The following is a 56,491-nucleotide window of genomic DNA, read 5'->3' on the forward strand; positions in this document are numbered from 1 at the left end:
CTTACGCAACGTGCTCGGCGTCACCGAGTGCCAGTCGAACGTGCCCACCGACACCATCACCATCACGGCGACCAACGCTGCCATCGGAATCATGGCGACGTATTCGCCGAACGCGAGCATCAGGATCAGCAGGAACGCGCCCGCCAGGAAGGTGGAAATACGGGTGCGAGCCCCCGAGACCTTCACGTTGATCATGGACTGGCCGATCATGGCGCAGCCACCCATCCCGCCGAACAGGCCGGTGACAATGTTCGCGACGCCCTGCCCCCAGCTCTCGCGAGTCTTGTTGGAGTGCGTGTCCGTGACTTCGTCAATCAGCTTCGCGGTCATCAGCGACTCCATCAGGCCAACAAGCGCCACGCCGAGCGAGTACGGTGCGATGATCCGCAGCGTCTCCCAGGTCAGCGGCACGTGTGGGATAAAGAATTCGGGCAGGCTGCTCGGCAGCTCGCCGCGGTCCCCGACCGTCGGGACCGGCGCATTCGTCGCGACCGCGATGAGCGTCACCACCAGGATTGCGACGAGCGGGGCCGGAACCGCCTGCGTAAACTTCGGCATCACCACCATGATCACGATGGCCAGCGCCAGCAGCGGGTACACCGCCCAGTGAATGCCGATGATTTCGGGCAGCTGCGCCACAAAGATGAGAATCGCCAGCGCGTTGACGAAGCCAATCATCACGCTTCGCGGCAAGAACCGCATCAGCGTTGCGACGCCAGCAACCGCCAACAGAATCTGGAACACCCCGGCGAGCATGATGGCTGCCACCATGTAGTCGTAGCCGTAGTCGCGCACCAGTGGCGCGATTACCAGCGCCACCGCACCGGTGGCGGCCGCGATCATGGCGGGGCGCCCACCCGTAATCGCGATCACCATCGCCATGATGAAGGAGGAGTACAGCCCGATCTTCGGGTCCACCCCGGCGATGATGGAGAAGCTGATCGCCTCTGGGATCAGCGCCAGCGCCACAACTAGCCCGGCGAGGACCTCCTTCGTCAGGATGCGCGGTGTCTTCAGCGCTGTCGCCACTGATGGCTCGGGCTTGTACCGGCGCGTGTTTTCCGTGGTCAGCACGGTGGCTGCCATATGTGTCACTCCAAACGTTGTTGCTATTCGTAGCGCAGGGCTTCGATCGGGTTCATTCTCGAGGCGCGGTTGGCCGGGTAGTAGCCGAAGAACAGGCCAATCAGCAGCGCGAATACCAGTGAGAGTAGCACTGCCGAGATCGGGGGCAGCACGAAGGCGTTGAGCAGCAGCGCGCCCAGCATGCCGAAGCTCGCGCCCACGACCACGCCGAAGAGCCCGCCGATGAGGCAGACGATCATCGCCTCGGTGACAAACTGCGTGCGGATCATTCGCCTCGTCGCCCCGAGCGCCATGCGCACACCAATCTCGCGGGTGCGCTCCGTCACGGTAATCAACATGATGTTCATCACGCCGATACCGCCCACCAGCAGCGAGATCCCGCCGATCGCGGAGACCACCACGCTCATCATGGTCAACGTCTGGTTGAGCTGATCGATGTCACGCTTCATGTCGGCCACTTTCCCCTTGTAATCGGGGTCGTCCTCATAGGCACGGTCCGCCCACGCCTGGACGTCCTTGGCCACTTGATCGGTGTCGGCGCCGTCCGCGACGCGCACGCTCACGTTGTCCACGCCAGGCACCGGCGTGCGCATCATGTCCGGCTGCACCGTGTACGGCACCGCCATCATCGACTGCGAAAAGTCCCCGACCAGCACTCCCTGCTTCTCAAAGTGCCCGTACGCGCCGACCACCTGCACCGAAGCATATTGCCCGCCGATGTCCAGCTCGACTTCCTGCCCGATCGCCGAATCAGGGTCGTTATTGAACAGCTGCTCCACAACCTCCGGCGAGACCACCGCCACGGCACGGTTCGCCTCAATGTCGTCTTGGGTCAGAAATCGCCCGGCGGTCAGCGGCAGGTTCTGCATCTCCAGCTGGTCAGCGTTGACAAAACTCACCATCGTGGTGCCGTGCGCCAGCCCGCGTGTCGCCTGAGCTGTCGAGCTATCCAACTCAAACGCGATACCCTTCGCCTGCGCCCCGAGGTCGGCGCGCAGGTCCTCGATCATGTCGGGGGTGAGCTTCGAGGCGTCGTCAATTTCTTGGAACATGTAGCGGGCGGCCTCGCTGTCATCCTCCTGGCGGGGCTTGACTTCGAGGTGGACGTCGTGAATGCCGAACTGCTCCAGGCTGTCCAGCGTCTGCTTCTGCATCGCCTTACCCAGCGTCATAATCGCAATCACCGAGGCGATGCCAATGATCACCCCGAGCAGCGTCAGCGCCGAGCGCATCTTGTTCGCCCGCAGGCTCACCGTAGCGAGTCTGACAGATTCGCGCGGGTTCACTCCTGCTCCTCAACCAAGGTCACAGTGGCACCGACGCGTTCGCGGTACTCGGCAGGCTTGTTCAGCACCCGCGTCCCCTTCTCGACGCCCTCTACGACCACATCCGAATCCGAGACCAGCCCAACCTTGACCGGCGTCTTCACTACCTCGAACTTGTCCCCGTCATCCTTCGGGCGAAGCGTGTACACCGAGTAGCTGCCATTCTCGTCGACGACGGCCTCCCGCGGCACAGCGAGCGCGTCCTTCGCGGACTCCGTGGTGATCTGCGCCTTTGCCGTCCCGCCGATCTTGAGGCCCTCGGTATCACCCAGAACCTCGATCTCCACGGGGAACTCCGGGCGCGCCGCCTGTGCCGACGCCCCATCCGCAGCGGGCTGCGCTTCCGCAACCGATGAAACATCCAGCACACGGCCCTTAAACTTCTTCGCGCCGGTGCCAGGCGTGGTGAACGTGACGGCGTCGCCCGGCTGCATCTTCGCCGAGTCCAGCTCCTTGACGCTCGCGCGCAGCACCAGCCGATTCGGGTCCGCCACCGAGAGCAGATAGCCCGTCGGCGTTTGCCCCTGCTTCACCGCAACCTCCGCGACCACACCCGCGATCGGAGCACGCACCTGACCCGACGCCACGTCGACCTCAAGCTGCGCGATTGACTGGCCAGCTGCCGCCTGCGCCGCCTGCACCCCACGCTGTGCCTGCTGCACAGCCGCCGCCTGGGAATCGAGCTGCTGCTGGGCGGCAAGCTTCGCCACCTCGAGCCCAACCGCCGCCTCTGCTTTCGCATCAAATGCCTGGGCAACCGCGCGCTGCTTCGCCGCAAGATCCGCGTCGGTGTCGTTGAGGGCGGCGTCGTACGCCTTTTGCGCCGCAGAAAGGTTGTGCTTCGCGCCGCGGAAACGCTCGTCGGCCTCCAGTTTGCTCAGCAACGGCTGCACAGCATCGTCTTGCGCCATCCCAGATTGGAAGATGCCGTGGTTGCCACGCACAGACTCCAGGGCCGCCGTCAGCGCGTCACGACGCGCCGAGTCCACGCCCTGCGCCTGCGTAAGCAGCGTGCTGTCCAGGCCCGCAGCGACTGCTTTCTTTCGCTGCTCGAAAACTGCGGTAGCCTCCTGCAACTGGCCATCAGCCTGGCGAAGCGCCGCCTCCGCCTGCGTCACCTGCGGGTTCAGGCCACGCTGCATCGCGTCGCTCGACTGCTGGTAAGCCTGCTGGGCCTGCTCAAGCTGATTCTGCGCCGCGACATCCGCCGAAATCTGCTGCGCGCGCTGCGCATCAATCTCACGCTGGACCCCCGACGTATCCAGGACCGCGACGACCTGGCCCGCCTCGACACGCTGTCCCACCTTCACGTTCAGGGCTGTGACCGGGCCGGTCAGGTGCGTCGTCAACGCGGTCACCGTGGCAGCCTCCACCGTCGCGGTGACCGGCACTTTGGCAGCAACATCACGAGGAGCGAGCTCTGTCGTATCAGCTGCCATGACCGGCTGACCGCCCCCAAACCCGCACGCAGCGGTAGAGGCAAGAATACAAAGCCCGAGCCCCACGGTGGCAAGGGTCCGGGAAACGACATGGTTCGTTCGGCGCAGTCCTTTATTCACAGCGCTAAGGATAGCCGAAGTTTCACATCAATCAGAAGTTTTACGGATATAAAACTCCGGGTGATCCGCGCGCAGCAACGTGTTGCCAGTCAGGCCGCACCAGGCACGAATATCGATATCGATCGCCTCGTTCGTGGACCGCAAGTGCAGCACTTCCCCATCCTTGATCTGGTCGCGGAACAAGAGGAAGAGGCGCACCAGGACATCACCGCACGCGATGTCCTGGGCGTCCCAGTAATGATCCTCATGCATTGCGGCGTGCCATCACGTTGTCGCGGGCCTGCACAATGAGCGCGAGCTGCTGCTCAGCCAAGTTCGCGGCCACGATTGGGTTATCCGCAAACGTTGCAAAACCGCAGTCCGTGGAGAAGACCACCCGGTCAGCCCCGAACGTGTCCAGGGCTCGCTCGATGCGCTCCTCCACTGCCTCGACGGGCTCCAGCTCCTGGAGCTTTTGGTTCAGCACGCCAACGCAGATGCGCTGGTCGTCGCGGATTCCCTCGAGGGCTCGGATATCGCCGGCGCGTGGCGTCGCCAACTCCATGGACAACATACCCACGTTCAGCGAGGCGAACAGCTCAACAAACGGAGCGTAATCGCCCGTCAGCGCCGCCGACTCGTCCGTGGTCCAGTTGCCGCGGCACACGTGCAGCGCCAACCGCTCCTTCGGCAGCCCCTCCGTCAGCTCATCGAGCAACGACTTCGCGAACTCCAGCTCCTCATCCACCGTGCCCTCCAGGCCGTCGAGCGCGCCACACATAAACGTGCGGCCGCCCCCGCCTGCCTGCCCGTACACGACTTCAGTAAGCACCGGCTCATCGATCTGCACCAGCGACGTTCCCTTCGCCAGCAATTCGTGGAGCTCCTCGCGCAACACCCTGACAATGTCCTTCGACATCTCCTCACGGTTCTCGTACGCGCGGTCGGAGACACACTCCATCCACATCGTGCGCGTGAGCAGATACGGCCCCGGCAGGCACACCTTCACCGGGCGGTCGGTGAGCTGCTGCACGAACTCAACCTCGTGCGCAACCAGCGGCTTATCGCGACCAAGCGGGCCAAAGACCGCCGGGTGGCGCACCTCGCCCGCCGGGACGTCCAACGCGCGAAGCTCGCGCTCGAACTCCTCCGGGTCATCCACGTACGGCAGCAGGTCCGTAATCGGGATCAGCTGGCAGTTCTGCAGACGCCCCGCGACGAAGCTCGAGTAGTTGTCGCGTCGCATTTCACCATCCGTGACGACGTCCACTCCGGCCCGCTCCTGCGCCGACACCACCAGGCGCACCGCGTCGTCGGCTGTGGCCTGGAACGTGCCCTCATCCATCCGCTCTTCGAGGTGGCGGTGCAGCGCATCCAACAACCACGGAGACCGTGGCCAAGAGCCCATCGTCAGCACAGATCCGGCCGGAATCTCCGGCGCGGGAGCTGGCTCAGACAGTTCCTTGGCGATCGTCGGCTCCACGACCTCCTGCGTCACCGGCATCTGCGGGCGCTTGCGCGGCCCCTTCTTCTTTTTCGGGCGCACAGCCTCGGGAGCGGCCGGGATGTCAGCAACCTCCACGGGCTTCGTAAACGCCCCCTTCGACACGAGGAAGCGCCACCGCTTGTGCTCTGGCTCCTCAACCACGTTGACCAAGTCATTGCCAGTCAAGTTACACCAGGAAGGCAGGTCCACCTTGACTGTGGGGTCGTAGGAGATAATCTCCAGCAGCTGGCCAGACTCGAGCGGATCGATGTTCTTTCGGATCAATAACAGCAACCCGTTACCGCAGTCCAGATCGCCGCCGTCGAAGCTGGCGTCTGGAGCGTACGGGTGCAGATTCTCGGACTGAGACATCGTTGCCTTAGTAGGAAACGCTTGGGGTGCCGTCTGCCAGGAACTCAACCAGCTTTGCGCCGCCGACGATGGTGGCGCCGTCGATAAGATCCTCTTCCCCGAAGCCGCGCTTCTTGGCACAAGGCGCGCACACGTACAGCTTGCCCTCTGCGGCAACGAAGTTCTCAATCAACTCCTTGATTGGAGCGAAGCCCTCCTCATGGATGTCGTCCGCGTAGCCCTTCGCAGCGAGGCGAGCGCCCTCGGAAGACAGGAAGACCATCGTGTCCTGCGCGGAACCTACAGCAGCGTTGGCGACGACGAAACCGAGCGTCGCAAGGTCCTCATTGTCCTTCGCGTGTGCAACAGTGACGCAAAACTTGCCAGTACCCATAGTGAACTCCTTTTCATTGAACGTTACGAGCACCAGAAAGTCTACCGAAATAGAAAAAGCACCACCCCGTCGTAACGAAACTTGGGGGTGGTGCTCTCTTGTCCTTGAGTCGGACGCCTCTACCGGATGGGTTTAGCGTGCCTTCTCAATGATCTCCACGAGACGGAAGTGCTTGTCCTTGGACAGCGGACGCGTCTCCTGGATGCGGACGAGGTCGCCAACACCTGCGGTGTTCTCCTCGTCGTGTGCCTTCACGCGCTTGGTGGTACGGACGATCTTGCCGTACAGGGCGTGGGACTTGCGGTCCTCGACCTCAACAACGATGGTCTTGTCCATCTTGTCGGATACGACGTAGCCGCGGCGGTTCTTCTGAACACGCTTCTCGTTGGTCTGTTCGTTCACGTTTGCCTCACTCATGATTAAGCCTCAGCTCCCGGAACAACGGACAGGCCGAGCTCGCGCTCGCGCAGCACGGTGTAGATACGTGCAATGTCGCGCTTCACGGTGGAGATGCGGCGGTTGTTGGTCAGCTGGCCGGTAGCAAGCTGGAAGCGCAGGTTAAACAGCTCTTCCTTTGCCTCGGACAGACGAGCGCGCAGCTCTTCGTCGTTGAGCTCGCGGAACTCGGATGCGGGGGTACCGTTTGCCATTAGAACTGGTCCTCCTTCTTGATGATGCGAACCTTGCAAGGCAGCTTCGCGCCTGCGCGGCGCAGTGCCTCGATAGCGGTTGCGTCGTTCGGGTAGGACATCTCAAAGAGAATACGTCCCGGCTTTACGTTAGCGACCCACTTCTCGACAGGGCCCTTACCGGAACCCATACGAACACCGAGCGGCTTCTGCGTCAACGGACGGTCCGGGAAGATGTTGATCCAGACCTTGCCACCACGCTTGACGTGGCGGTTGATCGCAATACGAGCCGCCTCAATCTGACGGTTGGTGATGTACGCCGGCTCGAGAGCCTGCAGAGCGTAGTCACCGAAGTTGATCGTGTTGCCACCCTTGGACACGCCAGAACGAGTCGGGCGGTGCTGGCGGCGGTACTTCACACGCTTAGGAATAAGCATTGATTAGCCCTCCTGCTTCTGCTCTGCACGCTGGCGGCGCTGGCCACCACGGCGTGGGCGGCGATCGCCACGGCCACGACGCTCGTTCGACGGAGCGTTGAGCTCGGACTCGCGCACGCCACCGACGACGTCGCCCTTGTAGATCCAAACCTTGACGCCGATGACGCCGAAGGTCGTGTGTGCTTCTGCGATGCCGTAGTCGATCTCAGCACGAAGGGTGTGCAGTGGCACACGGCCTTCGTGGTAGCGCTCGACGCGGGACATTTCAGCGCCGCCGAGACGACCCGAGGTCATGACCTTGATGCCCTTGACCTGTGGGTTACGCATAGCGGACTGGATTGCCTTGCGCATCGCACGACGGAACGCAACGCGGTTGACCAGCTGTTCAGCGATGGACTGAGCAACGAGCGTCGCGTCGGCGTCGACGTTCTTGACCTCGAGGATGTTCAGCGCAACCATCTTGCCGGTGAGCTTCTCGAGCTCACGGCGGATGCGGTCAGCCTCAGCGCCACGACGGCCAATCACGATGCCCGGGCGGGCAGTGTGAATGTCGACGCGGACGCGGTCACGGGTGCGCTCGATGACAACGTCGGAGATACCGGCGCGCTCGAGGCCCTTGGACAGGAACTCGCGGATCTTGATGTCTTCTGCGACGTAATCAGCGTAGTTCTTGTCGGCGTACCAGTGGGACTTCCAGTCGGACGTGATACCCAGGCGCAGGCCGTGTGGGTGAATCTTCTGGCCCATTACTTCGCCCCTTCCTTGGACTCGACAACTACGGTGATGTGCGAGGTGCGCTTCCGGATCTGGAATGCGCGACCCTGAGCGCGTGGCTGGAAGCGACGCATGGTCGGACCTTCGTTTGCCCAGCACTCGGAGACGACCAGCGTACGCGGGTCCAAACCGAAGTTGTTTTCAGCGTTGGCGGCTGCAGATGCAACAACCTTGGCAACGTCCTTCGCAGCACTCTGTGGTGCGTACTTCAGGACTGCGAGAGCCTCGGAGACGGACTTCCCACGGACGAGGGCGAGCACGCGGCGCGCCTTCATCGGAGAAACACGAACGAACTTGGCCGTCGCGGATGCAGTGGTGATGGTGTCAGCCATTGCTTATCGACGTCCCTTCTGTTCCTTGACGTGACCCTTAAAGGTCTTGGTTGGTGCAAACTCACCGAGTTTGTGGCCGACCATGGACTCGTCGACAAACACCGGGACGTGCTTGCGGCCGTCGTGGACGGCGAAAGTGTGTCCGATGAAATCTGGGAGAATGGTCGAACGGCGAGACCAGGTCTTGATTACCTGCTTGGTGCCTGCATCGTTCTGAGCGTCCACCTTGTTGAGGAGGTGCTCATCGACGAACGGGCCTTTCTTTAGGCTACGTGGCATGTCTTACTACCTCCTCTTAACGCTTCTTGTTCTTCGAGCGACGGCGTCGCACGATCATGTTGTTTGAGTAACGGTTTGGGTTGCGGGTGCGAACTTCCTTCTTGCCCCATGGGGACACTGGGTGACGACCACCGGAAGTCTTACCTTCACCACCACCGTGTGGGTGATCCACAGGGTTCATGACAACACCGCGGACCGTTGGGCGCCAGCCCTTCCAGCGCATACGGCCAGCCTTGCCCCAGCGGATGTTGATCTGGTCAGCGTTGCCGACCTCACCAACGGTTGCGCGGCAGCGGATGTCCACGCGGCGAATTTCGGAGGACGGCATACGCAGCACTGCGTAGGAACCTTCCTTACCGAGCAGCTGAATAGAAGCGCCTGCGGAACGAGCAAGCTTGGCACCTGCACCAGGCTTGAGCTCAACAGCGTGGATCGTCGTACCGGTCGGGATGTTACGAAGTGGGAGGTTGTTACCAACCTTGATGTCGGCGTTAGGACCAGCCTCAACGACGGCACCCTGCTTCAGGCCCTTCGGAGCGATGATGTAGCGCTTCTCACCGTCGTAGTAGTGGAGCAAAGCAATGTTAGCGGTGCGGTTCGGGTCGTACTCGATGTGAGCAACCTTTGCCAGCACGCCGTCTTTGTCCGAACGACGGAAGTCAATCACGCGGTAGCGACGCTTGTGGCCGCCACCACGGTGACGAGTGGTGATGTGGCCGTGCGTGTTGCGGCCACCCTTCTTCGGGAGCGGGCGCAGCAGCGACTTTTCCGGAGTGGAGCGGGTAAGCTCCTCGAACTCCGAAACAGAGCTGGCACGGCGACCCGGGGTTGTCGGCTTGTACTTACGAATAGCCATATTTTGTCCTTTTCTATCGAGTCACTTAGACGGCTGCGCCGCCGAAGATGTCGATGGGATCGCTGCCCTCGCGGAGAGTAACGTAGGCGCGCTTGGTGTCCTTGCGCTTACCGAAACCAGTGCGGGAACGCTTGCGCTTGCCCTCACGGTTCACGGTGTTCACCGAAGCGACGTCGACGCCGAAAATCTCTTCCACGGCAATCTTGATCTGGGTCTTGTTAGCAGACTTCGCTACAAAAAACGTGTAGGTGTTCTGCTCCATCAGCGCGTAGGTCTTCTCAGAGAGGACCGGCGCGATGATGATGTCGCGGGAATTCACGATCTTAGCCATTTACTTCTCCTCCTCCGCAGCTTCAGCCTTGCCACGGTTGATGAAGGTGTGCAGCGCCTCAACCGAGAACACAACGTCATCGGCGTTCAGCACGTCGTAGGTGTTCAGCTGCGCCGGCTCAAGAATGGTGACGCCCGGCAGGTTCCTTGCGGACAGACGGGAGTTAACATCCTCACGGCCGATCACGAGCAGCACCGACTTACGGTCAGTCAGACGCTCAATGAACGCACGAGCAGACTTGGTCGAAGGCTTCTGGCCCGGAACAAGCTCCTCAATGAGGTGGATGCGCTCGTTGCGAACACGATCAGTGAGTGCACCAGCAAGTGCAGCCTTGATCATCTTCTTTGGGGTGCGCTGCGCGTAAGAACGCGGCTGCGGACCGTGGACAATGCCACCGCCGGTGAAGTGTGGCGCGCGGATCGAGCCCTGACGAGCGCGACCGGTGCCCTTCTGGCGGAATGGCTTCTTACCACCACCGCGGACCATGCCGCGGGTCTTGGTGGCGTGAGTGCCCTGACGAGCGGCTGCCAGCTGAGCTGTCACAACCTGGTGCATCAGGGGAATGGAAGCTTCACGGTCAAAAAGTTCTGCCGGAAGCTCAACGGAACCGTTGGTCTTTCCGTCTGCGGTGTGGACGTTCAACGTCAGGTTCGTCATGCGTGAGCACCGCCCTTCACTGCGGTCTTGACGGTAACAACAGAACCCTTCGCACCAGGGATAGCACCCTTGATGAGGAGGAGGTTGTTGTCGCCGTCGATGCGTTGAATCTTCAGGTTCTGGGTAGTAACGCGGTTACCGCCCATACGGCCAGCCATGCGCTTGCCCTTGAACACGCGACCCGGCGTAGACGCGCCACCAATGCCACCAACGCGACGGTGAGCAGCCTGGTTACCGTGTGCTGCACCCTGGCCCGCGAAGCCGTGACGCTTCATTGCGCCAGCGAAGCCGTGGCCCTTGGTGGTGCCAGCAACGTCGACGAAGACGTCGCCGTCAAACAGATTGACGGTGATCTCTTGGCCGAGTTCGTACGCAGAGGTGTCATCCATGCGGATTTCAGCTACGTAGCGACGTGGGGTGACGCCAGCCTTCTTGAAGTGGCCAGCCTCTGGCTTGTTCGTCTTACGGGGATCGATGTCGCCGTAAGCAATCTGGATGGCGGAGTAGCCATCAGTCTCTGGTGTACGGATCTGGGTGACCACGCACGGCCCAGCCTCAACGACGGTAACCGGGATAACACGGTTCTCGTCGTCGAAGATCTGGGTCATGCCGAGCTTGGTGCCCAGAATGCCCTTGATCTGGTTATCAGACATGTATTAGTTCTCCACTACTTACAGGTTGTCGGATCTCTAGTGATTACTGGATGTTCACGTCAACGCTTGCAGGAAGGTCGATACGCATGAGCGCGTCAACCGTCTTCGGCGTCGGATCGAGAATGTCGATGAGACGCTTGTGCGTGCGCATCTCAAAGTGCTCGCGAGAGTCCTTGTACTTGTGGGGAGAACGAATAACGGCGTACACGTTCTTCTCTGTGGGCAACGGCACCGGTCCAACGACGCGGGCACCCGTGCGGGTGACCGTCTCAACGATCTTCTTCGCAGATGCGTCGATCGCTTCGTGGTCGTAGGCCTTCAGCCTGATGCGGATCTTCTGTCCCGCCACGCTTACCTCTTCCTCGCATCCCCACATTCTGAACGAAGCGGTGGGGTTGTAGCTTCTAGTTTCTCTATAACGTTGTCCGGGCTGGGCCCATGGCTCAACGCCAGTGTCGTTTTCATTGACTGTTTGACACTTCCGGAAGGTGAGTAACGCGACAATAAACTGCGCGCTTACTTCAGTGCTTCCGCCTCGGTGCACACGTGCATCGGGGTGTCAGACTCGGAAGGGTGCGTGACCCTTGCGTACTGCCGCTGTTTATTTGCCATGTCCCTTCTCCGGTTTCTCACCTAGTTAACCTAGATAAAAACCTTCTTTGGAAGGTGTCATGTTTACCCCACCATCACAACCTTGCGGCCGCCATGTCGAGGCAACCCGAGTATTAAAACACGTTCTTGCAAGAAGCGCAACCCCTCCTCTGAACATTTCAGTTTGATTGCAGAGTGATATCCATTCGGAACTTTTTGCATCGATTCAGGCAAGCTAGTTGGTTGCTGTGTACCCTGGGTGTTTACACGGGCGTCTGTCCGTCGTACTTTTCTTTACCCATATATATACGAAGGGATTTTCCATGGCCGACCACAATGCAACCGAGAACACCCCTGCCACCACTGAGGCAAAGGAGACGGAGCAGGTTCGCACTCGCAACTCCAACCTTGAGACTGAGCACGGCACCACAATGATCGACGACAACGTCGTCGGCAAGATCGCCGGCATCGCCGCCCGCGAAGTTTCCGGTGTTTACAACCTGGGCGGTGGCGCTGCACGCATGTGGGGTGCTGTTCGCGAGTCGCTGACCTCCTCCACCAATGTTCAGCAGGGCGTCGATGTCGTTGTCGAGGACGGCCACGCTTCCGTCGCTGTTGCAATTATTGCGGAGTACGGCGTCGCCATCCACGAGCTCGCAAACGCCATCCGCGAGAACATCACTGTTGCTGTTACCCGCATGACCGGCCTTATCGTTGACCGCGTCGACGTCACTGTTCACGATGTCCACCTGCCGGAGCAGGACAACGAGGAGTCCAACGAGGCCGCCTACAACGCTAACCAGGCGCTGGCTCAGTAGTTATGGCGTACACCTCCGTTAGCCGCGAGGTGGCCGAAGCCGCCCGGGACGCCATTTTGGCCGTCCCCGGCGTTGCGGGTATGCATGGCGGGTTCTTCGGTGAAGTTGCCCTCCTGCTACCCGGCGAGCGGATCGAAGGGCTCAAACCCGCGACGCGATCCTCAGACCCCAACCTCCGCGGCCTTGAAGTCAACTTTATTTACGACGTTTCGAGCGAACGGGACATTCACTCCATCGCCGACGACGTACGCACCGCTACCCTGCGCGCCACCGATGTCGATTTCGTCGACGTTGTTGTCGCCGACGCCGAATAGGTACGCCCGTTAGGGCGTCCGCGTTGCGTACCCACAACTACAAGTAAGTGGTGAACAATGAATCTTTTATCTAACAAAGCGTTAACCGGTGTCATTATCGGCATTATCGTTGCTTTCTTCGTCACCTTTGGCGGCGGACTCGGGCTACTTTGGCTCGTTCTCTTCTCCGTCATTGGTGGTGTCGTCGGCGCCCAGCTTGATGGCAAGCTGGACCTCGCAGAAATCCTGAGCACCAGCTCGGGCAAGGGTCGTAGCTAATGGCGTCGAACCAATTCCATCTCAGTGAGCGCGTCATCGCGCAGATTGCTGAGGTGGCGGCTTCGTCAGTGCCCGGCACGATCGAAATGGACGCAAAGCTTGCAGGTTTGGCAGGCCGCAGCTTTCCCCAAATCGATGTCCGCCTGGACCGAGTTTCAGGCACCGCGGCCGTCGAAGCCGAGATCGCTACTACTTACCCTGCCCCCATTGCTGCCATCACGGACGCGGTGCGTTCAACGATCATCTCGCACATCCGGACCTTGACTGGGCTTGACGTCTCCAGCGTCAATATCGAGGTGGCAAACGTCACCGCGAACGCCGGTGAACCCGTCTCGTGGGACGACGTTGCAAACCACCAGTCGTTCATCATCCCGACTCCGCTGAAGGTCAAGCCTTTGGACGTAGAGTCCCCGACGACGAAGGAGCCGGAACCGTTGCACGATATCGTCGCTCGCTCGCTTGTCGACGACCTGACGGACACCCACGTTCCAGAGCCAGTCTCTGTGAAATCCATTGCCGCTCCGACTCCGTACCCCGTGCGTACCAAGGGCTTCGAAGCACAGCCCACGCGGGTTTTCCGTCCACAAACGCCGGAGCCTGCCCGACTGCTTGGCGTGCAAACACGCAAACAGCGCGTATATAGCCCGAGCGTTCCGCAACCTGCGCCGCTCAAGCCCATTCGCGTGAAGCGCACTGCGGCACCGACGACGGTATCGGCACCGCAACCTCAGCCGCTTCGTGAAATTACGATCAAACCGGCGGTGAAGTACTATGACCGAACCTAATACGCCCGTCGCCCCAGTAGGCCCGCACCCGGCTGCCGCACCGAAAGCTAGCCCAGTTGCACGCTGGATCACCGTGCTCGCCGGCCTGGCGTTCCTCGGGGGCGCCGTTGTTATCGGGCACGACGTTTGGGTCCGCCTCCAAGAAGCAGATGGCCAAACCGAATGGCTCCCCGAGCTCTACGACCAGTTGACGTTGAATCTCATTGACATTACGTGGGTAGCCGTCGCCGTCGGCATCGTTGTGATGTTGGTGGGGCTTGCGCTCGTGATTGCGTCGTTGAAGCCACGCCAGAAAACTCATCTACGCGTGCAGTCACCGGTTTCGATCTGGACGCGACCCGTGGATATTGCGCGGAAGTCGACGTTCCTTGCAACGTCTCAGTTTGGCGCAAACCATGCGCGTACCAAAGCGGACCGGAACAAATTGACGCTCACAATGCAGACCGACGTCCAGCGGCCCGATGTCGAGCAGCAAGCGCACGAAACTCTCGTTGGTGAGTTCCAGCGTCTGGAGCAGGTACCCGCCATCACCATCAAGACCGAAGCGCCAGCACCAGTTGCTGAACAGGAGGCGAAGTAAATGACCAAGACACTTGCGTTCTTTGACCGCCTGCTCGTGTTCATCATTGGCGTTCTCCTGCTCTGCGTCGGGTTTATCCCACTCACGTACTTCTGGGACATCCCCTACGTGAGCGAATGGATCCAGCAGGTCGATCCAGTCGTGATCAGCAATCTTCCCTACCGTTCCTGGTACAACACAGCGCTGATCGTCGGTGCTGTCGTGCTGGTACTTCTTGGACTGTGGGCTGTCATCGCAAATATTCGCAGCCGCGGATTCTCGACCCGAGCAATCACCGCGGCCGACGCCGAGCATGGCACAACCGAAATCAACGTCAAACGCGTCGCCGAAGCGGCGTGCCACCACTTGGCTATGGACCCCATGATCAACTCCGCCGACGCCAAAGTTGCGATGGTGGAGACCAGGCCGACCGTTGAATTCGTTGCGATTGCCAACCCAGCATTCTCGCTTGACGAAGTCGTTGACGTTCTCGAACGCGCCGATCAGGACTTCCGAATGGCAAACCACACAATGAACGTGGATACCCTGTGGAAGCTGCACTTCGACCAGGTTAGCGCCTAAAAGGACTCACGCGAAAGCTCCCCGCCAACGGGTGGGGAGCTTTTTCATGTCCAGACGGTGCGGCTTAAAAGACATTTTGTGTGTATATATCTATTCGGTTTCCCGGACTCCCGATATGGTTTTCAAAACAGTTCCATTCGCCGGTCTTGAGAATTGAACGCCGGATGACGTCTGACGTGTGGGATGTATCGAGTCTGCGGGTAGCGCAGCGAGATTGGTGGCTCTAGAGAACAAGAACCGGTCTCTCTACGCGTTGGGCGATCGCATACTGCCAGGGGGACGAGCAAAGCCCTGGGCGTGCACGATACTGGCCAGGGCACGAACAGGACCGGGAAGCAAGGCATTGGGGTATGCCGTTAAGCGAGCTGCCATACAGCCTGCGGGGCGAGAGACGATCTTGCACACAGCGGTGCACTGAATGGGCGGCTGAAAGAATTCAATACTGGCAATGATCGTCAGTGCAACCCCAGTCTAGCCGTGAGAAAGGGGTGGGCTGGACGCGGCTAGTTACACACAAAATGTCCCTTAAGTCGGCGGTGCCCAAAGCACTGAAGTAACAGCACGGTGACCAGCTGCAGGACATAGTGGTCCTAGAACCGTTGCCTTCCCAACGCACTGTAGGCATGAAAAAAGGTCACTCCCCGATGGGGAGTGACCTTTACGTCACGTTATCGGACTGAGTTAGCCGAGGATCTTGGTGACGCGGCCAGCGCCGACGGTACGGGAGCCCTCGCGGATAGCGAAGCGCAGGCCCTCGTCCATAGCGACTGGGTGGATCAGCTCGACGGACATGTCGACGTTGTCGCCAGGCATGACCATCTCGGTGCCCTCAGGCAGGTGCACAACACCGGTAACGTCGGTGGTGCGGAAGTAGAACTGAGGACGGTAGTTGTCGAAGAATGGCGTGTGACGGCCACCCTCGTCCTTGGACAGGACGTAGACGGAGCCCTCGAACTTGGAGTGAGGGGTGTAAGCGCCCGGCTTGATGACAACCTGACCACGCTCAACGTCCTCACGCTTCAGGCCACGAAGCAGCAGAGCTGCGTTGTCGCCAGCCTCAGCGGTGTCGAGAAGCTTGTTGAACATCTCGATGGAGGTGACGGTGGTCTTCGTGGACTTCTCGCGGATACCGATGATCTCAACTTCGTCGTTGAGGTTCAGGACGCCACGCTCAACACGGCCGGTAACAACGGTACCGCGGCCGGAAATGGTGAAGATGTCCTCGATCGGCATCAGGAAGTCACGGTCGGTCTCGCGAACTGGGTCCGGAATGGAGTTGTCGCAAGCATCCATGAGCTCAACGATGGAGTCAACCCACTTCTCCTCGCCCTCAAGAGCCTTCAGAGCGGAGATGTGAACGATTGGAGCCTCTTCGTCGTAATCCTGCTCTGCGAGAAGCTCACGAACTTCCATCTCGACGAGCTCGATGATTTCCTCATCGTCGACCATGTCGCACTTGTTCAGAGCAACGAGGATGTAAGGAACGCCAACCTGGCGAGCAAGCAGAACGTGCTCGCGGGTCTGAGGCATCGGACCGTCGGTAGCAGCAACCACGAGGATTGCGCCGTCCATCTGAGCAGCACCGGTGATCATGTTCTTGATGTAGTCAGCGTGGCCTGGAGCATCCACGTGTGCGTAGTGACGCTTAGGAGTGTTGTACTCGACGTGGGAAATGTTAATGGTAATGCCGCGCTCGCGCTCTTCCGGCGCCTTGTCAATCGCGTCGTACGCGAAGGACTTGTTCTCCTCCGGGTACTTGTCAGCGAGCACCTTGGTGATAGCAGCCGTGGTGGTCGTCTTACCGTGGTCGACGTGACCAATGGTACCGATGTTGACGTGCGGCTTTGTACGTTCGAACTTTGCCTTTGCCACTGTATGTCCTCCTAGGACTTCATGGTGGCTACGACCTTCGCAGCCACGTGGTTTACATTTGCCTTTGCCTTCGAAAAGGCGTCGGCTCATTCACAATGTGCCAGTTACCTGATCCTAGAGATTCCCAGTCTGATTTTCAAACCGTCAGACCGAAAGCTCCGGGATCATTCGTCGCGAGTAACGGCCGGCTCAAACCACCACTTCAATCTTGTGGCGATTCCAGCGCGACCGCTACTAGCGGCCATCCCTGCTTCCTTCTACCGGTCACGCTCACTGGCACGTGAGCAGGCCGTCGAGAAGCAGGGAGCAGCGATTAGTTGCCGTTGCGGGCGTCGATGATTTCCTGAGCGACGTTGGACGGAACTTCACCGTAGGAGTCGAACACCATGGTGTAGTTCGCGCGACCCTGCGTCTTGGAGCGCAGGTCACCGACGTAGCCGAACATCTGCGACAGCGGAACAACAGCCTTGACAACCTTGGCGCCAGAGCGGTCGTCCATCGAGTTGACCTGGCCACGACGGGAGTTCAGGTCACCGATGACGTCACCCATGTACTCCTCAGGCGTCACAACCTCAACAGCCATCAGCGGCTCGAGCAGCACTGGCTTCGCCTTAGCGACGGCCTCCTTGAGCACCTGCGAACCGGCCATCTTGAAGGCCATTTCGGAGGAGTCAACCTCGTGGTAAGCGCCGTCTTCGAGGGTTGCCTTGATGTTGACCAGCGGGTAGCCAGCGAGGTAGCCGTACTGCATCGCGTCCTGGATACCGGCATCCACGGAAGGGATGTACTCCTTCGGCACGCGACCACCGGTGACCTCGTTGACGAACAGGTAGGTTGCGCTCTCGCCCTCTTCCAGGGTCTCTGGATCCGGGTTGTAAGGCTCGATGGAAACGATAACCTTTGCGAACTGACCGGAACCACCCGTCTGCTTCTTGTGGGTGTAGTCCAGGGACTGCACCTTCTTGCGGATGGTCTCGCGGTACGCAACCTGTGGAGAACCAATGTTCGCCTCGACCTTGAACTCGCGCTTCATGCGGTCAACGAGGACGTCGAGGTGGAGCTCGCCCATGCCGCCGATAACGGTCTGGCCGGTCTCCTCATCCAGGTGAACGGTGAAGGTTGGGTCCTCTTCAGCAAGCTTCTGAATAGCGGTGCCCAGCTTCTCCTGGTCAGCTTTGGTCTTCGGCTCAATAGCAACCTGAATAACCGGATCCGGGAAGTCCATGGACTCGAGGATGATCGGGTGATCAGGGTTGCACAGGGTGTCACCAGTAGTGGTGTGCTTCAGACCAATGAACGCGTAGATGTTGCCGGCGTCAGCGTGCTCAACCGGATTCTCCTTGTTCGCGTGCATCTGGAAGAGCTTGCCCACGCGCTCACGCTGCTGCTTGGTGGAGTTCATCATGTTCTCGCCCGGGATAGCCTGGCCCGAGTACACGCGCACGTAAGTCAGCTTGCCGAAGAACGGGTGCACAGCAATCTTGAACGCCAGTGCAGAGAACGGCTCATCAACGGAAGGCTTACGCGTGAGGTCTTCCTCACCGTCGACGGAGGTGCCGTGAACCTCGCCGATATCCAGCGGAGAAGGCAGGTAATCGACGATGGCGTCCAGCACAGGCTCGACACCCTTGTTGCGGTACGCAGTACCACAGAACACTGGGTAAACTTCCGAATTAACGGTCAGCTTACGGATGCCAGCCTTGAGCTCCTCGATCGTGAGCTCTTCGCCGCCGAAGTACTTCTCCATGAGCTCTTCGTCGGACTCAGCAACGGTCTCGACGAGCTTCTCACGGTACTCCTCAGCCTTTTCCTTCAGATCGTCCGGGATCTCGGTGATCTGTGCAGGGGTGCCGGTCTCGACCTTGCCTGGCCACAGCATTGCCTTCATCTCAAGAAGGTCAACGACGCCGTCAAAGTCATCCTCAGCACCGATCGGCAGCTGCATCACCAACGGCTTGGCGCCGAGACGATCGACGATCGTGCCAACGGTGTAGTAGAAGTCAGCGCCCAGCTTGTCCATCTTGTTGACGAAGCAGATACGCGGAACGTCGTACTTTGCAGCCTGACGCCAGACCTGCTCAGACTGCGGCTCAACGCCTTCCTTGCCGTCGAACACAGCAACTGCGCCATCGAGCACGCGCAAGGAACGCTCAACCTCGACGGTGAAGTCCACGTGACCCGGCGTATCGATGATGTTGATCTGGTTGTTATTCCAGAAGCAGGTCACTGCTGCGGACGTAATGGTGATGCCGCGCTCTTTCTCCTGCTCCATCCAGTCAGTTGTGGAAGCACCGTCGTGGGTCTCGCCGACCTTGCGGTTAATACCGGTGTAGAACAGAATGCGCTCTGTCGTGGTGGTCTTACCAGCATCGATGTGCGCCATGATGCCGATGTTGCGGACCTTGTGCAGGTCCTTAAGCACTTCTTGTGCCACGTTATTTACCCCAACTTAAAAGTCGTCGACGTGCTGCACACGTCTTGGCGAATATTTACCTAGTTCATTGTGCCACTGTTTGCCCAAGATGGGCAGAGCCAGCCTGGAAGTCACCTCAAAACAAAAACCCGGACGCCGCACGTGCACCCACATTGGTGGGTAACCACGTATGCAATTGTGCACACGTTGTCCGTGTCAGCATGGTCCGGGCGCTTTGTTTCATATATGACCTACCGGCGACTACCAGCGGTAGTGAGCAAACGCGCGGTTTGCCTCAGCCATCTTGTGGACGTCCTCGCGACGCTTCACGGATGCACCCAAGCCGTTGGACGCGTCCAGGATCTCATTAGCGAGACGCTCGACCATCGAGTTCTCACGACGCTGGCGCGTGAAGGTGACCATCCAGCGCAGAGCCAGAGTGGTTGCACGAACTGGCTTCACCTCGACTGGAACCTGGTAGGTAGCGCCACCGACACGACGGGAGCGAACCTCAAGGTCAGGACGGATGTTGCCGAGCGCCTTTTCCAAGGTGCCAACCGGATCGGTGCCGGTCTTTTCACGGCAGATCTCGAGTGCACCGTAGACGATACGCTCAGCGGTGGACTTCTTGCCGTCGAGAAGCACCTTATTGACCAGCTGGGTCACGAGTTCAGAGTTGTATACCGGGTCCTTAACGATGGGACGCTTCGGAGCTTGCTGCTTACGCATTTCTGATTACTGTCCCTTCTTTGCGCCGTAGCGGGAACGAGCCTGCTTACGATCCTTGACACCCTGGGTATCCAAGGAACCACGAATAATCTTGTAGCGAACACCTGGGAGGTCCTTCACACGACCACCACGGACAAGCACCATGGAGTGCTCCTGGAGGTTGTGGCCCTCACCTGGGATGTATGCGGAGACCTCAATACCGGAGGTCAGACGAACACGAGCAACCTTACGAAGCGCCGAGTTCGGCTTCTTCGGCGTGGTGGTGTACACGCGGGTGCACACGCCACGACGCTGCGGGGAACCCTTCAGCGCTGCAGTTGCTACCTTGCCACGCTTGTCGTGGCGGCCCTTGCGGACCAGCTGCTGGATAGTTGGCATAGATTTTCCTTCTAATTTTTACGCTGAGGCGGACAATCGCCTGAACATGCAAAAATGAGGGCTCTTTCCCGGGGCCCTGCCGCACGTCCAGAACGCTCCGCCACGTTTATGCGAAAACGATCAGACACTTCACCTTGAGTTGGTGAACCGTCCGACAGCGTATCACGGCCACCCCAGCTTTGCAAGACCGAAACCTCCTCCACAGTACATACCCCCGCTCGAGGGTGTACTGAAGGTGTATGGAGGCGCTACTACACCTACACCTATCGCCCGTCGTCCACCAAGGATGCACACCCCTACGGCTACCACATGTTGTATCTCAGTTACTCTTTGTGTCCATATCTACTAAATACGATCAATGGAATTACAGCTACGTTAGTTACGAACCGAGAGAAAGGAAGCAGCATGGCCGCCAACAACGTCAACCCCCAAGCCACCATCAACGAATACCTCCACCGCGCTGACTGGCGCATCAACGCAAACGCCAATCAGGACTACTCCCTCGGCGGAATGATTCTCAACTCCGCCGGCAAAATCACCGCCAACTACTGGCTGGACGAAGTGTTTTCCGACGTCGCCGGCAATGCCCACCGCAACGGCGACCTCCACATCCACGATCTCGACATGCTCTCCGGGTACTGCGCAGGGTGGTCATTGAGGCAACTCCTTGAAGAAGGGTTCGGAGGGGTACCTGGCACGATATCTTCTCTGCCACCAAAACATTTCTCCTCCGCGTGCGGACAAGTAGTGAACTTCCTCGGCACGCTGCAGAACGAATGGGCTGGCGCGCAGGCGTTCTCCAGCTTCGATACCTACATGGCACCATTCGTGCGGCTGGACTCGCTCACCTACGAGGACGTCTTGCAACACATGCAGGAGTTCGTCTTCAACCTCAACGTTCCCTCGCGTTGGGGGACGCAGACTCCGTTCACGAACCTTACTTTTGACTGGACGTGCCCTCAGGACCTCGCTGAGCAGACTCCGTTCATCGGTGGAGACCCTGTCGACTTCACTTACGGCGAGCTCCAAGAAGAGATGGACATGATCAACCGCGCGTTCATTGAGGTTATGTCCCAAGGCGACGCCGACGGCCGCCCATTTACCTTCCCCATCCCGACGTACAACATCACCAAGGACTTCGACTGGGGCTCGCCAAACACGAAAGCCCTGTTCGACATGACTGGCAAGTACGGCCTCCCCTACTTCCAAAATTTCCTCAACTCGGATTTGGACCCAGGCATGATCCGCTCGATGTGCTGCCGCCTCCAACTCGACCTGCGTGAACTACTCAAGCGCGGAAACGGCCTGTTCGGTTCCGCGGAGCTCACTGGCTCCATTGGCGTAGTCACCCTGAACTGCGCACGCCTCGGGTACCTCTTCCCCAACAATGAGGCTGCACTACTGCGCAGGGTTGACGAGTTGATCGAGGTGGCTGTCGATACGCTGGAGCGGCGTCGCGCGTTTGTGCAAGATTGCTTCGATAAGGGGCTATACCCGTACACGAAACGGTGGTTACCGGGGTTTGACAACCACTTCACCACCATCGGGGTCAATGGCTGCAACGAAATGGTACGCAACTTCACGCACGACGCCTACGACATCACCGACCCCCAAGGCCACGCACTTGTGGCGCGCCTGCTCGACCACATCAATGCCCGTATCACGGAAGCTCAGGAACGTACAGGGCACCTCTACAACCTAGAAGCGTCCCCCGCGGAAGGCGCAACGTACCGCTTCGCACGCGAGGACCGTGCCCGCTATCCCGGCATCATCCAGGCAGGTACCGAGGAGCAGCCGTACTACACCAACTCCTCCCAGCTGCCTGTTGCGCACACTCCAGATCCGTTCGCGGCGCTCGCCGCCCAGGAGGACCTGCAAACGAAGTACACCGGCGGCACGGTGCTTCACCTGTACATGGGCGCAGCAATGTCCAGTGGCGAAGCAACCGCCAAGCTCGTACGACGCAGCCTAGAAACCTTCCGCCTGCCGTACATCACTATCACGCCGACGTTCTCCATCTGCGCAAACCACGGCTACATCTCCGGCGAGCACCCCGAATGCCCGCACTGCGGAAGCGCCACCGAAATGTGGACGCGCGTAATGGGCTACTTCCGGCCCGTGCAAAGCTTCAACACTGGGAAGAAGGGTGAGTTCGCTGAGCGTCACTACTTCGCAGAAGCCTTCGCCTAACCTGCCGGTGGCGGGGATCATTCCGTTCTCCGCCACCGACTGGCCCGGCCGTCTCACGGTCACGGCATTCACACAAGGCTGCCCACTGCGCTGCAGCTACTGCCACAACCCTAACTTGCAGGAATTTACTCCTGCTCCCCACGATTTCTCGGAAGTGCTCGACTTACTGCGGGCTCGACACGGACTGATTGACGCCCTCGTCATTTCCGGCGGCGAACCACTCGCATGCGCAGGACTCGGCGAAGCGATTGCCGCGGCCCATGAGATCGGGTTTCCCGTCGGGCTACACACGAGTGGCTATGTCCCCGCGAGGCTGGGTTCCATTCTCGCTGAGTCGACTACCCGCCCCGACTGGATCGGGTTCGACGTCAAGGCGCTTCCCGAGCACTTACCCTCGGTCGCTGGTGTCACCAGCGTGGTGGCTGCACGGATGTGGGAAAGCCTCGACATCGTGTGCACCGCGGCCCGCGAACATGGCATGGGACTGCAGCTGCGTACTACGTTGTGGCCGGGGTCCGTCATCGAGCAAAACATCGACCAGCTGCAGGACGCCGCCGCACAGCGGGGCCACGCGCTGGTATTGCAGTGGGCTCGCGGAGTTGACGCCGACGGCGTGTACAGCGCCTAAGGCAAAGCGCCCCGCCTCCCTGGGTTCAGGGGGCGGGGCGCCGGTGCTGGGGTAGCAGACCTAGCTATAAGCCAGAGTCACTAGATCTGGTCGTACCCGTATTCCTCCAGTGGGACGGAGGCGCCGGTGTAGTCGCCGTATGCCTCGTCGCCGTAGATGCCGTCGCCGAAGGACGGGATCGAGTAGGCGGCGGAGCGGGCGGCTTCCGTCGGCTTGACCGTGATGTTGCGGTAGCGCGAGATACCGGTACCAGCCGGGATCAACTTACCGATGATCACGTTCTCCTTCAGACCGATCAGCTGGTCAGAACGCTTGTTGATAGCAGCGTCCGTGAGCACACGCGTGGTCTCCTGGAACGAGGCGGCGGACAGCCAGGACTCGGTTGCCAGGGAGGCCTTGGTGATACCCATGATCTCGGAGCGCATCTCTGCTGGCTCGCCACCATCTGCAACAGCTGCAGCGTTGACCTGGCGTGCCTCCGACAGATCCACAAGCGTACCCGGCAGGAACTCGGTGGTACCCGAGTCGATGACGGTGCCGCGTCGCAGCATCTGGCGGATGATGATCTCGATGTGCTTGTCGTGGATGGACACACCCTGGGTGCGGTACACGGCCTGCACTTCGTCGATGAGGTGCTTCTCCACACCACGGCGGCCGAGAACCTCGAGCACGTCGTGCGGGTCAGCAGCGCCGCGCAGGAGGCGGTCGCCCACGTTGACGTGGTCGCCTTCACGTAGGGAGCGCTCGATCATCGCGTTCGGGTTGGACTCCATCGGGCGGCGGACCTGTGCGAGGCCCTGGCGCTTCGACAGCTTCTCGTAGACCACAACGTCGGAGCCGTCATCCGGGTGGATGGTGAGCGTCCAGAAGTTGCCTTCGTCTTCGAGGGTGACGGTGCCGGCCACGGATGCGATCGGGGCGCAGTTCTTCGGCACGCGGGCCTCGAACAGCTCCTGAACACGTGGCAGACCACCGGTAATGTCGCCACCGACACCACCCTGGTGGAAGGTACGCATGGTCAGCTGGGTACCAGGCTCACCAATCGACTGTGCAGCCACGATACCGACGGCTTCACCGATGTCGACAAGCTTGCCGGATGCCATGGACTTGCCGTAGCACTTCGCGCAGACGCCGGTTGGGGTCTGGCAGGTCAGGACGGAGCGGACCTTGACTTCTTCGACACCGGCGGCGACGAGGGCGTCAATACGCTCTTCCGAAAGCTCAGCGTCGGCTTCGAGCACAACGTTGCCCTCGGCGTCCTTCGCGTCGGATGCCAGTACTCGGCCAGCGACGGAGGTCTCGACGAACTCGTCGCGGACGAACTTCTCACCGGCAAGCTGCGCAACTGGAACCTTGACTCCCTGGCGGGTGCCGCAGTCGTGCTCGCGGACGATGACGTCCTGGGCGACGTCGACAAGACGGCGGGTCAGGTAGCCGGAGTCTGCGGTACGCAGTGCCGTATCCGCCAGGCCCTTTCGGGAACCGTGAGAGTTGTTGAAGTACTCCATCACTGTCAGGCCTTCACGGAAGGAAGTCTTGATCGGGCGGGTGATGTACTCACCGCGCGAGTTCACGACCATGCCCTTCATGCCGGCCAGGGTCCAGATCTGACGCATGTTACCGGCAGCGCCAGACTTCACGATCATCGGAATCGGGTTGTCATCCGGGTACAGCGCCTCAACTGCTTCACCGACCTGGTTGGTGGCGTCCTGCCACAGCTCCACGAGACGGTCGTAGCGGTTCTCCTCGGTCAAGGCACCCTTCTCCCAGTACTTGCGCTCGATCTCCTCGGCGCGCTGCTCGTACTGCTCAAGGATTTCCGTCTTGTTCGGAAGCACCAACACGTCGGACATTGAGATGGTCACGCCGGAACGGGTCGCCCAGTAGAAACCGGCGTCCTTCAGCTTGTCCAGCGTTTGGGCAACGGTAATCATTGGGTACTTCTCCACCATCGACTGGATGATGTCGCCCAACAGCACCTTGCCGACACCGCCGCCCTTACGGACCATCGCGCCTTCCTGGTACGGGAAGTTGAACGGAAGCAGCTCGTTGAACATGATGCGACCAAGGGTGGTCTCCATCATCCAAGCCTGGCCCTTCGACCAGCCGTCTGGGAACTGCTCAGCCTCAATCTCAATCGTCGGACGCAGGTGGTCGATGCGCACCTTGATCGGTGCCTGCAGGCCAAGTACACCCAGGTCGTAAGCCATGATGGCCTCACGGTAGGAGGAGTACACGCCCTTGGCTGGGCCGTTCTCGTCGGCTGGGGTGAAACGACCCTCGCCGCCGATCTCGTCCTCGCCCTTTTCCATGGTCAGGAAGTACAGGCCGGTCACCATGTCCAGGCGAGGCATCGCCAGTGGCTTGCCGGATGCCGGGGACAGGATGTTGTTCGAGGACAGCATCAGGATGCGGGCCTCTGCCTGCGCCTCCGCGGACAGTGGCAGGTGGACCGCCATCTGGTCACCGTCGAAGTCAGCGTTGAACGCCTCACAGGCCAGCGGGTGCAGCTGGATTGCTTTACCCTCGACCAGCTTCGGCTCGAACGCCTGAATGCCAAGACGGTGCAGGGTTGGCGCACGGTTCAGCAGCACCGGGTGCTCGGAAATCGCCTCTTCGAGGACGTCCCACACCTCAGGGCGCTGGCGCTCCACCATGCGCTTCGCCGACTTAATGTTCTGCGCGTACTCATTGTCCACGAGGCGCTTCATCACGAACGGCTTGAACAGCTCGAGCGCCATCAGCTTCGGCAGACCACACTCGTGCATCTTCAGCTGCGGACCAACAATAATGACCGAACGGCCAGAGTAGTCCACACGCTTACCCAGCAGGTTCTGGCGGAAGCGACCCTGCTTACCCTTCAGCAGGTCAGACAGGGACTTCAGCGGACGGTTGCCTGGGCCCGTGACAGGGCGGCCACGACGGCCGTTGTCGAAGAGGGCGTCGACAGACTCTTGCAGCATGCGCTTCTCGTTGTTCACGATGATCTCTGGGGCTCCCAGGTCAATCATGCGCTTCAAACGGTTGTTGCGGTTAATTACGCGACGGTACAGGTCATTCAGATCCGAGGTGGCGAAACGGCCACCGTCGAGCTGCACCATCGGGCGCAGCTCCGGTGGGATCACCGGGATCGCGTCCAGGATCATGCCGGCAGGATCGTTGCCGGAACGCTGGAACGCAGCCACGACCTTCAGGCGCTTCAGTGCGCGGACCTTCTTCTGGCCCTTACCCTCCGCGATGATGGTGCGCAGCTCCTCCGCCTCAGCTTCAAGGTCGAAGTTGCGGATCAGCGTCTGGATCGCCTCAGCGCCCATGCCGCCGGTGAAGTAATCCTCATAACGGTCCACGAGCTCTTCGTAGAGGAACTCGTCGATAATCATCTGCTTCGGAGCAAGCTTCTGGAAGGTCGACCAGATCTCGTCGAGGCGCTCAACCTCACGCTCGCCAGCCTCACGGATGTGCTGCATCTCCTTGTCAGCAGCATTCTGCACCTTCTTACGGGCAGCAGCAGTCGCGCCGGCGGCCTCGAGCTCAGCGAGGTCCTCCTCCAGCTTCTGTGCACGCTCCGCAATCTCGGCGTTAGCGTCCTGCTCAACTTCCTTCTTCTCGAGCAGCATCTCCGCCTCGAGCGTCGACATATCGTTGTGACGCGCCTCCTCATCAACACTGGTGATGATGTTGGCAGCGAAGTAAATGATGCGCTCCAGATCCTTCGGAGCAAGATCCAGCAGGTAACCAAGGCGCGACGGGACGCCCTTGAAGTACCAAATGTGGGTCACCGGCGCAGCCAGCTCAATGTGGCCCATGCGCTCACGGCGAACCTTCGACTTGGTGACCTCGACGCCACAACGCTCACAAATGATGCCCTTGTAGCGAACACGCTTGTACTTGCCACACGCACACTCCCAGTCACGGGTAGGACCGAAGATGCGCTCGCAGAACAGGCCGTCCTTTTCCGGCTTCAACGTGCGGTAGTTAATCGTTTCGGGCTTCTTGACCTCACCATGCGACCAACGACGGATGTCGTCAGCAGTAGCCAGGCCGATGCGAAGCTCGTCGAAGAGGTTTACGTCAAACACGTAAATTCCCTTTCACCTCCCCAACGACGGGGAGGATTGCAGTTGGATAGATTCTTTCGTTCGTTCCTGGCTTAGGCGGTGTCCGCCGCGGAGCCCTCGTCACGTGACAGGTTGATGCCAAGGGAGGAACCAGCCTGATCAAAGTCGTCGTCATCGCCGTCGAGCTCCATCGGGGTGCCGTCCGTCGAAAGAACCTCGACGTTCAGGCACAGCGACTGCAGCTCCTTGAGCAACACCTTGAACGACTCCGGAATACCCGGGTCAGGGATGTTCTCGCCCTTCACGATGGCTTCGTACACCTTCACGCGACCAACCACGTCATCCGACTTGATCGTCAACAGTTCCTGCAGCGTGTAGGCGGCGCCGTATGCCTGCATCGCCCACACCTCCATCTCACCGAAGCGCTGGCCACCGAACTGGGCCTTACCGCCAAGCGGCTGCTGGGTAATCATGGAGTACGGACCAGTAGAGCGAGCGTGAATCTTCTCGTCAACCAGGTGGTGCAGCTTGAGCATGTACATGTAGCCGACGGAAATCGGGTACTTGAACGGCTCGCCGGAGCGGCCGTCGAACAGCGTGGTCTTGCCGTTCTCATCGACCATGACGTCACCGTCGCGGTTCGGCTTGGAATTCGCCAGCAGACCAGCGATCTCCTCGTTCGTCGCGCCGTCAAACACTGGGGTCGCGGTGAGCGACTCCGGCGGGACGTCGTACAGGTGCTCAGGCAGCGTCTCGAGCAGCTTAGCGTTCGCAGGATCGTCCGGGTTGACCGTCCAACCAGCCTTCGCCAACCAGCCGAGGTGCACCTCGAGGACCTGGCCAATGTTCATACGACGCGGCACACCGTGGGTGTTCAGGATGATATCCACCGGAGTACCGTCCGCCATGAACGGCATGTCTTCCTGCGGCAAAATCTTGCCGACGACACCCTTGTTACCGTGGCGGCCAGCCATCTTGTCACCGTCCTGGATCTTGCGCTTCTGCGCAACGTAAACGCGAATCATCTCGTTGACGCCTGGCGACAGATCGTCGTCGTCCTCGCGGGAGAAGCGACGAACCGCGATGACCTTACCGGTCTCACCGTGAGGGACCTTCAGGGACGTGTCGCGGACCTCGCGAGCCTTCTCGCCGAAGATGGCGCGCAGCAGACGCTCCTCCGGAGTCAGCTCGGTCTCACCCTTCGGGGTGACCTTACCGACCAGGATGTCGCCGTCGCGCACGTCCGCACCGATGCGGATGATGCCGCGCTCGTCGAGGTCCTTCAGCACGTCCTCGGACACGTTCGGAATCTCGCGGGTGATTTCCTCGGCACCGAGCTTGGTGTCGCGGGCATCAATCTCGTGCTCCTCGATGTGCACGGAGGTCAGGATGTCATCCTCAACCACGCGCTGGTTCAGGATGATCGCGTCCTCATAGTTGTGGCCTTCCCACGGCATGAACGCAACCAGCAAGTTGCGGCCGAGCGCCATCTCGCCGTTCTTGGTGCCCGGACCGTCAGCCAGCACCTGACCAGCCTCAACGCGCTGACCGTGGTCAACGATCGGGACCTGGTTGTAGCAGGTTCCCTGGTTCGTACGCTCGAAAGTGCGCAGCATGTACGTGTCCTGGATGCCCTCGTCGTCCATGACGGTGATGAAGTCACCGGTCACGTTCGTGACGACGCCAGCCTTCGCCGAAATAATCGTGTCACCCGCATCGTACGCGGCGCGCTGCTCCATGCCCGTGGCCACGTACGCAGCCTCAGAGCGCAGCAGCGGCACAGCCTGCTTCTGCATGTTCGCACCCATGAGGGCACGGTTCGCGTCGTCGTGCTCGAGGAACGGAATCATTGCCGTTGCCACGGACACCATCTGGCGCGGGGAAATGTCGAGGTAATCGACGCCCTTCGGGCCGACGACGCCGATGTCGCCGTCCTTCAGACGGACCTCGATACGCTCACCGGTGAGGTTGCGGTCCTTATCCATTGGGGTCGCCGCCTGCGCGATTGCGTAACGGTCCTCTTCGTCCGCGGTCAAGTAGTGGACCGTATCGGTCAGCTTGCCGTCTTCGACCTTCTGGTACGGCGTCTCAATAAAGCCGAACGCGTTCACGCGTGCGTAGGAGGAGAGCGCACCGATCAGACCAATGTTCGGGCCTTCAGGCGTCTCAATCGGACACATACGGCCGTAGTGCGACGGGTGGACGTCGCGGACCTCAATGCCGGCGCGCTCACGCGACAGACCACCAGGGCCCAGCGCTGAAAGACGACGCTTGTGCGTCAGCCCAGACAGCGAGTTGTTCTGGTCCATGAACTGGGACAACTGGGAGGTACCAAAGAATTCGCGGATCGCCGCGGAAACCGGACGGACGTTGATCAGCGAGGTCGGCGTGATGGACTCCGCGTCCTGCGTCGTCATGCGCTCGCGCACAACACGCTCCATACGGGACAGGCCAACACGAACCTGGTTCTGGATCAGTTCGCCCACCGTGCGCAGACGACGGTTACCGAAGTGGTCAATGTCGTCCGTATTAATCGCGATGACCTCGCCCTCCGGGGAAGTCATTTCGGTCTCACCTGCGTGCAGGCGCACCAGGTACTCGAGGGTGGTCGCGATGTCTTCCTCGGTCAGCGTCATCAGGCCGTCGTGGTCGCCGCCAAGACCGAGCTTGCGGTTGATCTTGTAACGGCCAACTCGTGCCAGGTCGTAGCGCTTCGCCTTGAAGAACGAGTTCTCCAGCAGGGACTGCGCGAGGTCGCGCGTCGGCTGCTCGCCCGGGCGCTGCTTGCGGTAAATCTCCAGCAGCGCCTCGTCGGTGTTCGCCACACCGTCGTTCTCGAGGGTGGACATCATGATCTCGGAGAAGCCGAAGCGCTCCGTGATCTGCTCCGTCGTCCAACCAAGCGCCTTCAGCAGCACCGTCACTGGCTGACGACGCTTACGGTCAATACGCACACCAACCGTGTCACGCTTATCGACGTCAAACTCCAACCACGCACCGCGCGAAGGGATCACCTTCACCGCGTGCAGCGGCCGCTCCGTCGACTTATCAATCGTCTCGTCGAAGTACACGCCCGGCGAACGCACCAACTGCGAAACAACAACACGCTCAGTGCCGTTGACGATGAAGGTGCCCTTGTCCGTCATCAGCGGGAAATCACCAATGAACACCGTCTGAGACTTAATCTCCTGGGTTTCATTGTTGATGAACTCCGCCGTCACATACAACGGCGCGGAGTAGTTAATATCTTTTTCTTTACACTCGTCGATCGTGTCCTTGACATCTTCGAAGCGCGGCTCGGACAGCGTCAGGCTCATGTTGCCCGAGTAGTCCTGGATTGGAGAAATCTCTTCGAGAATGTCCTCCAAGCCACTCGTGATACGCGCGTCGGCGCCGCGAGCTTCCTGCTCACGCTCACGCCACTCCTGCGTACCAACAAGCCACGCGAAAGATTCAAGCTGTACATCAAGAAGACCCGGGACAGCGATCGGCTCTGCGATCTTCGCGAACGAATAACGTTCGGGAGCCCCGGGAGTTTCAGCCATTGACATGGTCTGGTTTGAGACTGCCAAGTTGGGTCCTTCCAGCACCTAAGGCGGACGCCGATCTCTACTCTGGCTCTGTAAAAATCGGCGTTTCCGCTGGGTAGATTAGCATTCGGTCTGCTTCGGAATACCCGCCCCCAGAGACAGCAAAATCACCTTGTCAAGTCAGCGCTTCGAAAATTCTCGACGCCAACAAAGCAAGGTTGACATAGCGGACTGGAGACGGCTTCCAGTGCACCGAATGAGTTTACACAATGCACCCAATGTTGTAAAGGGCAGCAACAATCCCCCGATTCAATGCCGTCGCGGGGAAGCTTAGCACTAAACGCAGGCGCGACGCTAACGCCGACGCGGCCACAACGCGCCAACCAGACCAATCAAGGTCAGCGCACCACCCAAACCGAGCACGCCCCATGTGAAGGCTTGCTGCGTGGAAGGTCCGTAGGCGCCGTCGAGAAGCGAGATGAGCTCGGCCGTCTGCTGCTCGTCCATCGCGGCGTCGTAGGAAACAATGCCCTGGACCTCATTGCCGTCCACGTCAGCATAATAGTCGTTGACGCGCTCCTGCATCCCCACGACCACGCCGGTGATCTGATCAACCAACAACTCGCGCTGCGCGCTATGCGTATAGAACGTGCGGACCGGCTCACCTTCTTCCCCTTCGACGGTCAACGTGTTTCGCATATCCGCGTACCGCTGCGCCACGTTCGTTGGCGCAATGACCTGCCGGAACCGCAGCACCGTGCGCCCAGCAACCGATTCCTCTGCGACGAACTCCGCGGGAGCAGCCCCACGCAACACCGGGTCGAACACCTGGTACGTCTCCTGCTTTACCGGCGACGGCAACTTCAGCCACGACCCCTCCACCGGGACATCGACGGCCGGCATCGCCATCACAAGCTGGACCTTTGCCGGGCCCTGCGCCTCACCGGTTTCACGGTCCAACGTATACGTCCACGTGCTCGCGCCGACAAGGTTTTCAAAGTCCGTACCCGCGTCCCCCGCACGCAACGTGTCCCCCACGCGCACGCTGGCAGAGTCCTTGCCCGCCGGATTCTGCACCTCCATGTGCAGCTGGTGCACCACCGGGGCCGGCTCTCCCTCGCGGGTGCCGTCGGGATCGGCCATCGTCAGCGTTACCGCCCCAAGGTCCAGCGGTAGCTTCGCGCCCGAGTTCAGCACACGCGGAGCCAGCAGACCGCCAACCAACAACGCAATACCGAGGCCCGCCAACAACGAAGCAATGATCCTGGATTTGGGCAGCATGGTGCGAAATCTTAGCACACAACGCGAAACACCCCGCCAGCCACAGTACGTGGCGACGGGGTGATCGTCGAAAAGCTATGCAGCCTGCGAGATTACTTGAGGGTAACCTTTGCGCCAGCCTCTTCCAGCTTGGCCTTTGCAGCCTCTGCATCGTCCTTGTTTGCGCCCTCGAGGATAGCCTTTGGAGCACCCTCGACCATTTCCTTGGCGTCCTTCAGGCCCAGGCCCGGAACGAGCTCGCGGACAACCTTGATGACACCGATCTTCTTGGCGCCAGCGTCCTCGAGAACAACGTCGAACTCGTCCTTCTCCTCTGCAGCAGCAGCGTCGCCGCCAGCAGCGCCCGGAGCAGCAGCAACAGCAACTGGTGCAGCAGCGGTAACGTCGAAGACCTCCTCGAATTCCTTCAGGAACTCGGAAAGCTCGATGAGGGTCATTTCCTTGAACTGCTCAATGAGCTCGTCCTTAGACAGCTTAGCCATGGTGGCTTCCTTTCTATTGGTGGGCGGTTAGCCCAAGTTTGTAAGTGTGTTATGCGGCGTCGTTCTGCTTGTCCTGCAGCGCAGCGACAAGGCGAGCCGTCTTGGATGCCGGAGCCTCGAACAGCCCAGCAGCCTTTGCCAAAGAACCCTGGAATGCGCCAGCGAGCTTTGCAAGCGTGGTCTCGCGGTTGTCCATCTCAGCGATGGCATCAACCTGAGCGGCGTCGATGGCAGCGCCATCCATGTAGCCACCCTTGATCACGAACGCGTCGTGATCCTTGGAGAACTTCTTCATGACCTTAGCAGCGTCGACAGCCTCGCCCTTAATGAAAGCGATAGCGGTCGGGCCGGTCAGAAGCTCGTCGAGACCCTCGATGCCGTGCTCGTTCGCAGCGATCTTGATGAGGGTGTTCTTGGCGACGTGGTATTCGACATCGAAGCCGAGATCGCCACGAAGAGTCTGCAGCTGACCAACGGTCAGGCCACGGTACTCCGTCAGCACGATGGAGCTAGCAGCGTCAAACTTCTCCTTCAACACAGCAAGCTCGCGCTCATTCTTCGGATTTGCCATTACACACGCCTCCTTCCAATAACTTCATGTCCTTCAATCCGCCCGGGACACAAAAAGTGCCCCGTGCAGAAGCACGAGGCACCATTAGAAAGGTAGGCCACGTTCCTCCTGCGTGGGTCGACCCCTGGAGAGGGGTACCTTCGGCCCCGAAGGGCGACCGACGGTCTTCGGTGAAACTTGAGCTCGGGTATTACCCGTTCAAACTTCGTTGTGGAACCCTACACGTCTTCCTGCGTGCGCGCAACTCCGCGCAACATCCGCACCGCCACCACGAACAACGCAATGCCTCCCAGCAGCGCCATCAAGCCAACACCGAGGATGAGCCCGCCCCAGAAACCGCTGGCAGCCACGCCCGTCGCGGGTTCCTCCTGCGCTGCTCCCTGGTCGAAAGATGAGACGATGCCACCGCCACCAGCCTGTATCGGAGCGTCCGGGATCGCCCTTCTTGTCGACGTCGGCTTCGCCCCCGTCGGCTTTACCGCCTGCCGCTTTGGTGCCGACGTTGTTGTGGACTTCTGCGCCGGTTTCTGCGCCGTCGTCTGCTTTGGTGGCGCCTGCTTGGTCGCGGCCTTCGCTTCCGTCGCACGCACAGTATTTATTACAGTGCGCGGTGGCACTGGCTTTGACGGCGCAGTCGTTGCTACTGGCCGTAGCTTCTGGCCGAACTTGCTCAACTCCTCGTCGATTGAGCGGATCCCCTTCGCCAATGCACCCATCCACGTGTCGCTGGTCGCTGCATTGGAGCCGCACGAGTCCAGCTCACGATACCCGCTCGCGTGCTGTTCGCGGGCCGTCGCGATGGCGGCGTCGCCGACCGCGAAGACCGCAACGAGCTCCGCGGAGTCAAACGCGAAAGTCACGGCGTAAAGCCCAGGCTCGGTGAATCCGAATGCCTGGTGGTCATGGGCGTTCGCCGGGTAGCTCAGCGTGCGGGACTTGTCGCCGGAGTCCAGCTCGAGCTTCGCGCCCTGCAGACCCTCGTGCCAGGTGTACATACGGCCGGGTCCGGCGACAGCAGTAATGCGGACGGTGGCGGGGGCTGGGTGGTGGGTTGTCGAGAACCCGAGCCATGGCAGGTCCGCCTTCTGCGACTGCGGCAACACCCACATGCGCTCGGGGCGGGTGGGGAACGTGTCGCGCAGCGTCGCAGGGATGTCCTGGCGGGCGCGGTCGGGAACCTCGAAGAGGAAGGTGCCGCTGGTGTGCCGCGCGGGGTTGTTGGGGTCGCGGTCGTCGATGAGCGCGGCCTCCCCCGTATCGACGGGCCCCATGTCCATATGCCCGTTCGCGATGAACACCTCCGGGCGGGTGCGCAGCGCGTCGCAGTGCTTCGCAGCGGATGCGGGTGCCGGTGCCGCGGTTGTCACTGGTGTTGTTGGTGTTGGTGTTGGCGGTTGCGTCGGTGATGGAGTGGGCGTCGATAGTGCGGGGGTGCGAAGTCCCGTCGTGGTGCCCTCCGGCAAACCGACGTCCGCGTCGGTGCCAACCAGCCAGTACTGGTCGGTCCAGCCGGTGTACTCAGTCTCACCGTTGGTCAGCTCGGCGCGACCCTGCCAACGCAGCTTATAAACGCCGGGCTTCGTAAACGTCCAGTTGAAATGGCCGTGCGCGCCAACCTCATACTCGACGGTGCGCATCTGTTCGTCAGCGCTATTGAAGAGGCGCTCAGCCGGCGAGGCGGCGTTCTTAAAGAAGATCTGCACATCACCCGGACCATCGATGCCCAGCAGGTCGAAGTACATCATGTCGTCTTTGAAGTTGCTCGGCACAGCACCCGGCAGCTCGTGCGCCGGGTCAAATGCACCGATGCCGGACCAGATGGGGCGCCAATCATCGGTGAAATCCGCGTGCTGGGGCGCGAGCCACACCTGACTGCCCGGAGCGCCCAGAAAATCGAGGGAGCCATCATCCGGGATGGTGAGGCGGGAGACGTCATTGCCGTCGGCGTCAGCGTCGAGAGGCAGACGGAAGCAGACGTCGCGCTGGTCGGTGACCTGCTGACCGTCAACCGCACCAATGGACAGCTGGCCGTCGAACCGAGTGCCGTAGAGGGCGTCGTTGTGGGAGTGGTACAGCAACTTACGGCCAGCGCATGGGTGGTCAAGGTCCTCCGGGAGGACGACGCCATGCCCAGGGTCACCGGGCTGATGCCCGGCAGGCGTGGTCGCGTGCGCCGGGGTGACAGTAAACGCGATCAGCGCAACCACAAGGATGAGTCTGCGGATCATGCCCGCACCCCTTTCCTAGCGAAGAGCCAACTCGCACCGAAGATGGCAGTCACACACAGTACAATCGTTGCGCCGGTCGGCGAGTCAAACGACCACGCCAGCCATACACCAACCACGCTGCCTACCACGCCAATCAGCGCGGCGAGGATCATCATGGTCTCCAGGTTGTCTGTAAACAGTCGCGCGGCGGACGCCGGGGTAACCAACAGTGCCAACACCAGAATGTTGCCGATCGTCTGCACCGAAACCACCACCGCGGCCGTCACACACAGGTACAACACCAAGTCCAGGAGCGCGACGCGCACGTTCATCGCGCGCGCCGTCTCTCGGTCGAGCGCCACCGCGGTCAGCCACGGCCGTAACACCACCACCAGCGACACAATGACAGCACACGTCGCAGCACTGACTATAAGGTCGCGCTCACTCACACCTGTCAGCGAACCAAACAAGAACGAACTCAGCGACGCTGTGTAGCCCTCAACGCGCGAAATAATCACCAGGCCAAGCGCGAACGCGGCCGCAAACACAATGCCAATCACCGCGTCTTCTTTCAGCGCACGCCGTTGCGATAGCACTGCAATCAACACCGCCACGATCAACCCGGCAACGGCCCCACCGAGCAGCACCGACACCTGCAGCGCGAACGCCAACGCAACACCCGGAAACACGGCGTGTGCCACCGCATCCCCGATAAACGCCATACCGCGCAGCACCACAAAACACCCAACGACCGCGCACAACACGGACGCCAACACTGCCGCCGTCAACGCGCGCGGCAAGAACGCCAGGTGCGGGTTGGCCACGTCAGCCAAGAATTGCAGAAACCCGATCTCAAGCACGGGATACCTCTTTCACATGTGTTTGCAGCGCCGCCAGCCATGGCGAATCCGGGCCGACGCCGAACGTGTCCATCCAGGGGCGGGCGTCGTCAAGATCAGCGGGAGCCCCGTCCGCGACGATGCCACCGCGGAACAGCAGGAGGCGATCACAAGAGTCAACAGCCTCCACGATGTTGTGCGTGGACATCACGATCGCGATTCCGCGGGAAGCCAGCTGACGAAACAGCGCTAGCAGCTGCTCAGTAGACGGGATATCGAGGCCGGTGAACGGCTCGTCGAGGAACAGCGCGCCTGGACGACGCACCAGGGCGCGCGCCACCAATACGCGTTGGCGCTGCCCTCCGGAAAGCGCCGCGATCGGCCGGTGTGCCAGGTCTTGGAGGTTCACAGCTTCGAGTGCTTCCGCCACAGCTTCGTGGTGCTCCGCCTTAGGCCGCGCGTACCACGGGCGCAGGTCAAGCGTGGCGTTCATGACAGCGGACGCGACATCGATCGGGAAATCCCAGGCGACGTCGTGACGCTGCGGGACGTACCCCACCACTTTGCGCACCGCGTGGCCCGTACACTCCCCTACCCGCACCGTTCCGGCTGTGCCGGGAATCAGGCCGAGCGTTGCACGCATCAGCGTGGTCTTCCCCGCCCCGTTCGGACCGAGCAGCGCGACGAACTGCCCGGCAGGCACAAGAAGATCAACTCCCTCAAACACCGGGCGACCCGGGTACCCGGCGCGCAAGCCTCGCACCTCTATAAGCGGTTGCGTGCTCACGCGCGACGCTCCTTCCGAGAACGCGCCACTAGAAGCGCCACCAGCGCGAGCACCAACACGCCGATCACCCCACCAGCGATCAGCCCCGCATTCAGCGTGCTCTGGCTATCTGCCTGTTCTTCCGTCGCAGCACCCTCGCGCCACGGCCCGTTGAACTGCGCGGACTGCGCCGCCGCTACGTCCGTCCCGTCGCCTACAGCCACGCGCACCAACTGGTCGTCCGTGTGAACGGTGCCAGCGTCATCCTTCACCACTGCTCGCACCCCGACCAGGTGCACTCCCGGCTCGGTGAAGACCCAATTGGCGTGGGTATGCGTGTTCGGCTCCACCCACATTGGCTGCACACCCGGCTCAGTAGTCGTCCACAGCAACTGTGGTGCGTGGAACCCGCCCGGTTGCAGGAACAGGGAGAACTCGCCTGGCCCTTCGTGTCCGCCGAACTCCAGGCTCACGCCGTTTCCGGAGTGTTCGAGCAGGCTCGCGGCCTGCGTGTTCCACCCCAGCCACGGCACCCCGGCAACCTCAGTCTGTGGGATCACCCAGACGTCTGCACCTGGCTTTGCGCCGGTGAAGGCGAAGTCGTCGCCGTCGGGGAGGGTTTGCTTCGCGGCATCGGTCACGCGGAACACCACGTCGTCGAGGTGACGCCATACGGGCGGTTGCTGTGTGTCGTCGCGAGCGAGAAATTCAAGGGTATCCCCGTTGAATGTCGCGCCTAGGTCGACGTGACCGGCGTCAATAACTGTGTGCTCACCGGCTGGCGCAATCGCCTCATCTGCGCTGACCACCTGTTGTAACGCAGGATCGTTGTTGGCGGCCTGCGCATTCGCGATCGCAGGAGTTGCCACGATCATCGCAGCAACCATCAGTGGGGTAATTCGAAGTTTCATTGTTCGCTCATTTCTCATTTCGTCCGAGGCACCTGCGTATCGACGCAGCATTCGCCTCCACAAGGTGTATATAGGTATCGGCTGGCCCAGACCCCGGAGGATCCAATGTGTCGCCCCAGATTGGGCATACCTCTATGCCAAGCCGGGCGGCGGTTTCTGTCAGCACTGTGCTGCGCCCCGCCAACTGTGGTTCCAGGAAGACCGCGGGCACGTGCAGATTCTCCAGTGTGCGGGTGAACGCGATGACATCACGCGGGCTCGGCTCCACGCTGGGGTTTGGCGTGACAAAACCTGCAACTCGCATTCCATATGCCCGCGCGAGGTAGGCGTATCCATGGTGCGTAGTCACCAGGTTGCGTTGTTCCTCCGGAACCGCGGAGACAGACTCGTGCATCATTTCATCCGCTGCGTCCAGTTTTTGCAGGTAGTCGCGGGCGTTTGCCTGGTAGATTTCCGCGTGGCGCGGATCCACCGCAGCCAACTCGTCACGGATTACCTGAACGATCGCTTTCATCGCCCGAACGTCGTGCCACACATGCGGGTCCAGCTCACCATGCACGTGATTGCCCAGCACCGCCTGCGGGAGCAGGTAGGTTTCCTCCCCCGGTGTACCGAGGAATCGGAAGGGGCGCTCCGGAGGGATCGGCTGCAGGGTTGTATTCGGCACTGTGACGGCTACGTTCACTGGATCCATGCGGCCGTCGTCATCCGAGTTGAGCACGAGGTGAGCCGCACCTTGCCCATCAAGCTCTGTTGTAATGTCGACGTGCCCCTTCTCCACCGCGTGCAACCCCGGCGTTACCCGCGCGGGATCCTGCCCCACAACGACCGTCACCGTCGACTCCGCACTTGCGCGCTCAGGTGCACCGACGGCATCGCGAATATGCGATTCAAACGTCAGCTTGTACACGCCTGGCTTGGAAAATGCCCAGCTCAAGTGAGTATGCGCGTCAACCGGCAGGGTCTTTACGTCACGGCTATCCAGCCCGTCGTGAGAGTTGAACACCACCTCCGGGGTGCCGAAGGTTCCCAGGATGAACGCAAAAGTGGCACCGGGGCCGTCAACATCTACAAGGTGTAAGTCCGCGACTCCCGTCGTCGGGAGCTGTTGGCCCGTATCCACCCGCAACCCGAGCCACACCGCATCTAGGCTCGCGTCCTCCACAAGCGGAATCGGCGCAAACCCGTACCGTTGCGCCTCCTGCGCAAGTGCCACGACCGGAGTCGTGTCACGCACGGTCGCCGCAATCGTATTCGTTAAAGACTGTGGCTCCAACAACAGTCCGTTGGTAAAAATGGCATCCGCATACGCGATGTCGCGTGTGGCATGCAAGCTCGGTTCGTAGCTGTGTGGATCAACCCCACGAGCCATCAGCGTGTGCACATCAGCCACATCACCTGCAACGTTTTGAACCGCATCCGCCAAAATAGGTGTCGACGCCACCACCGACGCCTTCCCCTCTCCCACCGACTGCCCTTCCGGTGCGCTACACGCCCCGAGCAGCGCCACGCACATCAGCACAGCGGCTCGTTGAAAAAACTGGATCACCGGTGGCCACCGAAACCCCACGCTGCGGCGACACGACGGCGCAACGACGCATCCAAACACAACCAACCCGCACCAAAGACAAACACGCCCAAGCCGAGCACAGCCACCGGCAGCGTCATCACTGTCGTACCCGTTTCTGCAAGGGCCCCACCGCGTTGCGCGGGAGCAACATCCTGCTGCTGGTGATCTTGTGATTGCAACTGAGTCTCTCCCTGATCAGGCGCTGGATTCGCGTTGCTCGCCGCCACTGGCTGCGCGCACTCGCCCTCCTCGTCAAAGACGGAGCCAAAGTCGAAGTGACCATCGTTCGCGTTACCGGCGCCGCCAATGTCAAAGGTGAGCGTCGCCTCCCCGCTCACCGGCTCGCCATTACTCGTCGTCGCGCTTTGACGAACTGTCACCGTGTAAGTCCCCGGAGCACTGAACATCCAGTTTGGATGCACATGTGAATTCGCAGGAATGGTATGGCTGCCCTGCGCCTGCCCATCGACGCCACGGAACCACTCCTCGCCCACGACCTGACCGAGCCCACCCTGTGTGAACACAAACATGGCACCGGGTCCATCAAAATTTGTAATCTCCCAGGCCACATCCCCAGAAGTGTGCTCAAGCAGCGACGGATGCTGCGTATTCGCTCCAAGCCATGGCACACCGGCTTGCTGAGTTGCACCGATCATCCACGCGGTACCGGCCGGAATTGGCCCGACTGGATTGGAGAGCTGTTGCTTTGCTGAATCACCCAGCCCAAAAACGAGTTCTGCGGGATCGCGCCACTCGGCCGGAACAGTGCGGTCGTCTTTCACCATCGGGTGCAGTGTCGGGTGGCATTCCGCCGCGAAAGCAGGCGTCGACATGGAAAGGAGCAGTAATGTCGCGGCGAGCGCTCGCAGAATCTTGATGACAAAAAATTTCACCTAATGAACATTATTTTCATTAGCGTTCGCATGCAAGTCATACGTTATCCACAGGGCACTTCAGAAAACGCCACACAAGAAGAAGTTATCCACAGGTAGCGTGAAAAGCCTTTCCCAGGCGTTCTGCAACCACATATGTTCAGGTTATGAACTTCAAGACATTCCTAGAATCCATGTCCACGCAGGCACTCGACGTACTGGACGGCTTCGATTACGAAGCCGCCATCGAAGCAGGCGTCGATCCAACACGAGCCCGCGCCTGGCGCCAGCTCCACGACATCTACTTCGGGCCCACAAAATCCCGACAAAAACAGCGACTCGCTACCGAAAAGGCTCGACGCTACGGCTTCTCACTCGACCAACTCGCTATGATCGAACGGCGCTTACGCCCCATCAAGTCCGCGCGAACACGCACCAAACTGCGCCTCGTACTCCTCGATACCAAGGGCACATACAAAAAGCTCAGCGAACGCGCAAAAGCACTTCTTCCGAACAACACCAAGCACCAAAACGACCGCCTCACATTTTCGCCTTCCCGCAATGGGCGCCGCACCATGACGCTCACCACCAACGAGCGCGACCTCGCCGACCTTGAACACGCCCTCACCCAAGACATGGACCCCAAGACGCCACCCACGAAACACATGCTGCGCAGATTCCTCGACATCATACGTGGCGACGGCCGTTCCGTCCCCCACGCAGTCCCCCGACCTCTCTTGCTCATTCCACTCCCCCAGTGGATCCAAATACAGCGCGGCCACGGCGACGAGACCACCCTCACCCTGACCGATGGCACCACCATGACAGGCGCCGAATACCTAAACAGCCACGTCGCCACCACCGAGAACGAGCTCGAAGCCGCCGTCTTCCACCCACAGCACGGGGCAGTCAACCTCTACCGGACACAACGCCTCGCAAATGACAAGCAGCGCGCTCTGGCCCGCGCCGTTACCCCCGGCTGCCCAGTGCCTGGATGCCGCCATGCAGCCGACGCCTGCGAAATCCACCACATCACTGCATGGCAACACGGCGGGGAAACGAACATCAACAACCTGTCGCCATTGTGCCGCTACCACAATCGCGTCAACGACGACGACCCCCAACGAGCACGCCGAGGTCGCATCGAAATTGTGGACGCACAACCGCTCTGGCACTCACCACGCGGCTACTCCGCCCCAAACCCAGTCCACCGACCTGGTGCGATGAAAATGTTGTACACATAGCAAAACGCCCACCACGACGGGGCCGAAGTGGGCGTCGAAAAGCTGCTGACTAGAACTGACGCTTCATCCAGTTCACGATGACCTCATTGAACTCATCAGCCTTCTCAACCTGCGACCAGTGGCCACACTGTGCGAAAAGGTGAGCGTCAGCGGACGGAATTGTGTTCACCAGGTCCCACGTGCGCTGCGGCGTAATCACGACGTCTTGCATGCCGTGCACTAGCAGAACCGGGATCTCGACCTTCGACAGCACGTCGAAGTCGAGTGGAAGCTCGGTACGGTCACGGTCACGCGCCTGCACAACCTCCTGTAGGCGATCAGACGCCGTATCGTTCAGCGCGGACTGGTAGCGCAGCGACACGAGCTCATCGGTGATCAGCGACTTATCCACCACGAACTGCTCGAGCGTGTTGCGGATACCTTCTTCGGTCAGCTTCGGGTTCGAATGACCCTTCAGCGCGCCGGTCAACTTCGCCCCACCGGTGCCCATGGAGATGATGCCCTTCACACGCTCCGGGTGGTCGATGATCATCTGGAAGCCAACCCAGCCACCGAGCGAGTTACCAACAATCCAGGTCTTTTCAATTCCCAGGGCATCCAGCACACGGATTGCGTGCTCAACCCACTCGCGGATACCGTACTTGGTGCCCTCAGCTACGACGGTCTGGCCGTAACCAATGGAGTCGATCGCGATGCATCGTGCGTTCTCGGAGATGGTCGGAAGGTTCAGCCACCAGTTCGCGGCTGCAGTCACGCCCGTGCCGGAGCCGTGGAGGAACAGTACTGGTTCGCCCTCGCCGAGATCGTGGTAGTGAGTGAGCTCGCCGGGTGCCGTCTCCAGCCACTTGTCCTCGAGCCCGAAGAATTCGTCAGTCTTGTAATCAGGAATGGAAATTCCAGTCATACAGCCAACATAGCGACGAACCCACGCACACGCCGGAGTGTTCCAGTCCGTGGCACACGATAGACACTATCCGGTTACACTGATCCTATGGTTCAAGACGGAAAACCAAACTCCATCGACAAGGCGTTCGGCATTCTGAAAGCGTTCAAGAGCGAGGACGTCAACGGGGTTGGCGTTTCAGAGTTAGCCCGGCGCGTCGATCTTCCAAAGTCGACGACGCACCGCCTTCTTAACAAGCTGGTGGAAAATGATGCCGTCCTCAAAGCGAACGAGCTCTATCGGCTCAACCCGGCGCTCGGAATGGCGTCAACACCGGAGGTGTATTCCGAGCAAACCGCGCAGGTATCAGAGTTGCTCACACCTTTTTTGGCAGCGCTTTTTGAGCGCACTCGACACACCGTCCACCTTGGACATGTTGAAGGGACGAACGTTCGTTACGCGAACAAGCTCTTTTCCGTCCGTGGTGTGACAGCGCCGTCACGCATTGGCGGCCTCATTCCCGCTTACGCGACTGGCATTGGCAAAGCAATTATGGCGTACGACGAAACGCTTACCGAGCGCATCATCCGTGAGGGGCTCGCACCATGGACTCCGCACACGATCTCAGACCCGGATGAGCTGCGTGAAACGTTGAAAAAGATCCGCGATGAAGGTATCGCCTACGACCTTGAGGAAATTTCGGAAGGTCTATGCTGCGTCGCCTGCCCGATTTTCGGCACCGAGGGCGTACCGATTGCCGCGATGAGCGTTTCCTTTCCCGCAGAAGACTTTCAGCCCAAAACAGTAATCCCGGTCCTCAAAAAGATTTGTGGATCCGGGACTCGTGCGTGGAGAGCGAAGCACGCGGGATAAACCCGCATACGCGCTCTACTTCGCTACTTCTGCTTTGCCAGGTCGATTGCGACGTCGATAATCATGTCTTCCTGACCACCGACGTAACCACGGCGACCGACTTCTTCCAAGATGGTCGCTGCAGGCACACCATAGCGTTCCGCGGCGCGCTGCGCGTGGAGCAAGAAGGAGTTGTAAACGCCAAACTCACCCTGGACGATGGAGCCACGGTCCATCATTGGGAGACGCTCGACCATTGGCTTCAGGATGTCTTCAGCGGCGTCACGAAGCTTGGCTTGATCAACATTGCCGATGTCAATGCCGGTGCGGTTGAACACCGTGGCTAACACCTCGATCGGTGCGTTACCGGCGCCAGCACCAAGCCCATACAGGGTGCCGTCAATTTGGCGAGCACCATTGACTACAGCGAGCAACGAGTTTGCAACCCCGAAACCGAGGTTCTGGTGTCCGTGGAAGCCGACCTGTGCGTCGTCGCCAATCTCTTCAACGACTGCCTTGACGCGGTCCGCGGCCTGGTTCATCACCAGGTAGCCGGCGGAGTCGACCACGAAGACGCACTGACAGCCGGCATCGACCATGATGCGGGCCTGCTTCGCAAGCTCTGCTGGTGGGATGCGGTGTGAAAGCATCAGGAAGCCACCGGTCTCAAAACCAAGCTCCCGTGCTGCCTGGAAGTGCTGGATCGAAATATCTGCCTCGGTGCAGTGAGTGGCAACGCGCACGATGGATGCGCCCGCACTCTTTGCTTCTTTGAGGTCCTTTACGGTACCCAGGCCTGGAAGCATCAGTGCGGCAATCTTCGCATTCTTGACTTCTTCGACTGCGGCTTCGATGAGTTCGATGTCGCGGGTGTGGGAGAAGCCGTAGTTGAAGGAAGACCCGCCAAGCCCGTCGCCGTGAGTGACCTCGATCATTTCGACGCCGGCGTCGTCAAGCGCACGGGCGATCTTTTTCACCTGGTCTTTGGTGTACTGGTGGCGTACGGCGTGGGATCCGTCACGCAGGGTCGTGTCGTTGAGGCGGATTTTGTGTGTCGGGATGCCATCGATGACATCGCTCGCAACCGTGTTCATACTATGCTCCTTGCTTCTGCGCCGACACGAGCTCGGCGTACTTGTTTGCGGTGGCAATTGCTGCCGATGTGATGATGTCGAGGTTGCCGGCGTAGTCCGGCAAGAAGTCGCCTGCCCCTTCTACTTCGATGAGGACGGAAACACGACCGAGTCCGTTCCAGTCGTCGCGGGCTTCTTCGAACTGTGGATCCGCGGTGAGGCGGTAGCCCGGTACGTACTGCTGCACCTTCGCTGCCATTTCTTTGATGGACGCGGCGATCTGGTCTTGCAGTTCGCCAGGAGCCGCGGCTTCTGGAGGTAGGGCACAGTAGACGGTGTTGCGCATCATCATTGGTGGCTCGACGGGGTTGAGGATGATGATGGCTTTTGCGTGTTTCGCGCCAGCGAGTTGTTCGAGGGCGGCGGCAGTGGTTTCGAGGAACTCGTCGACGTTAGCGCGGGTGCCGGGACCCGCGGACTTCGAGGAGATCGACGCAACGATCTCCGCGTATTCGACGTCTACGATGCGAGATACTGCCGCGACAATCGGGGTGGTGGCCTGACCGCCACAGGTAATCATGTTCACATTGTCGACGGTTTCGAGCTCATCCAGGTTGACCGATGGGCAGAAGAATGGGCCGACGGCCGCCGGGGTGAGGTCGATGGCGCGGATGCCTGCTTCGCGGTAGCGCGGTGCGTTTGCTGCGTGTGCGCCCGCCGAGGTTGCTTCAAAGACGAGGTCTGGAAGCGGATCCTGTTGCAGGAGCCAGTCGACGCCTTCGTGGGAGGCCTCGATGCCGTTTTCGCGCGCACGCTTGAGGCCTTCCGATTCTGGATCGACGCCGACCATGTAGCGCAGATCAATGTTGGATTCGTTGTTCAAAAGCTTCATCATCAGGTCGGAGCCGATGTTGCCCGATCCGACGATGGCTGCTGTCATTTTCTTTTGCATTGTGGTGCTCCAAACCTATTTAAACCGGACGTCGATGGCCCCGTATGGGCCGTAGGATACTGCGAGGTGTTGGCCTGCTTTGAAAGCGACTGCGCCGCAGAAGCTACCGGTAAGCACGATGTCACCGGCGCGCAGGGCGGTGCCTTGCTCGTCGAGAATGCCTGCGAGCCACGGCAGCGGGAGCAGCGGGTCGCCCATCACATCCTTGCCGACGCCCTCTCCGACAACTTCGCCGTCGAGCGTCATCGTCGCGTGGACTGTTGCAGCTTCCTCCAGGTCGAGATCGAGCGGGGTCGGGTCCCACACGATGGCGCCGAACGAAGCGTTGTCGGCGATGGTGTCGACAAGGCGGATGTCCCAGTCACGGACTCGTGAGTCGATGATTTCGACTGCAAGGTGCGCGGACTTGACAGCCTTGCGGGCCTCTTCGAGTGTCGCGCCCGGTTCAAGGTCCTTCCCGAGCACGAACGCGAGTTCCGGTTCGACCTTCGGGGAGATGAAGCGGTCGACTGCAATGTCGGTACCGACTTCGTAGAGGTCGGCGTCGGTAAAGAACCCGAAGTCTGGGCTATCGACCCCCAGCTGCTGCTGCATTGCGAGTGAGGTCAGGCCAACCTTGCGCCCGATAACTTTGTGTCCGCGGGCAACGAAGTCTTTTTCCTGGATCTGTTGGATTGCGTAGGCGTCGGCGATGTCAAGGTCGGCGACGACGGTGCGCGGTGGCGCGATCGGCTCGCGGGACGGGTACGCGGCGAGCAGGTCGTTTGCGATGGTACGCAGGGAGTCCTCACGGCTACTCATCTATCTGTCTCTCCTATGATGCGATGACCAGGCCGAAGCCTGCGACGAACTCTGGGATTGGGCGGTAGAACGTGAACTCCGCGTTGACTCCACCGTTGGCGGCGGTCAGCGCGGAAAACGCCGCAACCCAGGTACGCACCTCGTGCGAGGAGTGACCGGCTTCGTCGTCCATGGTGTCGGCGTCGTAGGCGTCGAATCGCGTCGATTCGCCGGAGATGCAGTCCGCCATGAACTTTTCGTCCCACTCTGGGTTGATGTCGATGATTCCTGCATTTGCGGCACCTTCTTTGCCGGCGGCGATGACGCGAGCTTCACGAGCGTCGCGGTCGGCCTGGTCCGGGTGGCCGTGGAGCATGAAGTGCTTCTGCGCGTCGGTTGCGGATGCCCAGCGTGGAAGCGGCGGGTCGTGGGACAGGCCACCGGAGGCAACCATCAGCACCTTCTTATCCTGGGCCTTCGCCCACTTGCCGACGGCCTCCCCCATCACACGGATGCGCTGCATCGCGGTGAACGGTCGGGCGACTCCGTTGACGAAGATCGGGATGACTGGCTTGGCGGTCAGGGAGCCGAAGAGCAGCTCGACAGGCTGTGCGCCGCCGTGGTCGAGAACCATCTGGCGGGAGATTGCCGTGTCGACGTCCTGGTCGATAACGAATTGCGCGAGCTCTTCTGCGGCTGACTCGGGCACGTCGAATGGGCCAGGCGTGGTGAGGTAGTCACCCATCGATTCTGCTTGTAGGCCTACACAGAACGGGGGCATCAGGGTGTAGAAGAACCCGTTGAAGTGGTCCGGCGTGAAGACGATGACCAGATCTGGGTCATATTCTTCCGCGGCTTTGCGGGCTTTTGCGAATGCGTCTTGCAGTACCTCGTTCACCTCTGGTTTTGGCTCGTTGATGCCGAGCAGCGGGCTGTGGGACAGCGCAATAAGTTTTACGCTCATGGTGGCCTCCTTCGGGGCTGGGTTTATCAGCTGTCACATCTGACTGTAGAAGTAGCACATCACACTCCGCGCCCTTGTTCCGGGTTTTGGAACACTAAACCACATACTCAAAAGCAAGAATGTCTGGACTACCCTCGCTCCCTACCCCCGTTCCACAGATTCTGTTCTATTCACCGGAACACATGCGCGAACATAACTGCCCCCATGTAGCTTAAGAATTGTGTGAAGCAAAGAACGCTTCAGAAGTAATTGTGCTTTCTATCACTAGGTGCGAAGGAGTTACCTATGGCAACGCCACCAAAGTCCGGCTTACAGCGGCCGGCAGAATTGGATCAGTGCATCGACGTCAGTGGCATGGTCGACCCTGAAGGTGGCCTGGTAGATCGTCGAGTCTTTACGGACGAGGCCGTCTACAAGCAGGAAATGTCGCGTATTTTTGCCCGTTCCTGGCTGTTTATCGCCCACGAGTCGCAGTTCCAGAAGCCGGGCGATTTCTTCCAGACGTACATGGGCGAAGACCCGGTCATCGCGACGATGAACAAGAAGCGCGAAATCCGCGTGCTGCTCAACAGCTGCCGTCACCGCGGTGCCCGCGTGTGCCGCGCCGACCAGGGCCGCACGAAGATGTTTACCTGTACGTACCACGGCTGGGCGTACGACCTCGACGGTAACCTCGTCAACCTTCCTGGCAAGGAGCAGTACGACGAGAACTTCTCCCAGGACGACTGGCCGCTGGTCACGGTGCCACGCGTGGAGTCCTACAAGGGCCTCATCTTCGCGAACTGGGACGAGAACGCCGAACCGCTCGAGGATGCGCTTGGTGATATGCGCTGGTACATCGACGCATTCATGGACCGAGACTCTGAAGGCACCTACGTCGTTGGTGGCGTCACTAAGTGGGTGCTCGACGGCAACTGGAAGTTGGCAGCGGAGCAGTTCGCTACTGACTGGTACCACGTCAACATGTCGCATGCCTCTGCGCTGATGGTGATGTCCCCGTCGGGCAAGGGCCCGAAGAAGGAGATCGCGGAGCGCACCGGTGTGCAGTACCACGACGACCACGGCAACGGCGCGGGCTTCCCAGTCCACCCGAAGAACCGTTTCGACGCCCAGCCGGTCCACGAGTACTACGACTACGACTTCCTGCGCGAGCGCCTCTCCCCTGAGCAGGTGATGGGCCCGATGACGAACGGCCACGCAACCGTGTTCCCGAACTTCTCCTACCTTCCGGTCAATGGCTCGATCCGCGTCTGGCATCCGAAGGGCCCAAACAAGATGGAAGTTTGGGCGTGGACTGTCCTGGACCGTTCGATGCCGGAGGATGTGGCTCGCGCGCAGCGCCTGTACAACCTGCGCACTTTTGGCCCGTCGGGCATCTTCGAGCAGGACGACGGCGAGAACTGGTCTGAGTGCCAGTCCATCGCGCATGGCTTCATGGTTGGCAACACCCCGCTGAACTACCAGATGGGTATGGCCACGGTCGGCGAACGTGAAGGATTCCCCGGCACTACATCCGAACTGTATTCAGACGCTGCTGGTCGTGCGCTGTACCGCCGTTGGCGCGAACTGATGTCGACCCCAGCTTGGCACGAGAAGTAAACCAAACACACCCTCGAAAGGAACCGAATTACCATGGCTGAACCAGTAAAAGTTGCTGACCTGGACGATCTCGAGCAGGAGGAAGGCTTCCTGGTCACGGAGGAAATGTCGGGATACGACAAGCCGATTGCACTCTTCCGCACCGAAGACGATGAGGTGTACGCCCTCGACGATATTTGTACCCACGAAATCGCTCACCTGTCTGACGGCTGGGTCGACGGCACAATGGTTGAGTGCCCGGTGCACTCCAGCCAGTTCTGCATGAAGACTGGCGCGGTGCAGTGCATGCCAGCGACCGAGGACACCAACACGCACAAGGTTGAGCTGCGTGGCGAAGAAGTCTGGCTCTACCCAGGCGTGCCTGCTGAAGGAGCCGACAAGTGAGCAGCACGACGATCGTAGGCGGCGGAATCGGCGGCTTTACCGTCGCTGATGAGCTGCGCAGGAACGGTTACACCGGCGAGATCACGATCATTGATCCGCTTGGTGTTCCGTACGACCGCCCACCGCTGTCCAAGGACTACCTGACCAACGAGAAGACGCGCGCTGAGATTGAGTTCCGCCCGGCGGAGTGGCTCGAGGAAAACAGCATTGTGCTGAAGCAAGCCACCGTTGAGCGCGTTGAGGCGCAATCGAAGAAGCTGGTGCTGGAGGGCGGTGAGGAGGTTGCGTACGACAACCTCGTGATCGCCACTGGTGGTACTGCTCGTCGCGGCAGTGCGCCGGGCTTCGATAGCGACAACGTCGTGGTGCTGCGCACTACTGAGGACGCGGATAAGCTGCGCTCGCTGATCGGCCCAGGCAAGAAGCTTGGCATCATTGGCGCTGGCCTTGTTGGTGCAGAGGTCGCGTCCTCTGCACGCAAGCTGGGCGCGGACGTGGTACTCATCGACCCTGCGCCGGTATCCCTGGTCCCTGCTGTCGGTCCTGAGCTGGCGCAGCGCCTCCACGACATGCACGCGGAAAACGGCGTGGAGTTCATCAACGCGATGACCTCCAGCATCGAGGAGTCTGACGGCAGGTTCCACATCGGCCTCGACGGCCACGACGCCGTCACGGTTGACGCTGTGTTGCTGTGCATCGGCATCATCCCGGAGACGGTCCTCGCGGAATCCGCTGGCCTGGAGACCGATAACGGCATCCTGGTGGATGAGCAGCAGCGCACGTCGAACTCCTCCATCTGGGCTGTGGGCGACTGCGCCCGCACCCGCCTCGAGGATGGCACGCTACTTCGCCGCCACGAGCACTGGGACTCCGCAATCCAGGAAGCAAAGACAGCCGCCGCCTCAATTATCGACGGCCCGTCTCCGAAACTTTCCGCGTCCTGGTTCTGGTCCGACCGCTACGGCATCCACGTTGAGGGCACCGGCGACATGACTATCCCTGGCGAAACCATCATCCGCAATGACGCGGAGGGTCGCCCGGCCGTCGCGTTGCGCCTCGACGAGAACGGCGCCCTGGTTGGCGCGGCAGCAATCGAAGATTCGATGGCTGTTCGTGCGGCACGTCGCATCATCGACCGCGGTATTGCCGTCGATAAGGACAAGCTGGCTGACGCATCGATTCCTCTGAAGAAACTTGCTCGATAGCTACAAGAAAGGAATGGACTCGTGACTGACTTTCTACGTCGCGACGACGTGACTCCCGGGGAGCGAGTGGACCAAACCACCTACTTCGATCTCCAAAACATGTACTACGACGAAGCCGCCCTCCTCGATGAGGGACGCTACGTCGACTGGCTGACCCACTTCGACGAAGACCTCTTCTACTGGGCACCAACCCGCACGAACCGCCTCCGCCGCGAGCAGGCCCTCTCCATTTCGGACGAGGACGGCCCGGCCTTCTACGACGAAACCTACGACTCGCTAGCGTGGCGCATCCGCCGCTTCGACTCCGGCATGGCGTGGGCTGAAGACCCGCCGTCGCGTACGCGCCACCTGATCACGAACCTGATCGCACGGCACGTCACCGTCGGTGAAGGCGCCGACGCCGTCGAGGCGCTCGAGGTCCGCACCAACTTCTACGTCTGGCGCACTCGCCTCGAGCGCGAGCAGGACCAGTTTGTGGGCACCCGCACCGACCTGCTTCGCCCCGCGAAGGACGGTGAGGACGGCCCGAAGTGGAAGGTCTTTGACCGCCGCATCCTGCTCGACATCAACGTTCTGAACTCCAAGAACATCTCTACCTTCTTCTAAGGGCCGACATGCTACAAGGACAACACGTACTTATTACTGGTGGTGGCTCCGGACTTGGGGCAGCGCTGGCGAAGCGCTTCGTTGAAGAAGGTGCGCGCGTAGCAGTTGTGGACATCTCGCTCGAGCGATGCGAAAGCGTCGCCGACGAGATCGGCCGCGAGCACGTCCTGCCGCTCGAGGCGGACGTGACCGACACACACTCGCTACACAAAGCCGTCGACGCTGCCGTGGCGGAGTTCGGATCCCTGGACACCGTCATCGCAAACGCTGGCATCTGGGACTACAACCGTTCCATCACCCGTCTCAACGGCGAAGAGATGAGCGCCATTTTTGACGACGTCATGAACGTCAACCTCAAGGGCTACCTGCTCACCGCGGAAGCTACGTGGCGTCACTTGCTAGCGTCGAACGGTTCGCTGATCTTCACGCTGTCCAACGCATCGACCTACGCGGCCGGCGGCGGGCCGGTCTACACCGCAAGCAAGCACGGTGCCGAAGGCATGATGCTTGAGCTGGCGTACGAGCTCGCCCCGAAGATCCGTGTCAACGGTGTCGGCGTTGGCGGCATGCGCACGAACCTATCCGGCCCCGCGTCCGCTGGCCTGGATGACCGGAAGTTCTCCGACATCATGGACAAGCGCGGCGACGGCGGCAACCCATACCTACCACTCCACGACATTTCTACTGACCCCTATGCATTCACCGGGCCGTACGTGCTGTTGGCGTCCAGGAAAGACGGCGCGAACATCACCGGCGAAGTGATCAAGATTGATGGCGGAATCGCGGCTCGCGGTTTCGCTAAGACTGCCGGAGGCGACAACCTATGTTAATTCGCGGTGTTGAGCACGACGCAAACACTCTCGACGTCAGCCCTTGCTTCCAAGTACAGCGCCATGCTGACTGGCAGCCAGAACGCTTGGCGATGGCCTACGAAGGCCAAGAAATCAATTACGGTGAGTTCCGTGACACCGTAGTCCGCTGGGCGGCACAGCTGAAGGAAGCTGGCGTGAATCCGGGCGATCGCGTCGCTTACTTCGGTATGAACTCCAGCTCCTTCATGTATGGCATGTTTGCGTCCTGGTGGATCGGCGCAGTGTTCATGCCTGTGAACTTCCGCCTGGCTGCGGGCGAAGTCTCGCAGCTGCTGGCGATGGGCAGCCCGAACAGCATCATCGTGGAGGGCACGTTCCTCGACGAGGCAAAGCGCATCTACGGCGTGGAGCGCCACCATGTCCTCGTTGTCGATGACGACGAAGCCGCCCCACCAGAGAGCGATATCCCGCTGTACTGGTCGCGGACCTCGCAAAGCTCCGAGTACGAAACCGTGGCTGTGGAAAAGCCGACGCCACGCACCATGTCTGACTTGGCGCTGCTGCTGTTCACATCCGGCACGACTGGCCTGCCGAAGGGCGCCCAGATCACGTTCGGCAACCTGTGGTGGAACCAGATCAACGTGGACACAGCGATCGACAGCCGCATCGGCGACGCGACGCTCGCGTCCGCCCCGCTGTTCCACGTCGGCGCGCTGAACTCCTTCGCGGTGCGCGCCTTCGGCCGCGGCAACTCGGTTGTGGTGCACCGTACCTTCGACCCAGCCCGCATCTTCAAGGACGTCGCCCAGTACAAGATCGGTTCGGCGTTCCTCGTGCCGGCACAGCTCGAGGCAATGGCACAGCACGACGAGTTCGCTGACTCCGACCTTTCTAGCCTCCGCGTCATCATCTGCGCAGGCGCCCCGGTGCCACCACGGCTGATCCGCACGTACTGGGAACAGAAGGACTCCGTCGTCCAGCAGGCGTGGGGCCTCACCGAGACCTCCCCATTTGCCACCTACCTCCCACCGGCCAGGACCATGGAAAAGCTCGGCTCCTGCGGCATCCCCATGGCGCACACCGAAGTCAAACTGATGGACACCGAAACCGGGCAGCACATCAAGGAACCAGGCGTTCCCGGCGAGATGTGGGTGAAGGGCCCAAACGTGGCCGTCGGCTACTGGAACAACCCTGAAGCAACCCAGAAGGCGTACACCGGTGGCTGGTTCCACTCCGGTGACATTGGCTACTTCGACGAGGACGGATACTTCTTCATCGTCGACCGCCTCAAGGACCTGATCATTTCCGGCGGAGAGAACGTCTACCCCGCCGAGGTGGAGCGCGTCCTCGCCGAACACGACGACATCCTGGCTAACTCCGTCATCGGTATCCCCGACGAGCGCTGGGGTGAAGCCGTCGTCGCCGTCCTGCAGGTCAAGGACGGCAAGGAACTCACCTTGGAAGAAGTCCGCGACCACTGCGCGAACTACCTGGCACGTTACAAGCTGCCAACCCGCGTTGTGCACGTGGATGAAATCCCACGCAACCCGGCAGGCAAGATCAACAAGATCCAGCTACGCCAGGAAGTGCGCGCGATGTTCGGCGAGAATCCCGAGACTGCCAGCCAGTCCGTCGTATCATCGCAAAATCAGCCCGACGCACAGAAGTAAGGAGGCGGAAACGATGCTCGACTACCGCAACATCACCAAATCGCCGCTGAAGCACACGTACCCGTACGGCACCACGGACACCGTGGTGGACCTCGGGACTACCGCGGAAATCAAAGAGACCGTGGCTGAGGTGTTCAAACAGCAGCCGGAGTGCCGGCGCGTCATTGTGCCTGTGCCTGTCGGCGACACCGACGGCGTCATCGCTGCGGAGGAGGCCGGGCTGCGGTACGTCTTGGACGTCACCCAGCGTGATGGCCAAGAGTTCTCCCTCCTGGTTGCTGAACCCGACTGGGTCACCAACCAATCCATGGATATCGACGGACTGGAGTTGAAATAAATGGCCGAACTTAACGAGTTCCAGAAGCGCTGGGCGCACTTCTACCGCGAGGACGGCGGCGTCCAAGACGTGGCACAAACCTTGCGCGTTTACGCCATCGACGGCAACAAGGACCAGGTCAAGCTCGGTATGCCGCTGCACAAGGCAATCGCCCAGCCGGCCGGCATGTTCTCTGCCCCGGCGCTGTTCGGCCAAGCCGACTTGTGCGGCACCTGGCTGGCGATGCAGCAGGTACCAGAAGGCGTATTCCCGCTCGCTGTCTCGGTAGCTGGCAACGTGGTGTCCAACACCAAGGAGGGTGACGCAATCGCTACCGCCTCCATCGTGAGGGCGGGTCGCACCATCATCGTTGCGGACGTGGAGACACACTCGGAGGTCACAGGCGCCATTCTGTCGAAGTTCACCTTCACCTACTCGGTGCCGCGCCCCAAACAGTAACCAAGACGCAAGAGTAGAAAACACCCCAGTCGACGAATCGACTGGGGTGTTTTGCGTAGTAAAACGCCGAAGCTTACGCCTTCTTAGCGAAGTTCTTCACAACGTTGGTGTCCACTGGGACGCCAGGGCCCTGCGTTGCGGAGACGGTGACCTTCTTCAAGTACACGCCCTTCGCAGATGCCGGCTTGAGGCGCAGCACCTCGTCGAGCAGAGCGCCGTAGTTCTCGGCGAGCTGCTCAGCGGTGAAGGAAGCCTTACCGATCAGCGCGTGCAGGTTCGAAGCCTTGTCCACGCGGAACGCGATCTTGCCGCCCTTGGTCTCCTCGATCGCCTTCGCGACGTCGGTGGTGACGGTGCCGGTCTTCGGGTTCGGCATGAGGCCACGTGGGCCCAGGACGCGAGCAACGCGGCCAACCTTCGCCATCTGGTCCGGGGTCGCGATTGCGACGTCGAAGTCGATGTTGCCGGCGTTGATCTGCTCGATCAGTGCGTCGGTTCCGACGATGTCAGCGCCTGCAGCCTCAGCCTTGGTTGCGTTCTCGCCCTCTGCGAACACAGCGACGCGGACGGTCTTACCGGTGCCGTGTGGCAGGTTGACAGTGCCGCGGACCAGCTGGTCAGCCTTGCGAGGGTCGACGGACAGACGCATTGCGACGTCGATGGTGGCGTCGTAGTTCTTGGAGGAGGTCTCCTGTGCCAGCTTGACGGCGTCGAGCGGGTGGTAGAACGCGTCGCGGTCGACCTTTGCCAGCGTCTCGTTGTAGCGCTTGGACTTCTTAGCCATGTTGATTTCCTTTCAGAAAATGGTGTTGTCAGGAAATGTGGTACGCGCCTGGCCGGCGCTCCCACAGACGGTGAGAATTACTTCTCGACCGTGATGCCCATCGAGCGGGCGGTACCAGCGATGATCGCGGCGCCAGCCTCGATGTCGCGGGCGTTGAGATCCTTCTTCTTGGTCTCGGCGATTTCCTTGCACTGATCCCAGGTGACAGAGCCAACCTTCTGGGTGTGCGGGACGCCGGAGCCCTTCTTCAGACCAGCTGCCTTCAACAGCAGGGATGCAGCTGGTGGGGACTTCAGGATGAAGTCAAAGGAGCGGTCTTCATACACGGTGATCTCAACCGGGATGATGTTGCCGCGCATGGACTCGGTTGCAGCGTTGTATGCCTTGGTGAACTCAACGATGTTGACGCCGTGTGCACCCAGCGCAGGACCAACCGGCGGGGCCGGGTTTGCCATGCCAGCCTCGATCTGCAGTTTGATCAGGCCAGTGACCTTCTTCTTAGCCATCGAATTACCTCAATTCCTTGGTACAGTGCGCCCGCCACGATGACGGCAGGAACACTTCCGGATGCCCCGCTTGACGGAGCCACCGGGGAGAACGAAAAAACGTCGCGGGCCTTACGGCACACGCGACGTTCAACTTTACGCCCCCGCGGGGTGCAAACGCAAACGGTTACATGATGCGTTCGATCTGGTCGGCGGTGAGCTCGACAGGGGTTTCACGGCCAAAGATGGACACGAGTGCCTGGATCTTGCCGGTCTCCTCGTCGATCTCCGAAATCGTGGCGGATACGGACGCCAGCGCACCGGACAGGATGGTGACGGCCTCGCCGACCTTGTAGTCGTGGTCGATCTTCTTCGGCGCCGCTTCCTCCGGCATCGCGACGACGGTTTCGCCCTCGGCGTTCGGCTTGGAGTCTTCGCCGGTGACTGGCTCCGTCTTCGGCATGAGGAACTTGGCTACGTCACGGTGCTTGACCGGGGTTGCGTTGCCCTCGTTACCGACGAAGCTGGTCACGCCCGGCGTCTCGCGCACTACGGACCAGGCGGCGTCGTTCATGTCCATGCGGACGAGGACGTAGCCTGGCAGGAGCTTGCGCTTTACAAGCTTCTTTTTGCCGTCCTTGTTCTCGATGGCCTGCTCGATCGGCACGACGACGTCGTAAATGGAGTCCTCCACCTCGAGCGTCTGGATACGCATGTCGAGGTTGGTCTTCACTTTGTTCTCATAGCCAGAGTAGGACTGGATGATGTACCACTCGCCTGGCAGCTTCTTCAGCTCGCGGACGTACTTGCGCAGGCGCGCGCGGTACTCGGAGTCATCGTCAGCCTCCGAAGCACCCGAAGCCTGCGAAACCTCGGCGCCCTCAGCGCCCTCAGCGAGCGGCGACTCGGCCGCGGTGAGGTCGCCCTCCTGCACCGGCTCCTCGACGGCCTCAACGGCCTCGTCTGCCTCTACAGTGGCATCTTCTATCTCCGGATCGGTGGCCTCGGTGACGGCGCCGCCTTCGGCGACCATTTCCTCTTCGGCTTGCAGTTCGGTTTCCTGCTCAGTTGCTTCGATGTCGGCGTTTTCC

58 protein-coding genes (2 of these 58 running past the window's edge) are annotated in these 56,491 nt (G+C 60.6%); 18 read left to right on the plus strand and 40 right to left on the minus strand.

The annotated features are described in order from the left end of the window. The 17 genes from JMN37_RS02700 to rpsJ all read right to left on the minus strand — a co-directional run. A protein-coding gene (locus JMN37_RS02700; RefSeq protein ID WP_071572782.1) for a SulP family inorganic anion transporter crosses the window boundary here: on the minus strand, positions 1-1,086 show its 5' portion. It extends 417 nt beyond the left edge of the window; only the first 1,086 of its 1,503 coding nucleotides appear in the window; its start codon is at positions 1,084-1,086; the stop codon falls past the left edge of the window. 23 nt (positions 1,087-1,109) lie between these two features. Continuing rightward, a complete protein-coding gene (locus JMN37_RS02705; protein WP_071572783.1) occupies positions 1,110-2,372 on the minus strand; it encodes an ABC transporter permease in 1,263 nt (420 codons plus the stop codon). Continuing rightward, complete coding sequence (locus JMN37_RS11400) at positions 2,369-3,970, minus strand: efflux RND transporter periplasmic adaptor subunit (RefSeq protein ID WP_143110522.1); 1,602 nt, start codon at positions 3,968-3,970, stop codon at positions 2,369-2,371. Before JMN37_RS11400 ends, JMN37_RS02705 begins: the two co-directional genes overlap by 4 nt. 27 nt (positions 3,971-3,997) lie before the next feature. Beyond that, a complete protein-coding gene (locus tag JMN37_RS02715) occupies positions 3,998-4,222 on the minus strand; it encodes a sulfurtransferase TusA family protein (protein ID WP_070363094.1) in 225 nt (74 codons plus the stop codon). Next, positions 4,215-5,807 (minus strand): sulfurtransferase TusA family protein, encoded by a 1,593-nt coding sequence (locus JMN37_RS02720; protein ID WP_071572785.1) that lies wholly within the window; start codon positions 5,805-5,807, stop codon positions 4,215-4,217. The genes JMN37_RS02715 and JMN37_RS02720 overlap by 8 nt, the downstream gene beginning before the upstream one ends. Positions 5,808-5,814: 7 nt before the next feature. Continuing rightward, complete coding sequence (locus tag JMN37_RS02725) at positions 5,815-6,180, minus strand: DsrE family protein (RefSeq protein WP_070477537.1); 366 nt, start codon at positions 6,178-6,180, stop codon at positions 5,815-5,817. Between the two features lie 132 nt (positions 6,181-6,312). After that, on the minus strand, positions 6,313-6,597 hold the full coding sequence (gene rpsQ, locus JMN37_RS02730) for a 30S ribosomal protein S17 (RefSeq protein ID WP_070363097.1): 285 nt from the start codon (positions 6,595-6,597) through the stop codon (positions 6,313-6,315). 2 nt (positions 6,598-6,599) lie between these two features. Next, positions 6,600-6,830, minus strand: coding sequence for a 50S ribosomal protein L29 (gene rpmC / locus JMN37_RS02735; protein ID WP_070363098.1), 231 nt, complete (start codon positions 6,828-6,830; stop codon positions 6,600-6,602). After that, a complete protein-coding gene (gene rplP / locus JMN37_RS02740; RefSeq protein ID WP_070363099.1) occupies positions 6,830-7,246 on the minus strand; it encodes a 50S ribosomal protein L16 in 417 nt (138 codons plus the stop codon). Before rplP ends, rpmC begins: the two co-directional genes overlap by 1 nt. 3 nt (positions 7,247-7,249) lie before the next feature. Next, on the minus strand, positions 7,250-7,993 hold the full coding sequence (gene rpsC, locus JMN37_RS02745) for a 30S ribosomal protein S3 (RefSeq protein ID WP_070363100.1): 744 nt from the start codon (positions 7,991-7,993) through the stop codon (positions 7,250-7,252). After that, complete coding sequence (rplV, locus tag JMN37_RS02750) at positions 7,993-8,352, minus strand: 50S ribosomal protein L22 (RefSeq protein WP_071572786.1); 360 nt, start codon at positions 8,350-8,352, stop codon at positions 7,993-7,995. Before rplV ends, rpsC begins: the two co-directional genes overlap by 1 nt. Before the next feature lie 3 nt (positions 8,353-8,355). Continuing rightward, positions 8,356-8,631, minus strand: coding sequence for a 30S ribosomal protein S19 (rpsS, locus tag JMN37_RS02755; protein ID WP_070363102.1), 276 nt, complete (start codon positions 8,629-8,631; stop codon positions 8,356-8,358). A gap of 16 nt (positions 8,632-8,647) precedes the next feature. Then, positions 8,648-9,487 (minus strand): 50S ribosomal protein L2, encoded by an 840-nt coding sequence (gene rplB / locus JMN37_RS02760; RefSeq protein WP_070363103.1) that lies wholly within the window; start codon positions 9,485-9,487, stop codon positions 8,648-8,650. A gap of 25 nt (positions 9,488-9,512) precedes the next feature. Next, positions 9,513-9,818 (minus strand): 50S ribosomal protein L23, encoded by a 306-nt coding sequence (gene rplW / locus JMN37_RS02765; protein WP_070363104.1) that lies wholly within the window; start codon positions 9,816-9,818, stop codon positions 9,513-9,515. Beyond that, a complete protein-coding gene (rplD, locus tag JMN37_RS02770) occupies positions 9,819-10,475 on the minus strand; it encodes a 50S ribosomal protein L4 (RefSeq protein ID WP_070363105.1) in 657 nt (218 codons plus the stop codon). Further along, the gene (rplC, locus tag JMN37_RS02775) at positions 10,472-11,128 is read right to left on the minus strand and encodes a 50S ribosomal protein L3 (protein WP_070363106.1); all 657 of its coding nucleotides are present in this window, start codon (positions 11,126-11,128) and stop codon (positions 10,472-10,474) included. Before rplC ends, rplD begins: the two co-directional genes overlap by 4 nt. A gap of 43 nt (positions 11,129-11,171) precedes the next feature. Beyond that, the gene (gene rpsJ, locus JMN37_RS02780) at positions 11,172-11,477 is read right to left on the minus strand and encodes a 30S ribosomal protein S10 (protein WP_003848085.1); all 306 of its coding nucleotides are present in this window, start codon (positions 11,475-11,477) and stop codon (positions 11,172-11,174) included. A gap of 565 nt (positions 11,478-12,042) precedes the next feature. Here rpsJ and JMN37_RS02785 point away from each other — a divergent pair. Genes JMN37_RS02785 through JMN37_RS02810 form a run of 6 tightly spaced genes read left to right on the plus strand, consistent with a single transcriptional unit; the run spans position 12,043 to position 15,035 of the window. After that, positions 12,043-12,537 carry an Asp23/Gls24 family envelope stress response protein gene (locus tag JMN37_RS02785; RefSeq protein WP_070363107.1) on the plus strand — a complete coding sequence of 165 codons (495 nt, stop codon included), beginning with the start codon at positions 12,043-12,045 and terminating at the stop codon, positions 12,535-12,537. Positions 12,538-12,539: 2 nt separating this feature from the next. Further along, positions 12,540-12,851: a hypothetical protein gene (locus tag JMN37_RS02790; protein ID WP_071572787.1), complete on the plus strand. Its 312-nt coding sequence runs from the start codon at positions 12,540-12,542 to the stop codon at positions 12,849-12,851. A gap of 57 nt (positions 12,852-12,908) precedes the next feature. Further along, complete coding sequence (locus tag JMN37_RS02795) at positions 12,909-13,109, plus strand: hypothetical protein (RefSeq protein WP_070363109.1); 201 nt, start codon at positions 12,909-12,911, stop codon at positions 13,107-13,109. Next, positions 13,109-13,894, plus strand: a complete 786-nt coding sequence (locus tag JMN37_RS02800; protein ID WP_070477536.1) for an Asp23/Gls24 family envelope stress response protein — start codon at positions 13,109-13,111, stop codon at positions 13,892-13,894. Before JMN37_RS02795 ends, JMN37_RS02800 begins: the two co-directional genes overlap by 1 nt. Then, positions 13,881-14,474 (plus strand): hypothetical protein, encoded by a 594-nt coding sequence (locus JMN37_RS02805; RefSeq protein WP_070477535.1) that lies wholly within the window; start codon positions 13,881-13,883, stop codon positions 14,472-14,474. Before JMN37_RS02800 ends, JMN37_RS02805 begins: the two co-directional genes overlap by 14 nt. Beyond that, positions 14,475-15,035, plus strand: a complete 561-nt coding sequence (locus JMN37_RS02810) for an Asp23/Gls24 family envelope stress response protein (RefSeq protein WP_071572788.1) — start codon at positions 14,475-14,477, stop codon at positions 15,033-15,035. A 681-nt stretch (positions 15,036-15,716) separates the two neighbouring features. Here JMN37_RS02810 and tuf read toward each other — a convergent pair. From tuf to rpsL, 4 genes are all read right to left on the minus strand, one after another. Next, positions 15,717-16,907, minus strand: coding sequence for an elongation factor Tu (gene tuf / locus JMN37_RS02815; RefSeq protein WP_071572789.1), 1,191 nt, complete (start codon positions 16,905-16,907; stop codon positions 15,717-15,719). 313 nt (positions 16,908-17,220) lie between these two features. After that, positions 17,221-19,341: an elongation factor G gene (fusA, locus tag JMN37_RS02820; protein WP_071572790.1), complete on the minus strand. Its 2,121-nt coding sequence runs from the start codon at positions 19,339-19,341 to the stop codon at positions 17,221-17,223. A gap of 240 nt (positions 19,342-19,581) precedes the next feature. Then, complete coding sequence (gene rpsG / locus JMN37_RS02825; RefSeq protein ID WP_071572791.1) at positions 19,582-20,049, minus strand: 30S ribosomal protein S7; 468 nt, start codon at positions 20,047-20,049, stop codon at positions 19,582-19,584. Positions 20,050-20,055: 6 nt separating this feature from the next. Then, positions 20,056-20,427: a 30S ribosomal protein S12 gene (gene rpsL / locus JMN37_RS02830; protein ID WP_070363116.1), complete on the minus strand. Its 372-nt coding sequence runs from the start codon at positions 20,425-20,427 to the stop codon at positions 20,056-20,058. A 405-nt stretch (positions 20,428-20,832) separates the two neighbouring features. On the opposite strand from rpsL, the gene JMN37_RS02835 reads away from it, so the two are divergent. Continuing rightward, on the plus strand, positions 20,833-22,617 hold the full coding sequence (locus JMN37_RS02835; protein ID WP_252930982.1) for a ribonucleoside triphosphate reductase: 1,785 nt from the start codon (positions 20,833-20,835) through the stop codon (positions 22,615-22,617). Continuing rightward, a complete protein-coding gene (locus JMN37_RS02840) occupies positions 22,583-23,245 on the plus strand; it encodes an anaerobic ribonucleoside-triphosphate reductase activating protein (protein ID WP_070363588.1) in 663 nt (220 codons plus the stop codon). Before JMN37_RS02835 ends, JMN37_RS02840 begins: the two co-directional genes overlap by 35 nt. A gap of 80 nt (positions 23,246-23,325) precedes the next feature. Here the strand turns inward: JMN37_RS02840 and JMN37_RS02845 are convergent, their stop codons facing one another. The 11 genes from JMN37_RS02845 to JMN37_RS02895 all read right to left on the minus strand — a co-directional run bounded on the left by JMN37_RS02845 (position 23,326) and on the right by JMN37_RS02895 (position 40,353). Continuing rightward, positions 23,326-27,324, minus strand: a complete 3,999-nt coding sequence (locus tag JMN37_RS02845) for a DNA-directed RNA polymerase subunit beta' (RefSeq protein WP_071572792.1) — start codon at positions 27,322-27,324, stop codon at positions 23,326-23,328. 71 nt (positions 27,325-27,395) lie between these two features. Further along, a complete protein-coding gene (gene rpoB, locus JMN37_RS02850; protein ID WP_252930983.1) occupies positions 27,396-30,893 on the minus strand; it encodes a DNA-directed RNA polymerase subunit beta in 3,498 nt (1,165 codons plus the stop codon). A 294-nt stretch (positions 30,894-31,187) separates the two neighbouring features. Further along, the gene (gene pgfA / locus JMN37_RS02855) at positions 31,188-32,114 is read right to left on the minus strand and encodes a cell envelope lipid trafficking protein PgfA (protein ID WP_071572794.1); all 927 of its coding nucleotides are present in this window, start codon (positions 32,112-32,114) and stop codon (positions 31,188-31,190) included. 92 nt (positions 32,115-32,206) lie between these two features. Beyond that, positions 32,207-32,596, minus strand: coding sequence for a 50S ribosomal protein L7/L12 (gene rplL / locus JMN37_RS02860; RefSeq protein WP_070363121.1), 390 nt, complete (start codon positions 32,594-32,596; stop codon positions 32,207-32,209). 49 nt (positions 32,597-32,645) lie between these two features. Next, complete coding sequence (gene rplJ, locus JMN37_RS02865; protein WP_070363122.1) at positions 32,646-33,167, minus strand: 50S ribosomal protein L10; 522 nt, start codon at positions 33,165-33,167, stop codon at positions 32,646-32,648. Between the two features lie 218 nt (positions 33,168-33,385). Beyond that, positions 33,386-35,395, minus strand: a complete 2,010-nt coding sequence (locus tag JMN37_RS02870) for a choice-of-anchor M domain-containing protein (RefSeq protein ID WP_071572795.1) — start codon at positions 35,393-35,395, stop codon at positions 33,386-33,388. Then, the gene (locus tag JMN37_RS02875) at positions 35,392-36,234 is read right to left on the minus strand and encodes an anchored repeat-type ABC transporter permease subunit (RefSeq protein ID WP_071572796.1); all 843 of its coding nucleotides are present in this window, start codon (positions 36,232-36,234) and stop codon (positions 35,392-35,394) included. Before JMN37_RS02875 ends, JMN37_RS02870 begins: the two co-directional genes overlap by 4 nt. Next, the gene (locus tag JMN37_RS02880; RefSeq protein WP_071572797.1) at positions 36,227-37,000 is read right to left on the minus strand and encodes an anchored repeat-type ABC transporter ATP-binding subunit; all 774 of its coding nucleotides are present in this window, start codon (positions 36,998-37,000) and stop codon (positions 36,227-36,229) included. Before JMN37_RS02880 ends, JMN37_RS02875 begins: the two co-directional genes overlap by 8 nt. After that, positions 36,997-37,890 (minus strand): choice-of-anchor M domain-containing protein, encoded by an 894-nt coding sequence (locus JMN37_RS02885; protein ID WP_071572798.1) that lies wholly within the window; start codon positions 37,888-37,890, stop codon positions 36,997-36,999. Before JMN37_RS02885 ends, JMN37_RS02880 begins: the two co-directional genes overlap by 4 nt. Before the next feature lie 7 nt (positions 37,891-37,897). After that, positions 37,898-39,439: an anchored repeat ABC transporter, substrate-binding protein gene (locus JMN37_RS02890; RefSeq protein WP_252930984.1), complete on the minus strand. Its 1,542-nt coding sequence runs from the start codon at positions 39,437-39,439 to the stop codon at positions 37,898-37,900. After that, positions 39,436-40,353, minus strand: coding sequence for a TIGR03773 family transporter-associated surface protein (locus JMN37_RS02895; protein WP_071572799.1), 918 nt, complete (start codon positions 40,351-40,353; stop codon positions 39,436-39,438). Before JMN37_RS02895 ends, JMN37_RS02890 begins: the two co-directional genes overlap by 4 nt. Positions 40,354-40,499: 146 nt before the next feature. Here JMN37_RS02895 and JMN37_RS02900 point away from each other — a divergent pair, with 146 nt between their 5' ends. Next, positions 40,500-41,576 carry an HNH endonuclease signature motif containing protein gene (locus JMN37_RS02900; protein ID WP_070477514.1) on the plus strand — a complete coding sequence of 359 codons (1,077 nt, stop codon included), beginning with the start codon at positions 40,500-40,502 and terminating at the stop codon, positions 41,574-41,576. A gap of 49 nt (positions 41,577-41,625) precedes the next feature. Here the strand turns inward: JMN37_RS02900 and JMN37_RS02905 are convergent, their stop codons facing one another. Next, positions 41,626-42,480: an alpha/beta fold hydrolase gene (locus tag JMN37_RS02905; RefSeq protein ID WP_252930985.1), complete on the minus strand. Its 855-nt coding sequence runs from the start codon at positions 42,478-42,480 to the stop codon at positions 41,626-41,628. A gap of 87 nt (positions 42,481-42,567) precedes the next feature. On the opposite strand from JMN37_RS02905, the gene JMN37_RS02910 reads away from it, so the two are divergent. Further along, positions 42,568-43,332 carry an IclR family transcriptional regulator gene (locus JMN37_RS02910; RefSeq protein ID WP_071572800.1) on the plus strand — a complete coding sequence of 255 codons (765 nt, stop codon included), beginning with the start codon at positions 42,568-42,570 and terminating at the stop codon, positions 43,330-43,332. Between the two features lie 23 nt (positions 43,333-43,355). On the opposite strand, the gene dmpG is transcribed toward JMN37_RS02910, so the two are convergent. From dmpG to JMN37_RS02930, 4 genes are read right to left on the minus strand one after another with little or no spacing between them, the layout of a single operon-like run. Further along, positions 43,356-44,405 (minus strand): 4-hydroxy-2-oxovalerate aldolase, encoded by a 1,050-nt coding sequence (dmpG, locus tag JMN37_RS02915; protein ID WP_070477510.1) that lies wholly within the window; start codon positions 44,403-44,405, stop codon positions 43,356-43,358. A 1-nt stretch (position 44,406) separates the two neighbouring features. Further along, complete coding sequence (locus tag JMN37_RS02920; protein WP_071572801.1) at positions 44,407-45,336, minus strand: acetaldehyde dehydrogenase (acetylating); 930 nt, start codon at positions 45,334-45,336, stop codon at positions 44,407-44,409. A 15-nt stretch (positions 45,337-45,351) separates the two neighbouring features. Next, positions 45,352-46,137 (minus strand): 2-keto-4-pentenoate hydratase, encoded by a 786-nt coding sequence (locus JMN37_RS02925; protein WP_252930986.1) that lies wholly within the window; start codon positions 46,135-46,137, stop codon positions 45,352-45,354. A gap of 13 nt (positions 46,138-46,150) precedes the next feature. Next, positions 46,151-47,080 (minus strand): 3-carboxyethylcatechol 2,3-dioxygenase, encoded by a 930-nt coding sequence (locus tag JMN37_RS02930; RefSeq protein ID WP_071572803.1) that lies wholly within the window; start codon positions 47,078-47,080, stop codon positions 46,151-46,153. Positions 47,081-47,365: 285 nt separating this feature from the next. Here JMN37_RS02930 and JMN37_RS02935 point away from each other — a divergent pair, with 285 nt between their 5' ends. From JMN37_RS02935 to JMN37_RS02970, 8 genes are read left to right on the plus strand one after another with little or no spacing between them, the layout of a single operon-like run. Next, the gene (locus JMN37_RS02935) at positions 47,366-48,679 is read left to right on the plus strand and encodes an aromatic ring-hydroxylating dioxygenase subunit alpha (RefSeq protein WP_071572804.1); all 1,314 of its coding nucleotides are present in this window, start codon (positions 47,366-47,368) and stop codon (positions 48,677-48,679) included. A gap of 33 nt (positions 48,680-48,712) precedes the next feature. After that, positions 48,713-49,063 carry a non-heme iron oxygenase ferredoxin subunit gene (locus JMN37_RS02940; RefSeq protein WP_070363135.1) on the plus strand — a complete coding sequence of 117 codons (351 nt, stop codon included), beginning with the start codon at positions 48,713-48,715 and terminating at the stop codon, positions 49,061-49,063. After that, a complete protein-coding gene (locus JMN37_RS02945) occupies positions 49,060-50,268 on the plus strand; it encodes an NAD(P)/FAD-dependent oxidoreductase (RefSeq protein WP_070477507.1) in 1,209 nt (402 codons plus the stop codon). The genes JMN37_RS02940 and JMN37_RS02945 overlap by 4 nt, the downstream gene beginning before the upstream one ends. Positions 50,269-50,289: 21 nt before the next feature. After that, positions 50,290-50,874 (plus strand): aromatic-ring-hydroxylating dioxygenase subunit beta, encoded by a 585-nt coding sequence (locus JMN37_RS02950; RefSeq protein WP_070363137.1) that lies wholly within the window; start codon positions 50,290-50,292, stop codon positions 50,872-50,874. 8 nt (positions 50,875-50,882) lie between these two features. Then, positions 50,883-51,704, plus strand: a complete 822-nt coding sequence (locus tag JMN37_RS02955) for an SDR family NAD(P)-dependent oxidoreductase (RefSeq protein ID WP_070477503.1) — start codon at positions 50,883-50,885, stop codon at positions 51,702-51,704. After that, positions 51,698-53,356, plus strand: coding sequence for an acyl-CoA synthetase (locus JMN37_RS02960; RefSeq protein ID WP_070363139.1), 1,659 nt, complete (start codon positions 51,698-51,700; stop codon positions 53,354-53,356). The genes JMN37_RS02955 and JMN37_RS02960 overlap by 7 nt, the downstream gene beginning before the upstream one ends. A 13-nt stretch (positions 53,357-53,369) precedes the next feature. Beyond that, complete coding sequence (locus tag JMN37_RS02965; RefSeq protein WP_070363140.1) at positions 53,370-53,693, plus strand: hypothetical protein; 324 nt, start codon at positions 53,370-53,372, stop codon at positions 53,691-53,693. Further along, complete coding sequence (locus JMN37_RS02970; RefSeq protein ID WP_070363141.1) at positions 53,694-54,131, plus strand: PaaI family thioesterase; 438 nt, start codon at positions 53,694-53,696, stop codon at positions 54,129-54,131. It begins immediately after the preceding gene. 73 nt (positions 54,132-54,204) lie between these two features. On the opposite strand, the gene rplA is transcribed toward JMN37_RS02970, so the two are convergent. From rplA to nusG, 3 genes are all read right to left on the minus strand, one after another. Continuing rightward, a complete protein-coding gene (rplA, locus tag JMN37_RS02975) occupies positions 54,205-54,915 on the minus strand; it encodes a 50S ribosomal protein L1 (RefSeq protein WP_070477499.1) in 711 nt (236 codons plus the stop codon). A 77-nt stretch (positions 54,916-54,992) separates the two neighbouring features. Next, on the minus strand, positions 54,993-55,421 hold the full coding sequence (rplK, locus tag JMN37_RS02980) for a 50S ribosomal protein L11 (RefSeq protein WP_070363143.1): 429 nt from the start codon (positions 55,419-55,421) through the stop codon (positions 54,993-54,995). A gap of 166 nt (positions 55,422-55,587) precedes the next feature. Beyond that, on the minus strand, positions 55,588-56,491 hold the 3' portion of the coding sequence (nusG, locus tag JMN37_RS02985) for a transcription termination/antitermination protein NusG (protein WP_252930987.1). The gene runs 32 nt beyond the window's last position; the window shows 904 of its 936 coding nt (coding positions 33-936); its start codon lies beyond the right edge, outside the window; the stop codon is at positions 55,588-55,590.

Source organism: Corynebacterium lipophilum, from assembly GCF_024102595.1.
Classification (GTDB): Bacteria; Actinomycetota; Actinomycetes; order Mycobacteriales; family Mycobacteriaceae; genus Corynebacterium; species Corynebacterium pseudogenitalium.

What these genes read in the sequence shown, in the direction of transcription:
- rplV (WP_071572786.1), bottom strand. Translation starts at nt 8,352, where the DNA reads ATGGCTGACACCATCACCACTGCATCCGCGACGGCCAAGTTCGTTCGT.
- JMN37_RS02965 (WP_070363140.1), top strand. Translation starts at nt 53,370, where the DNA reads ATGCTCGACTACCGCAACATCACCAAATCGCCGCTGAAGCACACGTAC.
- JMN37_RS02930 (WP_071572803.1), bottom strand. Translation starts at nt 47,080, where the DNA reads ATGAGCGTAAAACTTATTGCGCTGTCCCACAGCCCGCTGCTCGGCATC.
- rplP (WP_070363099.1), bottom strand. Translation starts at nt 7,246, where the DNA reads ATGCTTATTCCTAAGCGTGTGAAGTACCGCCGCCAGCACCGCCCGACT.
- rplC (WP_070363106.1), bottom strand. Translation starts at nt 11,128, where the DNA reads ATGTCTGATAACCAGATCAAGGGCATTCTGGGCACCAAGCTCGGCATG.
- rpsC (WP_070363100.1), bottom strand. Translation starts at nt 7,993, where the DNA reads ATGGGCCAGAAGATTCACCCACACGGCCTGCGCCTGGGTATCACGTCC.
- rpsQ (WP_070363097.1), bottom strand. Translation starts at nt 6,597, where the DNA reads ATGAGTGAGGCAAACGTGAACGAACAGACCAACGAGAAGCGTGTTCAG.
- JMN37_RS02885 (WP_071572798.1), bottom strand. Translation starts at nt 37,890, where the DNA reads ATGAAACTTCGAATTACCCCACTGATGGTTGCTGCGATGATCGTGGCA.
- dmpG (WP_070477510.1), bottom strand. Translation starts at nt 44,405, where the DNA reads ATGAACACGGTTGCGAGCGATGTCATCGATGGCATCCCGACACACAAA.
- rpsG (WP_071572791.1), bottom strand. Translation starts at nt 20,049, where the DNA reads ATGCGTAAGCAGCAAGCTCCGAAGCGTCCCATCGTTAAGGACCCGGTA.
- JMN37_RS02715 (WP_070363094.1), bottom strand. Translation starts at nt 4,222, where the DNA reads ATGCATGAGGATCATTACTGGGACGCCCAGGACATCGCGTGCGGTGAT.
- rplD (WP_070363105.1), bottom strand. Translation starts at nt 10,475, where the DNA reads ATGACGAACCTGACGTTGAACGTCCACACCGCAGACGGAAAGACCAAC.
- rplL (WP_070363121.1), bottom strand. Translation starts at nt 32,596, where the DNA reads ATGGCTAAGCTGTCTAAGGACGAGCTCATTGAGCAGTTCAAGGAAATG.
- JMN37_RS02785 (WP_070363107.1), top strand. Translation starts at nt 12,043, where the DNA reads ATGGCCGACCACAATGCAACCGAGAACACCCCTGCCACCACTGAGGCA.
- JMN37_RS02725 (WP_070477537.1), bottom strand. Translation starts at nt 6,180, where the DNA reads ATGGGTACTGGCAAGTTTTGCGTCACTGTTGCACACGCGAAGGACAAT.
- JMN37_RS02925 (WP_252930986.1), bottom strand. Translation starts at nt 46,137, where the DNA reads ATGAGTAGCCGTGAGGACTCCCTGCGTACCATCGCAAACGACCTGCTC.
- JMN37_RS02790 (WP_071572787.1), top strand. Translation starts at nt 12,540, where the DNA reads ATGGCGTACACCTCCGTTAGCCGCGAGGTGGCCGAAGCCGCCCGGGAC.
- JMN37_RS02970 (WP_070363141.1), top strand. Translation starts at nt 53,694, where the DNA reads ATGGCCGAACTTAACGAGTTCCAGAAGCGCTGGGCGCACTTCTACCGC.
- rpmC (WP_070363098.1), bottom strand. Translation starts at nt 6,830, where the DNA reads ATGGCAAACGGTACCCCCGCATCCGAGTTCCGCGAGCTCAACGACGAA.
- JMN37_RS02835 (WP_252930982.1), top strand. Translation starts at nt 20,833, where the DNA reads ATGGCCGCCAACAACGTCAACCCCCAAGCCACCATCAACGAATACCTC.
- JMN37_RS02795 (WP_070363109.1), top strand. Translation starts at nt 12,909, where the DNA reads ATGAATCTTTTATCTAACAAAGCGTTAACCGGTGTCATTATCGGCATT.
- rplA (WP_070477499.1), bottom strand. Translation starts at nt 54,915, where the DNA reads ATGGCTAAGAAGTCCAAGCGCTACAACGAGACGCTGGCAAAGGTCGAC.
- JMN37_RS02940 (WP_070363135.1), top strand. Translation starts at nt 48,713, where the DNA reads ATGGCTGAACCAGTAAAAGTTGCTGACCTGGACGATCTCGAGCAGGAG.
- rplB (WP_070363103.1), bottom strand. Translation starts at nt 9,487, where the DNA reads ATGGCTATTCGTAAGTACAAGCCGACAACCCCGGGTCGCCGTGCCAGC.
- rpsS (WP_070363102.1), bottom strand. Translation starts at nt 8,631, where the DNA reads ATGCCACGTAGCCTAAAGAAAGGCCCGTTCGTCGATGAGCACCTCCTC.
- pgfA (WP_071572794.1), bottom strand. Translation starts at nt 32,114, where the DNA reads ATGCTGCCCAAATCCAGGATCATTGCTTCGTTGTTGGCGGGCCTCGGT.
- rpsL (WP_070363116.1), bottom strand. Translation starts at nt 20,427, where the DNA reads ATGCCAACTATCCAGCAGCTGGTCCGCAAGGGCCGCCACGACAAGCGT.
- rplW (WP_070363104.1), bottom strand. Translation starts at nt 9,818, where the DNA reads ATGGCTAAGATCGTGAATTCCCGCGACATCATCATCGCGCCGGTCCTC.
- JMN37_RS02800 (WP_070477536.1), top strand. Translation starts at nt 13,109, where the DNA reads ATGGCGTCGAACCAATTCCATCTCAGTGAGCGCGTCATCGCGCAGATT.
- JMN37_RS02805 (WP_070477535.1), top strand. Translation starts at nt 13,881, where the DNA reads ATGACCGAACCTAATACGCCCGTCGCCCCAGTAGGCCCGCACCCGGCT.
- JMN37_RS02955 (WP_070477503.1), top strand. Translation starts at nt 50,883, where the DNA reads ATGCTACAAGGACAACACGTACTTATTACTGGTGGTGGCTCCGGACTT.
- JMN37_RS02910 (WP_071572800.1), top strand. Translation starts at nt 42,568, where the DNA reads ATGGTTCAAGACGGAAAACCAAACTCCATCGACAAGGCGTTCGGCATT.
- JMN37_RS02905 (WP_252930985.1), bottom strand. Translation starts at nt 42,480, where the DNA reads ATGACTGGAATTTCCATTCCTGATTACAAGACTGACGAATTCTTCGGG.
- JMN37_RS02935 (WP_071572804.1), top strand. Translation starts at nt 47,366, where the DNA reads ATGGCAACGCCACCAAAGTCCGGCTTACAGCGGCCGGCAGAATTGGAT.
- rplK (WP_070363143.1), bottom strand. Translation starts at nt 55,421, where the DNA reads ATGGCTAAGAAGAAGGTCACTGGCCTGATCAAACTGCAGATCGAGGCT.
- JMN37_RS02960 (WP_070363139.1), top strand. Translation starts at nt 51,698, where the DNA reads ATGTTAATTCGCGGTGTTGAGCACGACGCAAACACTCTCGACGTCAGC.
- JMN37_RS02870 (WP_071572795.1), bottom strand. Translation starts at nt 35,395, where the DNA reads ATGATCCGCAGACTCATCCTTGTGGTTGCGCTGATCGCGTTTACTGTC.
- JMN37_RS02920 (WP_071572801.1), bottom strand. Translation starts at nt 45,336, where the DNA reads ATGCAAAAGAAAATGACAGCAGCCATCGTCGGATCGGGCAACATCGGC.
- JMN37_RS02720 (WP_071572785.1), bottom strand. Translation starts at nt 5,807, where the DNA reads ATGTCTCAGTCCGAGAATCTGCACCCGTACGCTCCAGACGCCAGCTTC.
- rplJ (WP_070363122.1), bottom strand. Translation starts at nt 33,167, where the DNA reads ATGGCAAATCCGAAGAATGAGCGCGAGCTTGCTGTGTTGAAGGAGAAG.
- JMN37_RS02810 (WP_071572788.1), top strand. Translation starts at nt 14,475, where the DNA reads ATGACCAAGACACTTGCGTTCTTTGACCGCCTGCTCGTGTTCATCATT.
- JMN37_RS02900 (WP_070477514.1), top strand. Translation starts at nt 40,500, where the DNA reads ATGAACTTCAAGACATTCCTAGAATCCATGTCCACGCAGGCACTCGAC.